Annotated in this window: 43 protein-coding genes, 1 other RNA gene and 1 pseudogene (1 of these 45 running past the window's edge); 25 read left to right on the top strand and 20 right to left on the bottom strand. The window is 65.3% G+C overall.

The genetic code is table 11. From position 1 onward, the window contains the following. Positions 1–262: 262 nt before the first annotated feature. The 6 genes from rpiA to ACW7G6_RS13890 all read right to left on the bottom strand — a co-directional run bounded on the left by rpiA (position 263) and on the right by ACW7G6_RS13890 (position 2,871). Entirely contained in the window at positions 263–925 is a 663-nt protein-coding gene (rpiA, locus tag ACW7G6_RS13915; protein ID WP_456998521.1) for a ribose-5-phosphate isomerase RpiA, read from the bottom strand. A gap of 6 nt (positions 926–931) precedes the next feature. After that, positions 932–1,402: an EVE domain-containing protein gene (locus ACW7G6_RS13910; protein ID WP_456980376.1), complete on the bottom strand. Its 471-nt coding sequence runs from the start codon at positions 1,400–1,402 to the stop codon at positions 932–934. Next, positions 1,399–1,998, bottom strand: coding sequence for a 5-formyltetrahydrofolate cyclo-ligase (locus tag ACW7G6_RS13905; RefSeq protein WP_456998520.1), 600 nt, complete (start codon positions 1,996–1,998; stop codon positions 1,399–1,401). Before ACW7G6_RS13905 ends, ACW7G6_RS13910 begins: the two co-directional genes overlap by 4 nt. A gap of 110 nt (positions 1,999–2,108) precedes the next feature. Further along, positions 2,109–2,296, bottom strand: a non-coding RNA gene (gene ssrS, locus ACW7G6_RS13900) — 6S RNA. Between the two features lie 54 nt (positions 2,297–2,350). Further along, positions 2,351–2,653 carry a cell division protein ZapA gene (locus ACW7G6_RS13895; RefSeq protein ID WP_456980374.1) on the bottom strand — a complete coding sequence of 101 codons (303 nt, stop codon included), beginning with the start codon at positions 2,651–2,653 and terminating at the stop codon, positions 2,351–2,353. Continuing rightward, positions 2,650–2,871, bottom strand: coding sequence for a TIGR02449 family protein (locus tag ACW7G6_RS13890; RefSeq protein ID WP_456960729.1), 222 nt, complete (start codon positions 2,869–2,871; stop codon positions 2,650–2,652). Before ACW7G6_RS13890 ends, ACW7G6_RS13895 begins: the two co-directional genes overlap by 4 nt. A gap of 181 nt (positions 2,872–3,052) precedes the next feature. Here ACW7G6_RS13890 and ACW7G6_RS13885 point away from each other — a divergent pair, with 181 nt between their 5' ends. Beyond that, on the top strand, positions 3,053–3,610 hold the full coding sequence (locus ACW7G6_RS13885) for a UPF0149 family protein (protein WP_456998519.1): 558 nt from the start codon (positions 3,053–3,055) through the stop codon (positions 3,608–3,610). A 1-nt stretch (position 3,611) separates the two neighbouring features. Beyond that, on the top strand, positions 3,612–4,937 hold the full coding sequence (locus tag ACW7G6_RS13880) for an aminopeptidase P N-terminal domain-containing protein (RefSeq protein ID WP_456998518.1): 1,326 nt from the start codon (positions 3,612–3,614) through the stop codon (positions 4,935–4,937). Positions 4,938–5,026: 89 nt separating this feature from the next. On the opposite strand, the gene pepQ is transcribed toward ACW7G6_RS13880, so the two are convergent. The 6 genes from pepQ to rph all read right to left on the bottom strand — a co-directional run bounded on the left by pepQ (position 5,027) and on the right by rph (position 11,754). Further along, complete coding sequence (gene pepQ / locus ACW7G6_RS13875; RefSeq protein WP_456998517.1) at positions 5,027–6,373, bottom strand: Xaa-Pro dipeptidase; 1,347 nt, start codon at positions 6,371–6,373, stop codon at positions 5,027–5,029. Positions 6,374–6,463: 90 nt separating this feature from the next. Then, complete coding sequence (locus ACW7G6_RS13870) at positions 6,464–6,826, bottom strand: PilZ domain-containing protein (RefSeq protein WP_456980370.1); 363 nt, start codon at positions 6,824–6,826, stop codon at positions 6,464–6,466. Beyond that, positions 6,823–9,117, bottom strand: coding sequence for a DUF1631 family protein (locus ACW7G6_RS13865; protein WP_456998516.1), 2,295 nt, complete (start codon positions 9,115–9,117; stop codon positions 6,823–6,825). Before ACW7G6_RS13865 ends, ACW7G6_RS13870 begins: the two co-directional genes overlap by 4 nt. A gap of 105 nt (positions 9,118–9,222) precedes the next feature. Continuing rightward, entirely contained in the window at positions 9,223–10,380 is a 1,158-nt protein-coding gene (hemW, locus tag ACW7G6_RS13860; protein ID WP_456998515.1) for a radical SAM family heme chaperone HemW, read from the bottom strand. After that, positions 10,377–10,988 (bottom strand): RdgB/HAM1 family non-canonical purine NTP pyrophosphatase, encoded by a 612-nt coding sequence (rdgB, locus tag ACW7G6_RS13855; protein ID WP_456998514.1) that lies wholly within the window; start codon positions 10,986–10,988, stop codon positions 10,377–10,379. The genes hemW and rdgB overlap by 4 nt, the downstream gene beginning before the upstream one ends. A gap of 10 nt (positions 10,989–10,998) precedes the next feature. Continuing rightward, entirely contained in the window at positions 10,999–11,754 is a 756-nt protein-coding gene (gene rph, locus ACW7G6_RS13850; RefSeq protein WP_456960737.1) for a ribonuclease PH, read from the bottom strand. Positions 11,755–11,878: 124 nt separating this feature from the next. Here rph and ACW7G6_RS13845 point away from each other — a divergent pair, with 124 nt between their 5' ends. From ACW7G6_RS13845 to ACW7G6_RS13805, 9 genes are all read left to right on the top strand, one after another. Next, positions 11,879–12,739 (top strand): YicC/YloC family endoribonuclease, encoded by an 861-nt coding sequence (locus tag ACW7G6_RS13845; RefSeq protein ID WP_456980364.1) that lies wholly within the window; start codon positions 11,879–11,881, stop codon positions 12,737–12,739. A gap of 2 nt (positions 12,740–12,741) precedes the next feature. Continuing rightward, the gene (gene gmk, locus ACW7G6_RS13840) at positions 12,742–13,362 is read left to right on the top strand and encodes a guanylate kinase (protein ID WP_456998536.1); all 621 of its coding nucleotides are present in this window, start codon (positions 12,742–12,744) and stop codon (positions 13,360–13,362) included. 113 nt (positions 13,363–13,475) lie between these two features. Further along, on the top strand, positions 13,476–13,775 hold the full coding sequence (gene rpoZ, locus ACW7G6_RS13835) for a DNA-directed RNA polymerase subunit omega (protein ID WP_456980362.1): 300 nt from the start codon (positions 13,476–13,478) through the stop codon (positions 13,773–13,775). Positions 13,776–13,907: 132 nt separating this feature from the next. Beyond that, positions 13,908–16,097 (top strand): RelA/SpoT family protein, encoded by a 2,190-nt coding sequence (locus ACW7G6_RS13830; RefSeq protein ID WP_456998513.1) that lies wholly within the window; start codon positions 13,908–13,910, stop codon positions 16,095–16,097. A gap of 48 nt (positions 16,098–16,145) precedes the next feature. Beyond that, positions 16,146–16,529, top strand: a complete 384-nt coding sequence (locus ACW7G6_RS13825) for a RidA family protein (RefSeq protein ID WP_456960742.1) — start codon at positions 16,146–16,148, stop codon at positions 16,527–16,529. Next, positions 16,522–18,675, top strand: a complete 2,154-nt coding sequence (gene recG / locus ACW7G6_RS13820) for an ATP-dependent DNA helicase RecG (protein ID WP_456998512.1) — start codon at positions 16,522–16,524, stop codon at positions 18,673–18,675. The genes ACW7G6_RS13825 and recG overlap by 8 nt, the downstream gene beginning before the upstream one ends. A 39-nt stretch (positions 18,676–18,714) precedes the next feature. Beyond that, the gene (locus ACW7G6_RS13815) at positions 18,715–19,668 is read left to right on the top strand and encodes a nucleoside hydrolase (RefSeq protein ID WP_456998511.1); all 954 of its coding nucleotides are present in this window, start codon (positions 18,715–18,717) and stop codon (positions 19,666–19,668) included. 81 nt (positions 19,669–19,749) lie between these two features. Continuing rightward, positions 19,750–20,010, top strand: a complete 261-nt coding sequence (locus ACW7G6_RS13810; protein WP_456980358.1) for a type B 50S ribosomal protein L31 — start codon at positions 19,750–19,752, stop codon at positions 20,008–20,010. Positions 20,011–20,253: 243 nt separating this feature from the next. Further along, complete coding sequence (locus ACW7G6_RS13805; protein WP_456980357.1) at positions 20,254–21,555, top strand: citrate synthase; 1,302 nt, start codon at positions 20,254–20,256, stop codon at positions 21,553–21,555. A gap of 128 nt (positions 21,556–21,683) precedes the next feature. Here the strand turns inward: ACW7G6_RS13805 and ACW7G6_RS13800 are convergent, their stop codons facing one another. Further along, positions 21,684–24,215 carry a penicillin-binding protein 1A gene (locus tag ACW7G6_RS13800; RefSeq protein ID WP_456998510.1) on the bottom strand — a complete coding sequence of 844 codons (2,532 nt, stop codon included), beginning with the start codon at positions 24,213–24,215 and terminating at the stop codon, positions 21,684–21,686. A 226-nt stretch (positions 24,216–24,441) separates the two neighbouring features. Here ACW7G6_RS13800 and ACW7G6_RS13795 point away from each other — a divergent pair, with 226 nt between their 5' ends. From ACW7G6_RS13795 to ACW7G6_RS13730, 14 genes and pseudogenes are all read left to right on the top strand, one after another. Continuing rightward, the gene (locus tag ACW7G6_RS13795; protein WP_456980355.1) at positions 24,442–25,500 is read left to right on the top strand and encodes a pilus assembly protein PilM; all 1,059 of its coding nucleotides are present in this window, start codon (positions 24,442–24,444) and stop codon (positions 25,498–25,500) included. After that, a pseudogene (locus tag ACW7G6_RS13790) lies at positions 25,500–26,223 on the top strand (PilN domain-containing protein); the annotation flags it as partial. The gene ACW7G6_RS13795 and the pseudogene ACW7G6_RS13790, both read left to right, overlap by 1 nt. Positions 26,224–26,347: 124 nt before the next feature. Next, positions 26,348–27,013 (top strand): type 4a pilus biogenesis protein PilO, encoded by a 666-nt coding sequence (locus tag ACW7G6_RS13785; protein WP_456980354.1) that lies wholly within the window; start codon positions 26,348–26,350, stop codon positions 27,011–27,013. A gap of 1 nt (position 27,014) precedes the next feature. Beyond that, the gene (locus tag ACW7G6_RS13780; RefSeq protein ID WP_456980353.1) at positions 27,015–27,569 is read left to right on the top strand and encodes a pilus assembly protein PilP; all 555 of its coding nucleotides are present in this window, start codon (positions 27,015–27,017) and stop codon (positions 27,567–27,569) included. Positions 27,570–27,586: 17 nt separating this feature from the next. Next, positions 27,587–29,674 carry a type IV pilus secretin PilQ gene (locus ACW7G6_RS13775; protein WP_456998509.1) on the top strand — a complete coding sequence of 696 codons (2,088 nt, stop codon included), beginning with the start codon at positions 27,587–27,589 and terminating at the stop codon, positions 29,672–29,674. A 689-nt stretch (positions 29,675–30,363) separates the two neighbouring features. Further along, positions 30,364–31,395 (top strand): AAA family ATPase, encoded by a 1,032-nt coding sequence (locus ACW7G6_RS13770; protein WP_456998535.1) that lies wholly within the window; start codon positions 30,364–30,366, stop codon positions 31,393–31,395. Then, positions 31,341–32,288: a DUF58 domain-containing protein gene (locus tag ACW7G6_RS13765; RefSeq protein WP_456998534.1), complete on the top strand. Its 948-nt coding sequence runs from the start codon at positions 31,341–31,343 to the stop codon at positions 32,286–32,288. The genes ACW7G6_RS13770 and ACW7G6_RS13765 overlap by 55 nt, the downstream gene beginning before the upstream one ends. Continuing rightward, positions 32,288–32,776 carry a DUF4381 family protein gene (locus ACW7G6_RS13760; protein WP_456980391.1) on the top strand — a complete coding sequence of 163 codons (489 nt, stop codon included), beginning with the start codon at positions 32,288–32,290 and terminating at the stop codon, positions 32,774–32,776. The genes ACW7G6_RS13765 and ACW7G6_RS13760 overlap by 1 nt, the downstream gene beginning before the upstream one ends. Next, a complete protein-coding gene (locus ACW7G6_RS13755; protein WP_456980350.1) occupies positions 32,758–33,813 on the top strand; it encodes a vWA domain-containing protein in 1,056 nt (351 codons plus the stop codon). The genes ACW7G6_RS13760 and ACW7G6_RS13755 overlap by 19 nt, the downstream gene beginning before the upstream one ends. Further along, complete coding sequence (locus ACW7G6_RS13750) at positions 33,810–35,627, top strand: VWA domain-containing protein (RefSeq protein WP_456998508.1); 1,818 nt, start codon at positions 33,810–33,812, stop codon at positions 35,625–35,627. The genes ACW7G6_RS13755 and ACW7G6_RS13750 overlap by 4 nt, the downstream gene beginning before the upstream one ends. A 5-nt stretch (positions 35,628–35,632) precedes the next feature. Further along, positions 35,633–37,306, top strand: a complete 1,674-nt coding sequence (locus tag ACW7G6_RS13745; protein WP_456980348.1) for a BatD family protein — start codon at positions 35,633–35,635, stop codon at positions 37,304–37,306. 80 nt (positions 37,307–37,386) lie between these two features. Further along, positions 37,387–38,709, top strand: coding sequence for a dicarboxylate/amino acid:cation symporter (locus tag ACW7G6_RS13740; protein WP_456980347.1), 1,323 nt, complete (start codon positions 37,387–37,389; stop codon positions 38,707–38,709). A 120-nt stretch (positions 38,710–38,829) separates the two neighbouring features. Then, positions 38,830–41,613: a protein kinase domain-containing protein gene (locus tag ACW7G6_RS13735; protein ID WP_456998507.1), complete on the top strand. Its 2,784-nt coding sequence runs from the start codon at positions 38,830–38,832 to the stop codon at positions 41,611–41,613. Further along, positions 41,597–42,856: an FHA domain-containing protein gene (locus ACW7G6_RS13730; RefSeq protein ID WP_456980345.1), complete on the top strand. Its 1,260-nt coding sequence runs from the start codon at positions 41,597–41,599 to the stop codon at positions 42,854–42,856. Before ACW7G6_RS13735 ends, ACW7G6_RS13730 begins: the two co-directional genes overlap by 17 nt. 23 nt (positions 42,857–42,879) lie before the next feature. Here ACW7G6_RS13730 and ACW7G6_RS13725 read toward each other — a convergent pair whose 3' ends face one another. The 7 genes from ACW7G6_RS13725 to ACW7G6_RS13695 all read right to left on the bottom strand — a co-directional run. Next, entirely contained in the window at positions 42,880–43,578 is a 699-nt protein-coding gene (locus ACW7G6_RS13725; protein ID WP_456980344.1) for a type II secretion system protein, read from the bottom strand. Positions 43,579–43,641: 63 nt separating this feature from the next. Continuing rightward, on the bottom strand, positions 43,642–44,754 hold the full coding sequence (locus tag ACW7G6_RS13720; protein WP_456980343.1) for a hypothetical protein: 1,113 nt from the start codon (positions 44,752–44,754) through the stop codon (positions 43,642–43,644). Positions 44,755–44,831: 77 nt separating this feature from the next. Then, complete coding sequence (locus ACW7G6_RS13715) at positions 44,832–45,887, bottom strand: type II secretion system protein (RefSeq protein WP_456980342.1); 1,056 nt, start codon at positions 45,885–45,887, stop codon at positions 44,832–44,834. Positions 45,888–45,895: 8 nt separating this feature from the next. Then, positions 45,896–48,205 carry a hypothetical protein gene (locus ACW7G6_RS13710; RefSeq protein ID WP_456998506.1) on the bottom strand — a complete coding sequence of 770 codons (2,310 nt, stop codon included), beginning with the start codon at positions 48,203–48,205 and terminating at the stop codon, positions 45,896–45,898. A gap of 14 nt (positions 48,206–48,219) precedes the next feature. Next, positions 48,220–49,476, bottom strand: coding sequence for a type II secretion system F family protein (locus ACW7G6_RS13705; protein WP_456998505.1), 1,257 nt, complete (start codon positions 49,474–49,476; stop codon positions 48,220–48,222). Further along, complete coding sequence (locus ACW7G6_RS13700) at positions 49,473–51,188, bottom strand: GspE/PulE family protein (RefSeq protein WP_456998504.1); 1,716 nt, start codon at positions 51,186–51,188, stop codon at positions 49,473–49,475. The genes ACW7G6_RS13705 and ACW7G6_RS13700 overlap by 4 nt, the downstream gene beginning before the upstream one ends. Continuing rightward, positions 51,175–51,617, bottom strand: the final stretch of a protein-coding gene (locus tag ACW7G6_RS13695; protein ID WP_456998503.1) for an AAA family ATPase. It continues 1,102 nt past the right edge of the window; 443 of the gene's 1,545 nt are visible here — the last part of the coding sequence; its start codon lies off the right edge, out of view — the gene reads right to left on this strand; its stop codon occupies positions 51,175–51,177. Before ACW7G6_RS13695 ends, ACW7G6_RS13700 begins: the two co-directional genes overlap by 14 nt.

The following is a 51,617-nucleotide window of genomic DNA, read 5'->3' as shown; positions in this document are numbered from 1 at the left end:
CGCACACGCGCCGATGGTAGTGTGGCCTAAGCCATGCAAGAGTAGGTCATTGCTGAGCATTTACACCGAAGGCCGGTCCCCACAAGGGGCCGGCCTTCTTCTTTGGGCGAGAATCCATTCCTGCGCCATCCCCACGGATTTCCTGCACCATCCCCGCGAATTTTCCGCGTCATCCCCGCGAAGGCGGGGATCCATGGACGTCGAACCGTAAAAACAAAACCCCCATGGGTTCTCCGGCGACCGCAGGAAGTGCAACTGGTGCTTACAGGAACCGTGCGGGTTCCCCGCCAATAATCACCACGTCAGCTGCCCGCCGGGCGAACAAGCCGACGCTGACCACGCCGGGGATCTGGTTGATCGCAGACTCCAACCCAACCGGGTCGGTGATCGCCAGGCCATGGATATCCACGATCGTGTTGCCATTGTCGGTGACCACGCCACGCCCCTCCGCATCCTGCCGCCACACGGGTTGGGCGCGGGTCATGGCGAGTATCTCGCGCGCGACCAGGCTACGGGCCATCGGGATGACCTCGACTGGCAATGGAAACCGACCCAGCACGTCGACGCACTTGGACGGGTCAACCACGCAGACAAATTTGGTGCTGGCCTCGGCGATGATTTTCTCGCGGGTCAGCGCGGCCCCGCCGCCCTTGATCAGGCGTTTGTGCGGATCGCATTCATCTGCGCCGTCGACATACAGCGACAGCTGGCCGGACGCATTCAGGTCCAATATTTCGATGCCGTGGTCACGCAGGCGCCAGGTGCTTTGCTCGGAGCTGGAGACCGCTCCCTTGATGCGATCCTTGATTCGACCGAGGGCGTCGATGAAGTAGGCGACGGTAGAACCCGTGCCGACACCGACAATCATTCCGTCCTCGACGAACTCGATGGCCTTTTCCGCAGCAAGGCGCTTGGCTTCCGACATCCGGGGTTACTCCAGGGAAAGCAGGTAGTTGTACTGGTGAGCAGAGACCGGGAACACCGACAGGCGATTGCCGCGCCGAATCAACGCGAACTCTTCGCCCAGCTCGTCAGCGTGTTGCTTGATCTCGTCCAGGGCTATGGTGCGCGACAGCTTGCGCTCGAATGTCACGTCCACCAACTGCCAACGCGGTTCTTGCCGTGTGGCCTTGGGGTCATAATAATCTGACTCGGAGTCGAATTGGGTCTCGTCGGGATAGGACCCGGTTGCGACGGTGGCAGTACCGACGATACCGGGAACCTTGGTATTGGAATGGTAGAACAGTACCCCGTCGCCAATCGCCATGCCGTCACGCATGAAGTTGCGCGCCTGGTAGTTGCGCACGCCGTTCCATGGTTCGGTTCCAACCCGCTCCAGATCGTCGATCGAAAACGCTTCGGGCTCGGATTTCATCAGCCAGTATCGGCGGCGTTTGCTCATGGATTTTTGGGTCTGTGGAGGCTGAAGTGGGATGGGGTACACACGGCGTCCATGGGAATGTCCCATTCGGCCGCCTCAAGTCTATCCACGCGCTGGAGGTCGAAGGCAACCCCGACCATCCACGGCGGCGGCCGGCTTGCTTGCCGGAACGCGAAACTCCGATCGTACCAGCCGCCTCCCATGCCCAAGCGTTGGCCGGTCGTATCGAACCCCACCATCGGCACCACCACCAGGTCGAGTTGATCGGATTCGAGCAATTGCCCCGGGCCGACCTTGGGCTCCGGAATCCCGTACCGGTTGTCGATCAACGGGTCGCCAGCACGCCATGGCGCAAAGCACAGCCTGCCCGCGGAAAGCACCGGCAGACAGTAGATACATCCGTTGGGAAGTCCAGCCTGCCATGTGTCCAACGCAATTTCGCCGTCCATGGCCCAGTAGCCGGCCACGTGGCCGCCGGCTGGTGCAAATGGAAGGCTGAGCAGGTTCCCGGCCAGACACTCGGCGGCGCGGGTGCGCTCGGACTCCGGGAGGGCACGGCGGCGGGCGCGTAGTTCGGTGCGCAGTTGCCGACGGCCTGCCGTCTGTTCCGCCGTCATCGTGCTTGTCCTGTCCGACAGTGGCGGTGCGCCAGCCCGGTGTGGCGGGGGCTGGCGCGATCCTTTATAGCACTGGCCGACAGCAGCAACCGGCTGCCAGCTGGAAAGAAAAATCCTCCGCCGATGGCGATGCGCGCGAAACGACCTTGAACCCGAGGTTCAAGTGGGGACGCCTGGAGGCCGTCGGGCTTTCCGCTACGAGGGCGGACTTGCACGCCGGGCTTCCGTTGCACCCCCGCGGTCGCAATTAAGGGACAAGGTGTATGTTTGCGCACGCGGTCGTCCACAGCAGAGGACGTGACTCGAGTATAGCGCGGTGGCCGCAAACCGGTAGCGATCTGTCGCCAGGTGTTCAGCTCGCCGATGAGTCAAACAGCCCGTCGAGCTTGCGGTTCAAGTCACCCAGGGTGCGCGTCAGTTCCTGCGCACCTTCAGCGTCCTGGTCGCGGATCTGTTGCAGTTCGTGGGCGAAATTGAGTGCAGCCAACACGGCGACGCGGTCCAGGGCAGCCATGCGGTTGCTGCCGCGGATCTCGCGCATCTTGGTGTCGAGCAACTTCGCCGCCGCGATCAGGCTGTGCTGCTCGCCGGGTTCGCAACCGACGGTATATTCGCGGTCCAGCAGGCGAATGCTGACGGGTTGGTTGGTGCTCAAGTGTGTTGCTCCAGCGATTTCAAGCGGGCGATCATGCCCTCGACCCGGGTCCGTGCCTGCTCGTTCTTGGCCAGCAGCGCAGCGCGTTCGCTCGACAGGGTTTCCTGCTGTTGGCGCAGGCTCCGGTTCTCATCCTGGAGTTTGCGCATGCGCTCCGCCAGCTGGTCCACGCGAGCGGCCAACGACTGCATTTGGGAAATCAACGGGGAGCGATCCATCTTGGCACGATAGGCAGCGGCGGGCAGGCGGTCAAGAAGGCCGGTGAGGCAGACCGGCGGATTGGTTCAGTCAGCCGCCGGGCCAGCGTGCCCAACGCGTCCGAATAATCCGGGACCTCACCCTCGATGGCACCTTGGCGACGTTGCTAGACTGGAGGCCCTCCAATGGCGGTGATCGTCCATGACGCAAAGCTCCACCCCAGAACTCCCCACCCACGCTGCCGTGGAAGCTGAAATCAATCAGCTGGCCTTGTCCACCCCCGCTTCCGAGCTTCACGGCGGCCTCTGCGGCTGGCTTTCCGGCGGTGGTGCGAACGTGCGGCAATGGCCCGGCAAGGTGCTGGTCGACGACGCTGTTGCCAGCCCCGAGGAGGGCAGCCCGCTGGATGAGTTGCGCCTGGCCAGTGCAGAACAGCTGGCCGATCGCAGCTTCGATTTCGCGCTGCTGTTACCCGATTCCGGCAGCTCCCTGGCCGCCCGCAGCGGTGCACTCTTTGATTGGTGCCGCGGCTTCCTGGGCGGCTTTGGCCTGGCGGCAGGGGCGAACCCGCCGTTGTCGGAGGAAAGCACCGAGGCGCTGGGCGACCTGGCCAAGCTTGCGGCCGCACACTCGCAGGATGAGGGTGATGAGGACGACGAAGCGGCGCTGGCCGAGATCGAGGAGTTCGTCCGCGTAGCGGCGTTGTTGGTGCATGGCGACTGCGTGCTGGCCCACCAACACCGGCAACGACTGAACTGACATGGCCAATCCGTTGGCGATGCCGATCAAGGCCCATGCGCGGCGGCGCAAGCAGTTGATGGAAGTCGCCGGAGACGACAGCATCTTGATCCTGCCGGCAGCGCTGGAGCGGATCCGAAACCGCGATACCCACTATCCCTACCGGCAGGATTCCGACCTTCTGTATCTGACCGGCTTTCCCGAGCCCGAGGCGGTGCTGGTGCTGGTCCCCGGCCGCCAGCATGGCGAGGCCCTGTTGTTCTGTCGTGAGCGCGACCGGGACCGGGAGGCTTGGGACGGGCCGCGATTCGGGCCCGAGGGTGCAGTGGAAGCGTTTGGGCTGGACGATGCCTACCCCATCACCGACCTGGACGACATCCTGCCGGGCCTGCTCGAAGGACGTTCCCGGGTGTACTACCACTTTGGCCGCGATGCCGAGTTCGACCTCAAGCTGATCGGATGGGTCAACCGGGTGCGGGCAATGATGAAGATGGGCAACCGGGCGCCGCACGAGTTCCTCGAGCTGGGGCACCTGCTCGACGAGTTGCGACTGTTCAAGGATCGCGACGAGTTGCGACTGATGCAGCGTGCAGTCGACATCACCGTGACGGCGCACCAGACCGCGATGCATGCGGTTCGGCCCGGAATGCAGGAGTACCAGTTGCAGGCGGAGATTGAACGGGTTTTCCGTGCCAATGATTCGGTGCCTGCCTACAGCAGCATCGTCGGTACCGGGTCCAATGCTTGCGTGTTGCACTACGTCGCCAACAACGGCCCGATTGCCGATGGTGACCTGGTGCTGGTGGATGCGGGCGCGGAGTATCGCGGTTATGCCGCCGATATCACCCGGACCTTTCCGGCCAATGGCCGTTTCAGCACGGAGCAACGGGCGCTGCACGATCTGGTCGGTGACGCCCATGCAGCGGCGCTGGCGCTGGCGCAACCGGGCATCGCGTACGCGGCCGGTCATGACGCGGCGGTCGCGACCCTGACCGAGGGACTGCTCAAGCTGGGCTTGCTGAAAGGCAAGCTTGAGAAAAGTATCAGTGACGGCAGCTACAAGCGTTTTTATCCGCACAAGACCGGACACTGGATCGGCGTCGATGTCCACGACGTCGGCGATTACCGGATCGATGGCGAGTCGCGCCTGCTGGAACCGGGGATGGTGTTCACGATCGAGCCGGGACTGTATGTGCGGCCGGATGACGCCAGCGTTGCCGCCAAATGGCGCGGGATCGGCATCCGTACCGAGGACGACGTGCTGGTGACCAGGGACGGCCACAAGGTGCTGACCGGGAAGCTTGCAAGAAGTGCGGAGGAGATTGAGGCGTTCATGGCGCAGGGTTGAGCGAGCGCCGGTAATGAGCAACGTCGATAGTAAAAAAGCCCGGCCGGAGCCGGGCTTGCTGGTAGTCGGCGGCGGCCGTTGCTACCGGTTCACGCGGCGTTCGCGGCAAAATCCTCGCGGGTGAGGTTGATCGGGTCGCCATCGGTGCAGACCACATCGTCCTCGATCCGGATGCCGCCGTATGGACGGAAGGCGGCGACCTTGTCCCAGTTGACCGACTTGGCCTGTGGGCCCTTCTTGACCTCGTCAAGCAGCATGTCGACGAAGTAGATCCCCGGCTCGATGGTCATCACCATTCCCGGTTCCACCACACGGGTGGTGCGCAGGAACGGCTGGCCTTCGGGCTGGGCAATGGTGCCGCCGCGGTCGGATTCGGCGAAGCCGGCGACGTCGTGCACCTGAAGGCCGATGCCATGGCCGATCCCGTGCGGGAAGAAGGCGTTGCTGACGCCGGTTTCCAGCGCGGCCTCGGGCGACATGTCGATGATGCCGAAGTCCTTGAGTACGGCGGATAACTTCAAGTGCGCGCCAAGGTGGAGCTGTTTGTAGTCGAAGCCGGCGCGTACCTCGTCGCACATCTTCAGCTGGGCGGCATCGACGGCGTCGATCAGTGACTGGAACTCGCTGTCGCGATCAAAGGCATAGGTGCGGGTGATATCGCTGGCGTAGCCGTTGTAGCTGCCGCCGGCATCAATCAGGAAGCTGCGCATCTGCGCCGGCGGCGTGGTTTCCGCATCGGAATAATGCAGCACGGCGCCGTGCTCGTTGAGCGCCACGATATTGTGGTACGGCAGCTCGTTGGGATCCTGGCGCGCCGCGGAGCAGTAGGCCATGTGGATGTCGAACTCGCTCCTGCCTGCGCGGAATGCGGCTTCTGCGGCCAGGTGCGCACGCACGCCAATGCGCGTTGCGCCGCGCATCATCATGATTTCGTACGGCAGCTTGAACGCGCGATGGTAGTCCAGGTAATTCACCACCGCGGCCGGGTTGTTGGGCACGAAGTTGCGCTGGTCGTCGCTGCCAAGAGCGCTTTGCGGCTCCCCCAGGATCGCGCAACGCGCCGGGTCGGCCGGCAGGTGTTGCAGGGCCTCTGCGCTCTTGCGGATGATGATGATCTCGAACTCGTCGACCCAATAGCCCTCGGGCGCACGGGGCACGACGTGCCAATAGTCGAACGGCTGCAGGTAGATGAGCTTGGGCTTCTGGCCAGGAGTGAACACCAGCCAGCTGCCGGGGTTCCGGGTCAGTGGAGCCCAGGCCTTGAACTGGGGGTTGACGGCGTACGGGTAGTCGCGATCATCGAATACCTGGTAGTGAATGGTCCCGCTGGGAATGACCAGGTGATCAAAACCGCCAAGCTCCAGAGCCTGCGTGCTGCGACGCTGCAGTTCCACCACGTAGTGGGAATAGGCGCTCGCCAGATCTTCGGTTGCCATGTCAATCCTCTTTGGGTCAGTGGTGCAATTCTGACCGATTAGTGGCCACGGCGCAGGGGACATTGGGCATGGCTGCGAGGAGTCTGCGGGTCATCTGGGCCGCGCAAGCCAGCCGTGCAGGCGTTGCCGATAGGGCTCCGGCAGGTTGATGAAGCGCAGCCCGACCCAGGTCCGCTCCGGGTTGGAGGTGGGTGCTTGCCACAACACGTGCGCCCCGACTTCGATCAACGATGCCGGGCTGTCGGTGCTGTCCAACTGGAACTGCAACTGATACAACCCGTCGTCGACCAGTGCGACGTTTGAGATCAGCAACATGCCCGTCTCCGACACGTTCCCAAGCAAGCCCAATGTACGGTCGGTCATGCAGTCGACAACCGCGATCACGCCGTCGGCGGGCCGGCGGACACCACGGCGCTGATCGCAGCCGTCCTCGGTGGTGGCGATGGAACTCACGGTGAAGTCTCCTGCGGTGGGTCCTGGCCGACCAGGCTGCGCAGCGCGCCCAGCGTCGCCTGCCAGGCACGGTCGACCACGCTTTCACGCTCGCTGCCGAGCACCGCTGCCTGGCCCACGGCGAGCAGCCGCGCGACCTGGTCCAAACTGTCGTGTTGCCCGGCATCCTCCACCCGTTGGCCACGCCGGTTCACAAACAGCGAACGCCCGGTCACCGGGCTGTACCACGCCAGGCGACGCCGGATCTTGTCACCTTGCTGGTTGGTCGCAAACTCGATCCAGGTACCAAATGGCAAGCTGCGCAGATGGTTGTAGCACGCCTGCTCGCGTGGATTGCGCTCCTTTTGAGGAGCGGGGGACGAGGCGCTGTCGGCACCAAGCCGGGTCCTTGTGCGGAGCTTGATCGCCAGTTCGGTACGCGATGCCGGATCGTGTTCTTCTTCGGCCGCGCCGACCAGGCGACTGGCAAGCGCACTGGCTTCCTGGCCCTGATAGCCGACCAGTCCCAAAGCCTCCTCGACCCGGGGCTGGAGCTCGTCCCCGGCGGGCTGGCCGCCGGTGCTGGCGGCGACGATGGCGTCGGTGGCCTCAACCAGTTCCTGCCATTGGCAGGAATCCTGGCCATGGCGCAGCAGCGTCAGGCTCAGCACATCGACCCAGGCCTGGTCGAGCACATTGCGTTGGAACCGTGGTACCGCCGCGTCGCCGATGGCCGCTTTTACGGTGTCGGCGGCGTGTTGTTTTGCCAGATCCAGCTTGTCCCGTCCGCGAGCCGCTTCCACGTGACGGCGCTCGGCACTTTCGGCCTTGCGGGCCACGGCCTGCTGATGCTCGTCGAGGACCTGGTTGGCTGATTCAAATACGGTCTCGTCGCCGCTGTAATGCTCGACGACATGCTCGACCGCCTGGCCCAACTGCTGGTCAAGCTGAGGATCGACTTCATCCTCTGCGATCCAGCCGGCCCCGGCCTGGGCGACCGCGTTGAGCAGCTGGCGTGCAGGATGGTCGCCGCGTATGAAGAAACCACGATCCTGCAGCGCGACCCGCAACAAGGGCACCTGCAAGCGTTCCAGCAGGCCGGCGCTGGGGGTGTCGCGCCGCAGTTCGCGACCGATTTGTGCATACAGCAGGCCAAGCAGTTCGAAGGTCTCGTCGTCCTGCGGCGACAGCGACGTCGCATGGCCGCGCTGCTGTCGACTCTGCACCAGCAGGGCCTGCCGGATCTGGTCGGTATTGCGCCGATTGCCCGCCGTCGCGGGTTGCACCTGGAGCTGATGCAACGCGGCGTCAACCTCGTCGGTGGCCAGCGCGATCCTGGCCGGCGTGGAAGCGTCGGCGCCGGTGCCAGCCGGGGCCTGGCGCATCTCGCGCCGCCTTGCCAGCAGCAGATCCAGCTCCTGCCGCGCGAGAGCTTGAATATCCTCGTCGCTGGCGACACCAAATTCGGTGTGGGCTCGTCTATCGCCCGCTGTGGCTGGCGCGGCAGCAATGGCGTCGGTCGTGTTGGTGCCCCTGCCGGTGTCGTCGGTGTCGTCGGTGTTGACCCGCGGGTCGGGAGCCGCGCGGCGACTCTTGCGCAGAGGAACAAAAGCCAATCCTGGCAGGACGTTGCCTTTTTCCAGCAGCGAATTCATCAACTCCGCCAAGGCCGGGTAGCCGGCCATCAACTGACGGTCGAACCGTTGATAGAGCGACAATCGCGTGTCCAGGTTGAGGGACAGCTCGGCGCAGGTCTCGGCGAATATCCGGCCCAGGCACTGCGGCCCCACCGGGAGTCGCGCCGCCTCGAATGCGGGCATTCCGGCCAACACCCCGAAACGCTGGCCCAACAGCAGCAGCGGCAACCCCGCACGCGATTCCTGACGGCGCGCCATGGTGGCCAGGATGGCCTCCTCGGCGATCTCGTCATGCTCGAGCAGGCGCAACTGACCGGATCGCTGAACCGGCTCGTGCGGGTCGAGCGCGGCGATCGCACCGGCGGCTCGCAGGTTCCACAGGGTGGTTTCCAGTCTGGCGAGGAAGCGCGGAACGAAGCTGTCGCGTTGTTCGCGCAAACCGCGCAAGTCATCGAAGTGCCCCGATTGCAACGCCGTGTTGCGGGCGCTGTCAGCCAGTCGAAACAGGTCTTGTTCCACCGTCTCCAACACGCGCTCCAACTCGTGGCCGAGCCTGGCCGCCAGCTGCGCCTGCAGTTGCACCAGCAGGCCATTCACACGGGTCGGCAACGGCAAGGTCGCCACGGCAGCGTGTGGTGCTGCTGGCGTGGCAGGCGGATCCTGATGTTGCGGCATGTTGGTCAGGCTCCCCCCGAGCCGCTGGCGCGTCTGGCAGCAAACGGTGCCTGACAGGTCGGATTATGACCGAAACGCACCGGTCTCGACGGCGCGGCCAAACCCTCACTGATCGAGGAACAACGACACCACGTCGTTGGTGAAGCGCCGTCCCAATGGGGTGGGCTGCACATGGTCGTTCTCGATCGCCAGCCAGCCGCGATCGACTGCCGTCTGCAGCTGGGACGCGATCGTCGCCCGGGATTGACCCGTACGCGCTTCGAAGCCGGCCATGCTGAACCCGTCCACCAACCGCAGCGCATTGAGCATGAACTCGAATGCGCGGCGGTCCGGTGCCACCAACTCCTGGCCACCAATTGCGGCGGGGGTACCGGCATCGGCCAGGTAGCGGGTGGGGTGTTTGTGCTTCCAGCGCCGCAGGATCGACTGGTCGTGGCCCTGGGTGATCTTGCCATGCGCGCCCGCGCCGATCCCGAGGTAGTCGCCGTATTTCCAGTAATTGAGGTTGTGCGCGCATTCGCGGCCGGCCCGCGCGTAGGCGCTGACTTCGTACTGGCGATAACCGGCGCTGGCCAGCATCGCCTGGCAGTGCTCCTGCATGTCCCAACTGCCATCGTCATCGGGGATGCCCGCCGGCGGACGGGCGGCGAACACGGTGTTCGGCTCCAGGGTCAACTGGTAGTGGCTGACGTGCGCGGGTTGCAATGCGAACGCGCGCGTGAGGTCGTGCTCGGTCATCGCCAGGGTTTGTTGCGGCAGCGCGTACATCAAATCAAGGTTGAGGTTGTCGAACCCCGCATCCTGGGCCAGTTTGACCGCGGCCTCGGCCTCGGCGCTGTCGTGGATCCGTCCCAACCGCTGCAGGCAGCCATCATCGAAGCTCTGGATGCCAAAGCTGAGGCGGTTGACGCCGGCGTCGCGGTAGCCTTCGAAGCGGCCGTGCTCGGCGGTGCCGGGATTGGTCTCCAGCGTGATCTCGCAACCGGGCGCGAACCGCAACCGTGAACTGGCGCCCTGCAGGAAGCGGTCGATGAATTCGGCGGGCATCAGGCTGGGAGTGCCACCCCCGAAGAACACCGACTGCACCGTGCGGCCCCAGACCAGCGGCAGGTCGAGATCCAGATCGGCCAGCAGCGCCGCCACGTAGGCGGCAAACGGCAATTCGCCGCGGCCTTCGTGCGAATTGAAATCGCAGTACGGGCATTTGCGTACACACCAGGGGATGTGGACGTATAGCGACAGTGGCGGCGGGGCGAGGGTCATGCGGTCATTGCAGGCAACAAAGTGAGCTTCTCGCGCAGGATCGCCAACGCGCGGCCGCGGTGGCTGACGCGGCTCTTCGCTACCGGTTCCAGTTCGGCTGCCGTCTCCCCGGTTTCCGGGTCGAGGAACAGCGGGTCGTAGCCGAAGCCGCCGGCGCCGCGGGTCGCGGTCAGGATCCGGCCATGCCATTCGCCCTGCGCGATCAGCGGGCGCGGGTCGTCGGCATGGCGCAGCAGTGCCAGGGTGCAGTGGAAATGCGCGCCGCGTTGCAGCTCGGGCACTCCGTCGAGCGCTTGCAGCAGCTTGTCGATGTTGCGTGCCGCATCGCTGGGCTCGCCGGCGTAGCGCGCCGAATACAGGCCGGGCGCGCCATTGAGCGCATCGACGCAGAGTCCGGAGTCGTCGGCCAGCGCCGGCAGGCCGGTGGCCCGGGCGGCGTGGCGCGCCTTCAGCAGCGCGTTCTCGACGAACGTCAGCCCGGTTTCCTCGATGTCTCCGACCCCGAGTTCGCCCTGCGCGACGAATTCGATGCCGGCCTCGCCGAGCAGGCGGTTGAACTCAGCCAGCTTGCCGGTGTTGCCGCTGGCGACGACGATGCGGACGCTCACAGGCGCGGGCTCAAAGGCCGAGCGCTTCGCGCTGCTTCGCCACCAGCTCGGTAATGCCTACTTCCGCCAGCGCGGTCATTGCCGCCAACTCTTCGCGCCGGAATGCGTGACCTTCAGCGGTACCCTGCAACTCGATGAAGCCGCCGCCGTCATTCATGACCACGTTCATGTCGGTGTCGCAGTTGCTGTCCTCGGCGTAGTCCAGGTCCAGCACCGGTACGCCGCGGTAGATGCCCACCGATACGGCCGCTACGGCGCCGAAGATCGGTGAACGCCCCGCCTTGGACTTGATGTCGCCGCGCTTGATCATCCAGTTCACTGCATCGGTCAATGCCACGTAGGCGCCGGTGATTGCCGCGGTGCGGGTGCCGCCATCGGCCTGGAGGACGTCGCAGTCCAGGGTGATGGTGCGCTCGCCGAGCGCCTTGCGGTCGATGCAGGCGCGCAACGAGCGGCCGATCAGGCGCTGGATTTCCAGGGTGCGCCCGCCCTGTTTGCCGCGCGCGGCCTCGCGGTCGTTGCGGGTGTTGGTGGCGCGCGGCAGCATGCCGTACTCGGCAGTGACCCAGCCCTCGCCCTTGCCGCGCAGGAAGCCGGGCACCCGGTTCTCCACGCTGGCGGTACACAGCACGCGGGTGTCGCCGAAGCTGATCAACACCGAGCCTTCGGCGTGGCGGGTAAAGGCCCGCTCGATACGGACCTCACGCAGCTGTTCCGGCGTGCGACCGCTGGGTCGTGAAAATTCGTTGCTGCCGGTGGTTGACATGGTGCGGACTGCCGTTGAAGTTAGGGGGTTTTGGGTGGGCGAGTTTACCATTCGCATCAATCGCCCCCATCGGGCACCCCGGCACCCAGCCGTCTCCCCCGCCGTTCATCACAGGATATTGCGCATGATTCGCAGCATGACCGCCTTCGCAAGCAGCGAGAGCGTCACCGAATGGGGGACGCTGAGTTGCGAGTTGCGTTCGGTCAATCACCGCTTTCTGGAGATCGGTGTCCGCTTGCACGACGACTTGCGCGCGCTGGAGCCGGTGCTGCGCGAGCGAATCGCCGCGCGCATCGCTCGCGGCAAGGTCGATGTCACCGTGCGGTTGCGCTCGCCTGAAGGTGCCGGCGGGCTGCACGCCGATCCGGTCCGGCTGCGCGAGTTGGGCGATCTGGCGACCGAGCTGTCCAATCGTTTCCCGGGCCTGCATACCGAGTTCACCCAGCTGTTGCAGTTCCCCGGTGTGTTGCAGGCACCGGCCACCGATGCGGCCGCGTTGCAGGCCCGGGCGCTGGGGTTGCTGGACACCGTGCTGGACGAGTTCATCGCCGCCCGTGAGCGCGAAGGCGGCAAACTGGCGGCGGGTATTGCCGAGCGTGTTGACGGCATTGCCGCCATCGCCGCGCAGGTGCGGGAGCTGATGCCGGTCATCCGGGCCGCCCAACGTGCCAAACTGGAAGGGCGGCTGGCGGATCTCGCCCAGCCGGTGGAGCCGGGCCGGATGGAGCAGGAGCTGGTGATGTGGCTGCAGAAGCTCGATGTCGATGAAGAGCTCGACCGGCTCGACTCGCACGTGGTCGAGGCGCGTCGCGTGCTGACCTTGCGCGAGGCGGTCGGGCGTCGGCTGGATTTCCTGCTGCAGGAGTTCAACCGCGAGGCCAATACGCTGGGTTCCAAGTCGGTGGATGGGCGCAGTTCGGCTGCCGCGATCGAGTTGAAGGTATTGATCGACCAGGTCCGCGAACAGATCCAGAATATCGAATGAGCATGCGCGGAACTCTCTACATCGTCGCCGCGCCCTCGGGTGCGGGAAAATCCAGCATCGTCAACGCGGTGCTGGCCCGCGATTCGAACATCCGGCTGTCGATATCGTTCACGTCACGGCCGGCACGCCCCCGCGAGCAAAATGGCGAGCATTACCACTTTGTCGACGAGTCCGAATTCGAACGCATGGTTGCTGCCGGCGACCTGTTCGAGCATGCCCGCGTCCACGGTGACTGGAAGGGCACCGCGCGCCAATCGGTCGAGCCGCAACTGGCGGCAGGAAAGGACGTACTGCTGGAAATCGACTGGCAGGGTGCACGCCAGGTCCGTCGCCAGTTGCCCGGAGCGGTCAGTGTTTTCATCCTGCCCCCTTCGCGCGCCGCACTGGAGCTGCGCATGCGTGCGCGAGGCCAGGACAGTGAGGATGTCATTGCCCGTCGGCTGGCCGCCGCCCGCGAGGAAATGTCGCACTATGGCGAATTCGATTACGTCATCGTCAATGACGATTTCAACGTGGCTGTAGACGAGATGTGTGCGATTTTCACCGCCAGCCGCTTGCGGCGTGACGCCCAGGTGGCGCGCCACGGCAAGCTGATCACCAAGTTGCTGGCCGACGACCGGTGATGGCTGCGTAACTGCTTGATTCCAAAAGACGTGACTTGCCCTGCATTGCCCACAGTCGCTATAATCGCATCCCCTTTGCATCTGTATTGACGGCCCCGGCCGTCAGGAGCCCCATGGCCCGCATTACCGTAGAAGATTGCCTGGAAGTGGTCGATAACCGCTTTGAACTCGTCATGATGGCGGCCAAGCGTGCCCGTCAACTCGCCACCGGCGTCGAATCCAAGATCGACAACAGCGAATCCAACGACAAGCCGACGGTGCTTGCCCTGCGCGAGATCGCCGCACGCGAGATCAACCAGGAGTACATCGACGCGGTGGACAAGTCCGAGCGTGCCCGCAAGGAGCGCGAAGCGCTGGAGTGGGCCGCCGCCGAAGTGGTCACCGACGACGATCTGGCAAAGGGCGACGACTGACCCCGCATCGGCCGGTCGTCCGGCCTGTGTTGCTTTCGACGCGACCCCGCCTTGTGCGGGGTCGTCTGGTTTTGGAAATCGACTTGAGCCCACGCGTTGCATGGCGTGGCGCCGGACGCGTAGATTGCCTCAATGACTTCTTTCGAGCCCGCCTGTAGTCGCCCCGGACCCGCTGTCGACAACGACGATGCGGCACTGCCCGACTACATGCGCGAGCTTGAGCAGGCGGTCCGCTACCTGACCGAGCCGCAACGCAAGTTGCTGCGCCGGGCATGGGCGGTGGGAGCGCAGGCCCACGCCGGCCAGGTGCGGCGGTCCGGCGAGCCATACATCACCCACCCGGTCGCGGTTGCGCGGGTGCTGGCCGACCAGGGGCTGGATGTCGAGACCCTGCTGGCGGCGATCCTGCATGACACCATCGAAGATACCGCGCTGACCCGCGATTGCATCGCCGCGGAGTTCGGCGACACCGTGGCGGAACTGGTCGACGGCGTCACCAAGCTCGACAGGGTGCAGTTCCGTGACCGTCTGGAAGCGAACGCCGAGAGCTTCCGCAAGATGCTGTTGGCCATGTCGCGCGACCTGCGGGTGATCTTGATCAAGTTGGCGGATCGCCTGCATAACATGCGCACGCTGGGCGCAAAAGATCCCGAGTCGCGCCAGCGGATCGCCCGTGAAACGCTGGAGATCTATGCCCCGATTGCCCAGCGGCTGGGTATGAACCTGATCAAGGCGGAGTTGCAGGACCTGGGCTTCCGCGCGTTGTATCCGTGGCGCCATGCGGTGCTGGAAAAATACCTGCGTGACCAGCCGGTGGTCCGGCGCGAAGCCCTGGTGCAGATCGAGGCCAACCTCGCCCAGCGATTGGCCAAGGAGAAGCTGCCCAACCGACTGATCAGCCGGGTCAAGTCGCCGTGGAGCATCTATACCAAGATGGAAGACGAGGGAAAGAGCTTCGCCCAACTGATGGATGTGTTCGGCTACCGCATCGTGCTGACCTCGGTAGCGGATTGTTACCACGCGCTGGGCGTGGTGCACTCGACCTACAAGCCTTTGGATGCGCGTTTCCGCGACTTCATCGCGATCCCCAAGGCCAACGGTTACCAATCGCTGCATACGGTGCTGTTCGGTCCCTACGGCTCGCCGATCGAGGTGCAATTGCGGACCGAGGAGATGGACCTGATCGCGGAGAAAGGCATCGCCGCACATTGGTCGTACAAGGAAGGAAGCGACGGCCCCAACAGCGCGCAAAGCCGCGCCCAGCACTGGATCAGTGGACTGGTGGAGTCGCAGCGCACGGCCGGCTCGTCGCTGGAATTCCTCGAGAACGTCAAGGTCGACTTGTTCCCTGACGAGGTCTACCTGTTCACGCCGAAGGGTGAAATCCTGTCGTTGCCGCGCAATGCGACCGCACTCGATTTCGCCTACTCGGTGCACACCGACGTCGGCAACCAGGCGGTCGCCGCGCGCGTGGACGGCAAGCTGGTGCCGCTGCGCACCCGGCTGTCGAGCGGCGAGCGGATCGAGATCATTACCGCCAAGTCGTCGATGCCAAAGCCGCAATGGCTGGAGTTCGTGGTCTCGGGCAAGGCCCGCACCTCCATTCGCCAGCAACTCAAGAGCATCGAGCACGAGGATGCCGTGCAGCTCGGGCACCGGATGCTGGACCGTGCGCTGGAGGCGCTGGACAGCTCGCTGGAGCGGATCCCGGCGGCGCAGCTTGACAACTACCTGCAGGAAAGCCGTTACCCGCGCCTGGAAGCCTTGTTGGCCGACATTGCGCTGGGCAACAAGATGCCCAGGCAAGTGGCGTTCATCCTGGCCTACCCACCTGGCAGCGAAGGCCGGGCGGCCCCGAAAACGCCCGGCATCTCGCAGGCCCAGGACAAGATCCTGATCACCGGCGCGGAAGGCGGAATAATCAGCTTCGCCAACTGCTGCCTGCCGATCGCAGGTGACGAGATCATGGGTTACCACACCGCGGGCAAGGGGATCGTGGTGCATCGGCTGGACTGCCCCAATGTCGCCGACTACCGCAAGTCGCCGGACCGTTGGGTGCCGATCGGGTGGGATCGCAAGGTCAGCGGTGATTTCAGCGCTGCGCTGAGGATCGAGGTCGACAATCGGCCCGGCGCGCTGGCCCAGGTTGCCGCGGCGATCGCCGAGGCGAAGTCCAACATCGAGCGGGTCGAGTACCTCGAGCGTGATACCAATGTGGCCGTGTTGCGTTTCTCGATCGAGGTCACCGATCGGCGCCATCTCGCCAACGTGATCCGCAAGGTCCGCAAGTCCGGCGTGGTGATCGCGGTGCAGCGGATCTGAGCCCAGCCTCCTACAATGTGGGTTGACCCCGCCCCCTTTGGAGCCCGCATGTCCCGCACCCCCGTTCACAGCGACCACGCCCCGGCAGCCATTGGCCCGTACTCACAAGCCGTGCGCATGGGCCAGACGGTTTTCCTGTCCGGCCAGATTCCACTGGACCCGGCCACCGGCGAGATCGTTGCCGGCGACGTGACCGCCCAGGCGCGGCGCTCGTTCGACAATCTCAAAGCCGTCTGTGAAGCCGCGGGTGGCTCGCTGGAGCAGGTCGCCCGGCTTGGCTTGTATCTGACCGACCTGGGCGACTTCGCTGCGGTAAACGCGGTGATGGCCGACTATTTCCAGGCGCCGTATCCGGCCCGATCGACGATCGAGGTATCCGGCCTGCCGAAGGGTGCGGCATTCGAGGTCGACGCGATCCTGGTTCTTGGCTAGACGCGCCACTCGTCCCGCACCCGCACTGGCCGCGGTCGGCGAAAACCCGCTGACCGTATTGCCGGGTTGTGGACCGAAAATGGCCGAAAAGTTGGCCGCGCGAGGCTTGTCCTGCCTGCAGGACCTGTGGCTGCAACTGCCTCGCCAGTACGAGGATCGGACCCGGCTGACGGCGATCCGCGCGTTGCAGCCGGGTGTCGCCGCACAGATCGAAGGGCGCGTCGAAGCGGTCGAGCGCAGCTTCCGGTATCGGCCGATGCTGCGGGTGGCTGTGGGTGACGGGTCACGCGCGACGGTGACCTTGCGCTTTTTTCACTTTCGCGCCGCGCAGCTCGCCCAGTTCCAGCCCGGCGCGCGGATCCGCTGTTACGGCACGCCTCGCCCCGGCCAACTGGGGCTGGAAATCGTCCATCCCAGCTATCGGCTGCTGGATGAGGGGGCAGGTGACGAGCTGGGTGACCGGTTGGACCCGGTGTACCCGGCGATCGAGGGCGTCGGTCCGGCCTCGCTGCGGCGACTGATCGGGTTCGCCCTGGATCGCCTGCCCGGTGACGAGGCCATCGAGCTGCTGCCCGGCAATGTGCTGTCCTCGTTGCGGTTGCCGTCTTTGCGCGAGGCATTGTTGACGGTCCATCGACCACCCGGTGACGCGGACGTCACGGCGCTGCTCGCCGGTACCCATCCGGCGCAGCGGCGGCTGGCGCTGGAGGAGTTGCTGGCCCATCACCTCAGCCTGCGGCGGCAACGCATGGCCCACCAGGCGCACGCCGCACCGGTACTGGCCGACCACGCGCTGGCACGACGCCTGCGCGACAGCCTCCCGTTCCGCCTTACCGGCGCACAGCAACGGGTGCTGGGCGAGGTGTTGGCTGATCTGGCCAGGCCCACGCCGATGCTGCGGCTGGTGCAGGGCGATGTCGGCAGCGGCAAGACCGTGATCGCCGCATTGGCGGCGATGGTCGCCATTGCCGGCGACAGGCAGGCCGCCTTGATGGCACCAACGGAACTGTTGGCCGAGCAGCACCTGGTCAACCTGCGCAGCTGGTTTGATCCGCTGGATGTCAGCGTCGCCTGGTTGGCTGGCAAGGTCACGGGCAAGGCACGGACGAAAGTGCTGGAGCAGGTGGCTTCCGGCGAGGCGCGGATCGTGGTGGGCACCCACGCGCTGATGCAGGAGGGGGTCGCGTTCCACGACCTGGCGCTGGCGATCGTCGACGAGCAGCATCGCTTTGGGGTCCATCAGCGCCTGGCACTGCGCGACAAGGGCGCAGGTGGCGTTGTGGGCGCGCACAGCGTCGTCCCGCACCAGTTGGTGATGACCGCTACCCCGATTCCGCGCACCCTGGCGATGTCGGCCTATGCCGACCTTGATGTGTCATCGATCGACGAGTTGCCGCCCGGACGGACGCCAGTGCAGACCGTCGCGCTCAGTGGCGAGCGCCGCCCCGAGCTGGTTGAGCGGATCCGCCAGGCCTGTGCCCAGGGCAGGCAGGCGTATTGGGTCTGCACGCTGATTGACGAGCCGGAGGAAGGTGGCCGCGCCGGCAGTGCGCTGAAAATCGAGGCACAGGCGGCGCAGACGACTTTCGAGGCCCTGTCGGGACAGCTCCCGCAGTTGCGTGTCGGTCTTGTCCACGGCCGGATGAAGTCGCCGGAAAAGCGCGCGACGATGGCAGCGTTCAAGGCGGGTGACATCGACCTGCTGGTGGCGACCACGGTGATCGAGGTCGGCGTGGACGTGGCCAATGCCTCGCTGATGATCATCGAGAACGCCGAGCGGCTCGGGCTCGCCCAGTTGCATCAGTTGCGTGGACGGGTGGGGCGGGGCAGCACGGCCTCCAGTTGCGTGTTGCTGTATCGCTCGCCGTTGTCGATGTTGGCGCGGCAGCGGCTGGAAACCATGCGCGAGACCAACGATGGCTTCCTGATCGCGGAGAAGGACCTGGCGCTGCGCGGTCCCGGTGAATTGCTGGGCACCCGCCAGACCGGCCTGGCCGAGTTCCGGCTGGCCGATCTGGTTCGTGACGCCGACCTGTTGCCGCAGGTGCAGGCACTGGCCGAGCAACTGCTGGTCGACGCGCCGCAGGTTGCCGACCGCATTGTGGCGCGCTGGATCGGAGCCGCCGTACGCTATGCGGGTGCCTGATCCCGCGACATCCCAATGACCAAGGACGATAATCACCTGATGACTGATCATTCGACGACTGAACCCCGAATCCCGCTGCTGATCGATACCGACCCCGGTGTCGACGATGCGCTCGCGCTGCTGATGGCCTTCAACGACCCCCGTCACGAGGTGGTCGGGCTGAGCATTGCCGCCGGCAATGTCGGCCTGTCCCACACCGTCGCCAATGCACTGAAACTGTGCGAGGTGGTCGGGGCGGATGTACCGGTATTCGCCGGCTGCGCATCGCCGCTGCTGCATCCCGCCGACGATGCCGCGCACGTGCATGGGCAGGATGGCTTTGGAGACGCCGGACTGACTCCACCGGTGCGTCGCATGGAAACCGAACACGCGGCGCTGGCGATCCTGCGGCTTTCACATCAATACGCAGGGCGCCTGCTGCTGGTCGCACTGGGGCCGCTGACCAATCTCGCCCTGGCGCTCAAGCTGGACCCCAGCTTGCCGGACCGGATCGATCGGCTGGTGGTGATGGGCGGGGCGGTGACCGGGCACGGCAACATGACCGCCGTGGCCGAGTTCAACATCGGGTTTGATCCGGAGGCCGCGCACGTGGTCATGTCGGCTTTCGACCGGTTTGACCTGGTGGACTGGGAGGCGACCATCGCCCACGGCCTGCACCACGATGACGTGGTGGAATGGCTGGCAGCTGACAGCGACGCGGCACGTTTCTTCGAGGCGATATCGCGCCAGACCCGGGAATGGTCGATCGACCGGCGCGGTGACAAATGGCTGGCGGCCGATGCCCTGGCGATGGCGCATGCCTTGCAGCCGCAGGGCGCCCTGTCGCAGTTGGCACGCCCGGTGGCGGTCGAACTGGATGGCCGCCACACCCGTGGCGCGACGGTGGTGGATTGGCTGCAGATGAGCGGCGCGCCCGACAATGCCTCGATCCTGATGCAGTACGACCAGCGCCGATTCGAGCAACAGGTCCAGTCGGCATTGGCCGCCCGCTAGAAGGTTGTCCGTCGTACTTGCACAGCCTTGGGCAGGGCCGTTATACTTTCCCGCTTCCTTCCGCATAATTGGTGAGTGCCAATGAAAGCCGGCATCCATCCCGAATACCGCCCGGTCGTGTTCCAGGACGTGACCAGCGATTTCCAGTTCCTGACCCGCTCGACCCTTGCCGATTCCAAGATGGGCAGCAAGGAATCGATCAAGTGGGAAGACGGCAACGAGTATCCGTTGATCAAGGTCGACATCTCGTCGGCCTCGCACCCGTTCTATACGGGCAAGCACAAGATCATGGATACCGGTGGTCGCGTGGACAAGTTCCGCAAGCGTTACGCCCAGAAGTAATTTTCGGCGGCGCACGGCGCTGTATCCGGGTTATCAACAACGGCTGCCAAAAGGCGGCCGTTGTCGTGTCTGGGAGCCTGATTGCCACGCCATTGCAACACTGCGTCTCCGTCCGCGGACATCCGCGCGCCGGCCATGCGGTACAGCATTGTGTGATAATTGGACGTTCGCGGCGTGGCCGCGATCCTTTGTCCCCCTTCCCGTTCGCGCATCGCGCGAATGCGTAGACAAGAGGAGTGTTTCGTGTCCGAGTCACCGTCAGGCCTGAGCCAGGCCATCCTGTCCGTCGGCGATAGCCGCGTCGAGCTTCCGGTGCAGCAGCCCACATTGGGTGCACCCTGCATCGACATCGGCAAGTTGCCCAAGGGTACCGGCTGCTACACCTACGACCCTGGCTTTACCGCCACTGCCAGCTGCAAATCCGCCATTACCTACATCGATGGCGAGAACGGAGTACTGCTGTACCGCGGCTACCCGATCGAGCAACTGGCCGAGAACTCCAACTTCCTGGAAGTCGCCTACCTGCTGATCAACGGCGAGCTGCCCAGCAAGCCGGAGTTTGCCGCGTTCGAGAGCGACGTCACCCATCACACGATGATGCACGAGGCGTTCAAGGGCTTCCTGGGCGGGTTCCGCCATGACGCGCACCCGATGGCGATGCTGGTGGGCATGCTCGGCTCCATGGCCAGCTTCTACCACAACGACCTGGACCTGGATGACCCGCAACAGCGCCGTCTGGCTGCGATCCGCCTGATGGCCAAGGTGCCGACGATCGCCGCCGCCTGTTACCGGCATTCCATCGGCTGGCCGCTGCGCTATCCACGCAACAACCTCGATTACACCACCCGCTTTCTGCACATGCTGTACGAGGTGCCCAGCGAGCCGCTGGAGCTCAACCCGATCGCGGCCAAGGCGATGGACCTGTTGTTCATCCTGCATGCCGACCATGAGCAGAACGCCTCGACTTCCACCGTGCGTCTGGTGGGATCGACCGGTGCCAACCCATATGCGTGCCTTGCCGCCGGCGTTGCCGCGTTGTGGGGGCCCGCCCACGGTGGTGCCAACGAGGCCGTGCTCGGCATGCTCAACGAGATCGGCCGTCCGGAGAACGTGCAGTCGGCAATCGACAAAGCGAAGGACAAGGAGTCGGGCTTCCGCCTGATGGGCTTCGGCCACCGCGTCTACAAGAACTACGATCCGCGCGCGGCGCTGGTGCGCAAGATGACCCACGAGGTCCTGGGTCAGCTGGGGGTCAACGACCCGTTGCTTGAGGTTGCCCTGAAGCTGGAAGAGGCGGCGCTGAAGGACGACTACTTCGTGGAGCGCAAGCTCTACCCGAACGTCGACTTCTACTCCGGCATCATCTACAAGGCGCTCGGCATCCCGGTGGAGATGTTCACCGTGATGTTCGCCATCGCGCGCACCGCCGGTTGGGTGGCCCATTGGCTGGAGCAGCAGGACGATCCGGAAAACAAGATCGGCCGTCCGCGCCAGATCTATACCGGGGCGGTCAACCGCGATTACCTCGGCATGGAACAACGCTGAGATCAGGCGCCAGCTCTGCGTTGACGCAACAAGTTGATGCAGCAATTTGATGCAACCAGAAACGCCCCGCATTTGCGGGGCGTTTCTGGTTTTACGACATGAGGCCGCGATCAGGTCGTCGGTGCTGCTCAGAAGATATCGAAGGTTTCTTCGGTCATGTCGGCCTGGTCCGCATTTTCATAGGCGGCGCGGCTCTGCATCCGCTCCAGGTCCTCGGTTTTGATCCACTCACTGATCCCGCCGCTGCCGGCGGGCAGCAGGTTGCCGTTGGCCGCCACCGAGACCTCGACCATGCCGTCGGGCGGCGTGTTGGTGGCCACCGCGCGGTCCTCCAGTGCGACCCGCATGTAGTCGATCCAGATCGGCAGTGCTGCCCGGCCGCCGTACTCGCCGCGACCCAGTGACTGGAAGTTGTCGCGACCCACCCACACCGTGGTGGCCAGCTTGCCGCCGAAACCCGAAAACCAGGCGTCGCGGTGGTCATTGGTCGAGCCGGTCTTGCCGCCCACATCCTCGCGCCCAAGCACCTTGGCGCGGACGCCAGTGCCGCGTTGGACCACGTCGCGCATCATGGAAACCATCTGGTAGGCAATACGCTCGTCAATCGCGCGCGGCGCTACCACCAGGTCGGCGGGCGGATCTATCGGGGTCGTGTCGGCGTTGGCCTGGGCATCCGGCTCGGGCGCCGCCGGGGCGGTCGCGAGCGGTGCCGGACCGAAGTTGAAACCTCCCACCGTGGTCCGGTTGCTTGCCGATGCCGCGTTTTCGGATGGCCGGTTGCAGTAGCGGCAGGCCGTGGCCGGATTTTCCTCGAAAATCACGATGCCGTCGCGGTCCTTGACCGTCTGGATGAACCATGGATCGACCCGCGAGCCGCCGTTGGCAAAAACCGCATAACCCCGCGCGATCGACAGTGGCGTCAACGATGCGGTGCCCAGCGACATCGACAGGTTGGGCGGCAGGCTTGATTCCTCGAAGCCGAAATGACTGATGTACTTGCGTGCGTAATCAATGCCGATGGCGTCCAGCAGGCGCACCGATACCAGGTTGCGGGAACGCACCAGAGCCTCGCGCAGGCGCATCGGTCCCAGGAACCTGCCGTCGTCATTCTGTGGCCGCCACACGTGGTCGCGGCGATCCTTGAATACCACCGGTGCGTCGAGCACGATCGAGGCCGGGGTGAAGCCGCGCTCCAGGGCGGCGGAGTACAGGAAGGGCTTGAAGCTCGAACCGGGCTGGCGTCGGGCCTGGGTGGCGCGGTTGAACTTGCTGCCGGCAAAACTGAATCCGCCGGCGAGCGCACGCAGGGCGCCGGTGTCGGCTTCCAGCGACACCAGTGCCGATTGGGCGCGCGGGATCTGGGTCAACCCGTACCGGGGCGCGGCAGGCGCAGCCGGTTGCGCGCCGGTGTCATCGGCATCCTTGTCCGTGTCGGCGACCGGTGTGTCGGTGCGGTGTACCCGTACCAGGTCGCCACGCTTCAGCAGGCTGGCCGGGCTGCGACCACCCCAGCCATCCTTGGCCCCCAGCTCGACCTGCCGGCCGCTGGGCAGCACCACGGTGGCGCTGCTGCCCTGGGTAGCGAGCACGATGGCCGGCAACATGTCCGATTGGGTCGCGATCGGGCGCAGGCGTGCGCGAACGCTGTCTGCGTCCTCATCGGCCGCCAGGTCGAAATGCTGCTCCGCCCCGTGCCAGCCGTGGCGCTGGTCATAGGCGACCAGCCCTTCGCGCACCGCTTGATTGGCCGCGTGTTGCAGTCCCGGATCGATGGTGGTGGTGACGTGGTAACCCTTGGTCAGCGCTTCGGCACCGTAACGGGCGATCATTTCCCGGCGCACCATCTCCGAGACGTACGGCGCATACATCTGGATGGGTGGTTCATGCGCCGTGGCGTGCATGGGAACGGACTGGGACCGGGCCATCTGCGCTTTATCGATGAACCCCAGGTCGGCCATGCGCAGCAGGATGTAATCGCGACGTATGCGCGCACGCTCGGGATTGCCCAGCGGGTTGCCGCTGGACGGGAACTTGGGGGTGCCGGCCAGCGACGCGGTCTCGTCCAGGTCCAGTTCGTCCAGTTTCTTGCCGTAGTAGAACTCCGCAGCCGCAGCGATGCCGTAGGCGCGATTGCCGAAAAAGATCTTGTTGAGATACAGCTCGAAAATCTCGTCCTTGCTGAGCTCGCGTTCCATCCGCCAAGCCAGCATCATCTCGGCAATCTTGCGGGTATAGCTGTACTCGGAACTCAGGAAGAACTGGCGGGCGACCTGCTGGGTGATGGTCGAGCCACCCGGCACGCGGGTGTCGTCCGTGGTGGCCAACAACCAGACCGCGCGCGCGACACCTTTGTAGTCGACGCCGTGGTGCTCGTAGAAGCGGTTGTCCTCGATGGCAATGAAGGCCTGTTTCACGGTCTCGGGCACATCGTCGATGTCGATCGGGTAACGACGGGTCTCGCCGAATACCGCCACCAGCTGCCCGTCGCGTGCGTAGATGGACATGGGCTCCTGCAATTCGACGTTGTGCAGGCTCTGCACGTCGGGCAACGTCGGCGCGATCAGGTAGTAAAGCGCGCCCAGGGCGATAACGCCGACCACTGCCAAAGCGGCAACGGTGAGAAGAGCCCAGCGCAGGACACGACGGAAGCGAGGTGACATCAAGGAGTTCCGGAACGCAGTCATCAAGGTGGTGAAGTATATGATGGCGTCGGGATCGGCATCCGGCTTACCATTGCGCCGGCGCCGCATAGCGTCAGAAAGGGGCACTGGTGGGCAATTAGCGGGTAAGGTGGTTGCGGCTTTGTGAAAAGTCCGTTATCTAAGACGGGGCACACGGAGCTCGCGCAAGCGGGCCAGTGGTTGCAAGGGGCAAGGGGAGATAACAGTGGGCGTGATCAGCAAGAGCCAGCCGGCGCTCGTCGGTGTGGATATCAGTTCGACCGCAGTCAAGCTCCTGCAGCTTTCGCGGGCGGGTAACCGCTACCGCGTTGAGCACTACGCAGTGGAGCCGCTGCCACCCAATGCGGTGGTGGAAAAAAACATCGTCGAGCCTGAAGCCGTGGGCGAGGCGATCAAGCGTGCCGTCGCTCGCTCGGGAACCCGGGCCAAACACGCGGCTGCAGCAGTCTCCGGTTCCGCCGTTATCACCAAGGTGATTCCGATGGCGGCCGAGCTTGAAGGCGATGACCTGGAGGCGCAGGTAGAACTGGAAGCGGTCAACTACGTGCCGTATCCGATCGAAGAGGTCAACCTCGATTTCGAAGTGCTCGGGCTGGTTCCCGGCAGCACCGAATCGGTGCAGATATTGCTGGCCGCCTCCCGCTCCGAGAACGTCGAGATCCGCGTCTCGGCGCTGGAGATGGGCGGGCTGATCCCGAAAGTGATGGACGTTGAAGCCTTCGCGATCGAGAACGCTTTCGGCCTGCTGGTCGACCAGTTGAACGTGCCAAAAGACGGGCTGGTGGCACTGATCGACTCGGGCGCGACGATGACCACGCTCAATGTGTTGCGCAATGGTCGCAGCCTGTATGGGCGCGAGCAGGTGTTCGGCGGCAAGCAGCTTACCGACGAGATCATGCGCCGCTACAGCCTGAGCTACGAGGAAGCCGGTCTGGCCAAGCGCCAGGGTGGATTACCTGAGACCTACGAAGCCGAAGTGCTGGAGCCGTTCAAGGAAGCCATGGCGCAGCAGGTCAGCCGGTTGCTGCAGTTCTTCTACGCCGGCAGCGAGTTCAACCGGGTCGACCAGATCGTGATCGCCGGCGGTTGCGCTGCGATCCCGGGCATCGCCCAGATGGTCGAAGAACAACTTGGCGTGCCAACCATGATCGCCAATCCGCTGGCCCACATGACATTGGGGTCGCGAGTGCAGGCACATGCGTTGGCCCAGGACGCGCCGGCACTGATGATTGCCTGCGGACTGGCCTTGAGGAGCTTTGACTGATGGCCCGGATCAACCTTCTTCCGTGGCGCGCCGAGCGCCGCAAGCAACGCCAGAAAGACGCGATGATGATGCTGGCGCTGTCGGCGCTGGCGGCGGTGGTGCTGTCGTTCCTGATCGTGGGTTACCACAACGCCCAGATCGATGGCCAGACCGAGCGCAACAGCTTCCTTAAAGCGCGCATCGCCGAGGTCGACAAGAAGATCGCCGAGATCGACGAGCTTGACCGGCAGAAGTCGAAGCTGCTGGCGCGCAAGGACGTGATCGAGAAGCTGCAGGCCAATCGCTCGCAGATGGTGCATCTGTTCGATTCGCTGGTGCGCACGATCCCCGACGGGGTCATCCTGACGGGGATCAAACAGGACAACGAGACCTTGAGCCTGGAAGGCCGCTCGCAGTCCAGCGCCCGCGTCAGTACCTACATGCGCAATCTGGAAGGTTCCAGCTGGATGACGCAGCCGGAGTTGTCGATCATCGAGGCGAAGGGCTTCGAGAAAGGCCTGCCGTACGAGTTCAAGTTGCAGGTCAAGATGGCGAACCCGAACGCACCCGTCGATGAGGATGGTGACGGCGTGCCCGACGAGCCGTTACCCGAGGATCCGTTGCCCGAGGATTCTGCCGAGGTCGCCGCGACACCGGAGCTCCCGGCTGCCGAGCCAGGCGCCGAGGCTGCACCGGCAAGCGGGGCCGCAGATGACGCTGTCGGCACCAGCGCCGAATCAGCGGTTGCTGATGATGCCGATACGACGCCCGTCGAGACCGCGCCCGTCGACACCACGCCCGCTGCCGACGCGGCGGCCGATCCGGCTGAAGGCAGCGATGTCGTTGCCCCCGCACCAGGAGCCGCCTCGTGAGCCAGAAGATCAATATCCGGGAACTCGACTTCCAGAACATCGGCGGATGGCCGCAGCGGGCGCGGGTTGGCTTGTGCGTGATCATCGGCCTGCTCATCGTCGGCTTGTCATGGTGGGTATTCGTGCGCGACCAGCGCGAGCAACTCGCGGGCCTGGAACGCACCGAAACCGAACTGCGCGACGAGTTTGCCGAGAAGCAGGGACGCGCCTCCAACCTTGAGCCGCTCAAGCTGCAACTGGCGCAGATGGAGCAGCAACTGCAACAGATGTTGCGCCAGCTGCCAAGCAAGACCGAGATGCCCGACCTGATCGTCGACATCTCGCAGACCGCGCTTGCCACCGGGATCCGCAATGAGTTGTTTCAACCGGGCGCCGAGCAGCTGAAGGAGTTCTACGCCGAAAAGCCCATTGCGCTGCGCATGGTCGGCAGCTACCACCAGTTCGGCGGATTCGTCAGCGGGGTCGCCTCGCTGCCACGGGTGGTCATCATGACCATGCACGACATTTCGCTGAAGCCCCGCGGGGACGACAAGGGCGCCGGGATCACGGCCAACTCGCCACTGGAGCTTGCCGGCACGGTAAAGACCTATCGCTATCTTGACGAGGACGAAGTGGCCGAGCAGGCGCAACAGGATCAAGCGGCAAAGAAGGGAGGGTCCTGACATGCGTAACCTGACCGTTCACCGCGGGGCGCTGGTAACACGGCTGCTGGTGGTAGCGCTGCTGGCAATGGCAATGGCCGCTTGCACGCGCGGGGTGACCAGCAGCTACGACCAGGCACCGAACCTGGAGGAATTTGTGGCCGAGGTACAGGCACGTCCTGCGCCACCCCTGGACCCGTTGCCGGTGATGCAGCAATTCGAAACCTTCGAGTACGCCGCCCACGGCCTGCGTGATCCGTTCAGCAACGCATTCACCGATCGCGACGGCAACAACGGTCCGCGTCCTGATTCCGGCCGGCGCAAGCAGGTACTGGAGCAGTTTCCGCTGGACAGCCTCGACATGGTCGGCACGCTGGGCCAGGGCGGCAACATCGTGGCGTTGGTGATGGCGCCCGACAAAGTCACTTACCGGGTGAATCCGGGCATGTACGTAGGACAGAGCGACGGTCGGGTGACCGGCGTGTTCGAAGACCGCATCGAGTTGGTGGAACTGGTGCCGGACGGTGCGGGGGGTTGGCTGGAACGCGCGGCCTCTGTCGCTTTGGAAGATCAATGAGAATTGGGGATAGCACGATGACCGTATTCAAAGCCACACGATCGCGGCGTACGCAGCGCCCCCTGTTGTTTCGCAGAGCCGGTTTCGGCCTGCTGCTGGGGGGGATTGCGGCCTTCACCGCCGTGCACGCGGGGACGCCGCACGCCGGCATGGCCGCGTCGGCCGTGGTCGCGCCAGCGGCTCCGACAACCAGCCTGGACCCGGCCAAGCAACTGCCAGGTGCGATCGCGGTGTCCAACATCGACTTCAAGCGCGGTGATGGTGGCTCCGGGCAATTGATCCTCAGCTTCACCGGCACCGGCGCGACACCGGACTTGCGCAGCCAGGGGTCCCAGGTCGTCATCAATGTCGCCAACGCGTCGTTGCCGGCATCCCTGCAACGCCCGCTCAACGTATCCGACTTCGCGACCCCGGTGGATCATATCGAGGCGCGTAGCAGCAACAGTGGCACCACCCTGGTGCTGGAGACGTCGGGTGCCTACGAGTCGATGGCCTACCAGACCGGCAACGACTACATCGTCGAGATCGTGCCGCGCGCGGCCGTGGCGAAGTCCGCGTCGAAGGGCGATGACCAATCCAGCGCCGCGATGGGTGCGACCAGCGCGACCACCAGCGACAGCAGGAAGTACGCCGGGCGCCCGGTGACCTTCAACTTCCAGGACGTGCCGGTACGCACCGTGCTGCAGCTGATCGCCGAGGAGTCCAACCTCAACCTGGTGGCCTCCGACACGGTCCAGGGCAACGTGACCCTGCGCTTGATCAACGTGCCATGGGACCAGGCGCTGGACATCGTGCTGCGGGCCAAGGGCCTGGACAAGCGTCGCAGCGGTAGCGTTGTCTGGGTGGCCCCGCAGGCCGAACTGGCCAAGTACGAGCAGGACAAGGCCGACGCCCGCATCGCGATGTCCAACCGGACCGAACTGGTCACCGAGTACATCCAGATCAATTACCACAACGCCGAGCAGATCTTCAAGATGCTGACCGAGGCCAAGGGCATCGGTGGCTCGGGTGCCGGTGGTGGCGGTGGTGGTGGCCAGGGTGGCCAGATCGATACCGGCTTCCTGTCCTCGCGCGGGCGGGTGATTGCTGACTCGCGCACCAACACCTTGATGGTCAGCGACACCCCGGACAAGGTCGAAGCGATGAAGATCCTCATCCGCGAAATCGACCGTCCGGTCGACCAGGTCGTGATTGAGGCGCGGGTGGTTGTCGCTACTGAAAGCTTCATGCGCGAGCTGGGTGCCAAGTTCGGCATTAGCGGCAGCAAGGACAACGCCTACTTCAGTGGCGACATAGAAACAAATGGTAAGAATCGCACCAAGGATGTCGAAACCCAGATCGCCAATCGCAATGCGATTTACCAGAACAACCAGGCCAATGCAAATGCCATCCGCGATTGGCAGATGGAGAACACGGAGCGTGCGCTGGAGGGCCTGGCTGGGCTGCCTGCGCCTGTCCCGACCCTGCCACAACTGATCACCAGCACGATCACCCAGGGCTTGATGAGCAACCTTGGTGTGAATCCGGCCGGAGCGGTGGCGCTGTCGATTCTCAATGCCGGTTACCTGCTGGATATCGAGTTGTCGGCGATGCAGACCCAGGGGCGTGGCGAGGTCATCTCCAACCCCCGCATCGTCACCAGCAACCAGCGCGAAGCGATTATCCGCCAGGGTCAGGAAGTCGGCTACGTGACCATCCAGCCGGCCACCGCCGGCGGCGTCGCCACCCCGAGCGTGCAGTTCAAGGATGTCCTGCTGGAGATGAAGGTCACCCCGACCATCACCAACGACGGCCGCGTGTTCCTGGATCTGAACGTCAAGAAGGACGAGTTGGAGCGCTGGTTGAAGACCGGTATCGGTGAGGTTCCAATGATCAGTACCCGCGAGGTCAATACTGCGGTGCTGGTCGAGGATGGCCAGACCGTGGTGGTAGGCGGCGTGTACGAGTTCCGTGACCGCGAAGATGCCAGCAAGGTGCCGTTCCTGGCCGACATCCCGTTCCTGGGCAATCTGTTCAAGACGAAGGGCCGCAGCAAGGAGAAGGCCGAGCTGCTGATCTTCGTGACACCGAGGGTCCTCGAGGTAGAGCAGCGCTCTAATCTGTAAACATCCGCTTTCATTACAAGGAATTTTACAATGAGAAATGTAGCCTTTGTCACAGCTTGTACCGTTGCTCTCATGATCAGTGCTGGGTCATCAATGGCAGGGGGACAAAGCCACTGGTCCAGTCAACAGTTGGATCAGGCTGCTCTTGCCGGTGAAGTTGATATTTGTTGGAACCAAGCCATTCCTTCCGGCTATGTCGTGGTTGCTGAAAAGGTGACTTCAGCTTGCGCCGGAACAAATTATCCAAATCAACCGAATACACGCTCGGTTAAGGAGCCAAACTCTAGTGGAGAGATCGTGTGTTCGTTCCCTGTGCCTGCTGGGTTCGTGATCACTTACGATGCGCTTACGTCAGGGGTTTGCCAGCCCAGTGGCAGCGTTTCTAGCTGGAATGCACTGCATATACGGCTTGCCGGACCGAGCGAAACGGTATGCACCAACTCCCCAATTCCCACTGGATATCAGGTTGGTCCAAGCTTTTCATCTTATGTTTGCCGTAGTGGGTTTGCGAGAGACATCTGGCTCTAGTTTCTAAAGCACCATGAGAACGGGGCCTTCGGGCCCTGTTTTCGTTGGGCAGGGCGGAGTTGAAAAGCTGAATGCGAGTCTTCCCGAACGGAACCTCGACACCTGACATCGGTCAAACTCGAGCGATGCCCGACCCGAGACCCCCGATGGACGAATTTTCGATGGACGATAGCGCGACCGCTGAACAACCGGATCGCGTATCCGGTCCCGCCGCCGCCGAGCTGGCCCGGCTACGACGGACGTTTGACCAGCTGCGCACGGACTTGTCGGTGGAGATCATCGGCCAGGCGGCCTTGATCGACCGGTTGCTGATTGCGCTGTTGGCGGACGGGCACTTGCTGGTCGAAGGCGCGCCCGGGCTGGCGAAGACCAGCGCGATCCGGGCATTGGCGGCGAGGCTGGATGCCGAGTTCGCGCGGGTCCAGTTCACCCCGGACTTGCTGCCTGCCGACCTCACCGGGACCGAGATCTGGCGTCCTCAGGACGGCCGCTTCGAATTCCTGCCCGGGCCCATTTTTCACCCGATCCTGCTGGCCGACGAGATCAACCGCGCCCCGGCCAAGGTGCAGTCCGCATTGCTGGAGGCGATGGGCGAGCGCCAGGTGACCGTCGGCCGGGCGACCTATCCGTTGCCGCCGCTGTTCCTGGTGATGGCGACCCAGAACCCGATCGAACAGGAGGGCACCTTCCCGTTGCCGGAGGCGCAGCTGGACCGGTTCCTGATGCACGTGCGGATCGGCTACCCCGAAGCCGAGGCCGAGGCCGGGATCCTCAAGCTGGCCCGTGATCGCGCGCGTGATGCGCTCAAGCCAGTGACCGCGCCCGCGACGCGGCTGCCGCAGCAGGATGTGTTTGCCGCCCGCGATGCGGTGCTCGACGTCCATCTGGCACCGGCAGTGGAGCGTTACCTGATCGAACTGGTGCTGGCCTCGCGCAATGCCGCCGCCTACGACGCCGCGCTCACCCGGCGGATTGCCTGGGGGGCGAGCCCGCGTGGATCGATCGCATTGGAGCGCTGTGCACGGGCGCACGCCTGGCTGGTGGGACGCGACTATGTCACTCCGGATGATGTCCGCGCAGTCGCACCCGACGTGCTGCGCCATCGCATCCTGCCCAGCTACGAGGCGACGGCGGAAGGCTGGGATGGCGACCGGCTGGTGGCCGAGCTGCTGGCCAAAGTCCCGCTGCCGTGAGCGACGGCATTACCCCGACGCTGGCCGAACTGGTGGCACTGCGTGCCGCGGCGAGTGGCCGGCGTAGTGCCAGACGCGGTCGCCACGGGGTCAGCGGTCAAGCGCTGTCGCCGATGCGCGGGCGCGGGATGGAGTACGCCGAGTCACGTGAGTACATCGCCGGCGACGACGCCCGCCATATCGACTGGCGCCTGACCGCGCGCACCGGGCGCGCGCATACCAAGCTTTACCAGGCCGAACGCGAACGGCTGACCTTGATCGTCGCCGATACCGCGTCTTCGCTGTATTTCGGGACCCGGACCCGGTTCAAGTCGGTCCAGGCGGCGCGGGCCGGGGCGGTCGCGGCCTGGGCTGCGGTACGCGATGGCGACCGCATCGCGGCGTTGCGTGGCAGCCAGGCAGAACCACCGGTGACGCCGGCCGGTGGCCCTCGCGGCGCCCTGCGGGTATTGGATGCACTGGTGCGCTGGTACGCAGGGCCGCCCGCCGATGATGCCGGCCTCGGTGTCGCCCTCGACCACGCCCAACGCTTGCTGCGCCCCGGCTCAAGGCTGCTGGTGCTGGCCGATCCGCACAGCCTGGCCGATATTGCGGAGCGGCGCTGGTCGGTGTTGTCCCAGCATCATGAGGTCGTGGTGCTGCTGTTGACCGATCCGCTGGAGTTGTCGCCACCGACGGCGACGTTGCCGTTTCGCAGCGGTGATCAACGCATCGAGCTGGACCTGGGCAGCCCCGCCCGGCGGGACCAATGGCGCGCCGAGTTTGCCGTCCCATTGGAGGCGGCGCTGGCATCATTGCCGGCGCGCGGGGTCCGTGTGCAGGCGTTGTCCTGTGACGCACCCAGTGAGTCGTGGCTGCCGTTGCTGGGCCAGCCACGGCCGATGGTGGCGTGATGCAGGACGCGGCGTTGGTATTGCGCGACATCCACCAGCCGCCGGCGCCGCCGTGGTGGCCACCCGCACCGGGCTGGTGGTTGCTCGCTGCGCTGGTGGTTGTGGCGGTGGGCGGTTGGGCCTGGTGGGCCCGGCGGCGACGCAGGCGGCTCGCGGCCATTGCCGCGGTGTTCGACCAGACCGTGGCGGCCGCAGCAACGCCAGCCGCGGAAGTGGCAGCGATATCGGAACTGCTGCGCCGCGCGGCACGACGGGTGAGCCCCGAGGCGGATCGACTGCAAGGCGACGCGTGGCTGGAGCTGCTCGACCGTGATGCCGGAACCAAGGGCAAACGCGGAAAACGGGCGGCTGGCAACCACGGCTTTCGCCAAGGCCCGGGTCGCCTGTTGCTGGACGGGGGCTATCGCAAGCAGGTCGACCCGCAGCAGGTCGCCGCGCTGCGCCCACTCGCGCGTGCACGCTTCCTGCGATGGATGGCGAAATCGTGATCGCGGCGTGGGAAGCGTGGCTGGCGCAGGCATTCGCGGGGTTTGCCTGGCCGTGGTTGCTGCTCGCCGCGCCTCTGCCGCTGCTCGCACGTTGGCTGCTGCCGGCAAGGCCCAGTCCTTCACCGGCGCTGAAGGTGCCATTCGGTGACCGGCTTGGCGGTCTGGCCGGTGTCGGCGGCGTGCGGGGCAGTGGCGTGCCGTGGTTGTTGTGGCTTGCGTGGCTGCTGTTGTGCGTGGCGGCCGCGCGGCCGCAGCAGTTGGGCGAGGCAATCCTGCCACCGGAGCAGGGCCGGGAGCTGATGTTGGCGCTGGACCTGTCGGGAAGCATGAGTGAGCCGGACATGCAGTTGGGCGGTCGCCAGGTGGATCGGTTGACCGCGGCCAAGGCGGTGCTGTCGGATTTCCTGGACCGTCGCCAGGGTGACCGGGTCGGCCTGGTGGTGTTCGGGCGTCGTGCCTACGCATTGACCCCGTTGACGGGGGACCTGGCCAGCGTGCGTCTGCAACTGGCCGACAGCGTGGTCGGCCTGGCGGGCCAGGAAACCGCGATTGGCGATGCGATCGGGTTGGCGGTGAAGCGCTTGCAGGGCCGGTCCACGGCCCCCGCCGCCACCGCTGATGGCGATGCCGATACGGTGCTGATTGTGTTGACCGATGGCGTCAACACCGCCGGCTTGCTGAAGCCGTTGAAGGCGGCCGAGCTGGCCCGTGACGCCGGCGTGCGGGTACACACCGTTGCGTTTGGCGGTGGCGGCGCGATGTCGCTGTTCGGCTTCCAGTTGCCGATGGCCGGGACCGTCGACGATATTGACGAGGTGACCTTGAAGAAGGTCGCGGAGATTACCGGTGGCCGCTTCTTCCGTGCCGGCGACACCGCTGCGCTGGCCGGCATCTACGCCGAGATTGACCGGCTCGAGCCGGTGGAGCGTCCAGGCCAGGCGGTACGACCGAAGCTGGAGCGCTACCCATGGCCGCTGGGCGCGGCGTTCGCGCTGGGCTTGCTGGCTTTGCTCTGGCCCGGCAGGAGGCGCGCGTGAATATCGACCTCGATGCGCTGCATTTCCTTCGGCCTGACTGGTTATGGCTGCTGTTGGGCCTGCCGCTGCTGGGCTGGTGGTGGCAACGTCGCCGGCAGCGCGCGAGTGTCTGGCGTGACGCGGTTGACCCGCATCTGCTCGCGCATCTGCTCGCAGGCCGAGGCGGTTCGCGCAAGCCGCGGGTGCTGCTTGCCGCGGCCGGATACTCGCTGGCCTACCTGCTGGCCGTCCTGGCACTGGCAGGGCCGAGTTGGCAGCAGACCGCGCAGCCACTGTGGCAACCGCAGACACCGCTGGTCATCGCGCTGGACCTGTCCAGCACCAGCCTGGCCGGCGACCTGCAGCCGTCGCGGCTTGCCCAGGCACGCGCCAAGCTGGCGGTATTGCTGGACCAGCGCGAAGGCGGACAGGTCGGGCTGGTCGTCTACGCCGGCGATGCTTTCACGGTGGCCCCGCTGACCCGCGATGCAGCCAACGTCGCGCTGTTCCTGGGTGCGCTTCAGCCCGAAGTGATGCCGGTGGACGGCCAACGGGGCGACCGCGCGATCGCCTGGTCGGCCCGGCTGCTGGAGCAGGCCGGTTTCCGCAGTGGCCGGATCCTGTTGTTGACCAACCACGCCGATGCCGATGCGTTGGCCGCGGCGCGCGCCGTCAGTGCCCAGGGCTATTCGGTATCGGCCATCGGTTTGGGCACGGCCCAGGGAGCCCCCTACAAGACCGCGACAGGCGCCATAGCCAGCACCCGTCTGGAGGTCGACTCGCTACGCCAGCTCGCGGCGGCGGGCGGGGGACGCTACGTCACCCTCACGCCGGACAACTCCGACCTGGAGAGGCTTGGAGTACTGGATCCGACGGATACGGGCATGGATGGCGCTGGCGGCCAGTCCGCTGCTGCCGAGCACGGTTTGAGTTGGCAGGATGGGGGCTTCTGGTTGCTGCCGCCGCTGATGCTGCTGGCATTGTTCGCGTTTCGACGTGGCGCCCCGGTTGCCGTGATCGTGCTGTGTTTGTGGCTTCCCGGTCGCACCGCGCAGGCTGCGGAGCTGTGGCAACGCCCCGACCAGGTGTCCCATCAGAAGATGGAACAGGCAGCGCAGGCGTATCGCCAGGGTGACTTTGATCGCGCCGCGGAACTCTACGCAACCATCGACGGCGCGCAGGCCGATTACAACCGTGGCAACGCGTTGGCCAAGGCCGGCCAATATCCCCAGGCGCTGGAAGCCTACGATAAGGCGATTGCCCGCCAGGCTGCCATGCCCGACGCGGTCGCCAACCGGCAAGCCGTCGAGGCGGCGATGAAACGCCAGCCGCCAAAGGGCCCGGGCAAAGGCAAGCAACCTGAGGATCAGGATCAAAAAGATTCAGGACAGGGTGACTCGGGGCAGGGCGATTCGGGCCAGGAGCCTAAAAATGGATCCCCATCAGGCTCGCCAGCCGACAGTGGCAAGAAGTCCAAGCCGCCCAGACAAGCCGAGGATGGAGAACCGCAAGATCCCTCCAACGATCCCGGTAGCCCGCCACCGTCGCCCTCCGCACCGCCCGAGGCCGCCGATGCTAAAGCCCAGCAGGCGGCAGACGAGGCCCAGCGCGAGCGCATGGAACAGGCGCTTGGTCAGGCCAGCCAGAAACCCGGCAAGCCTGAGGAATCGGAAGCGTCGACGGCTCCTGCGTCGGAGACGCCGGACCAGCGCGAACGCAGGATCGCCAACGAGGCCTGGCTGGGCCGGGTCCCTGACGACCCGGGTGGCTTGCTGCGGGAGAAGTTCCGGATCGAGTACCAGCGTCGCCAACTACAAGGGGGCAGTGAACAATGAAACCGATGTCGCGAATAATCCTGCAAGCCTTGTTGTTGCTGCTTTCGATGGCCAGCCTGGCGGCCAACGCACAAACCCGGACCTGGCTCGACCGCGACCGGATCGAGTTTGGCGAGACGGTCACCCTCAACATCGAGACGGACACTGGCGCCAGCCCCGACTACGCGCCGTTGCAGGCCGACTTCCAGATCAGCGGCCGCAGCAGCAGCCGGCAGATGACCCTGACCAATGGCCGCGCCGTGTCACGGACCTTGTATGCGGTCGCCCTGAAGCCCCAACGTGAGGGGGTGCTGACCGTACCGGCGCTGGATATCGGTGGCCAGCGCACCGACCCGTTGTCATTGGTGGTGGCCCCGGCCAGCGCCGTCAGTCCGGCGCGCGCCGGCGATGATGTGTTCCTGGAAAGCGAGCCCGACGACACGACGCCCTACGTGCAGCAAACGGTCGGCTGGGTGGTGCGCTTGTACGCGGCGGTGCCGTTGGTCTCGGGCCAACTGGACCAAGCGGCGCCGGAGGGCGCGACGCTGCAGCAAGTGGGTGATGATGCGCAATACAGCCGCCAGATCGACGGTCGGCGCTACAACGTGATCGAGCGTCGCTACCTGCTGATCCCCGAGCGCAGCGGCAGCCTGAGCGTGCCCGGTGCCAGTTTCGAGGGCCGGGGTGCGGCCGGGTTCTTCGAGGACTTCCTGGGTCGCGGCGGTGGCGCGTTGCACGCACAGGCGCGACCGCGGGTGCTTGAGGTCCAGCCGATTCCCAAGGCCGCGCCACAGCCGTGGTTGCCATTGCACGACATGAAGTTGCGCTACTTGTCGACGCCCCAGCAACTCCATGCCGGCGTGGCGGCGACCGTGACCGTGGAAGCCGTGGTCGACGGTGCCACCACGGCCCAGGTGCCTGAGTTGCAACTGCCCCCGGTAGAGGGTGTGCAGGTATTCGCCGAGCCGGCCCAGACCGACGAACGCTTCGTCGATGGACGGCCACAGGTGACCGTGACACGCCAGTTTTCGCTGGTGCCGTCGAGGGCGGGCGTGGTGACGCTGCCGGGTTTGCCTTTGCAGTGGTGGGACGTGGACGAAGGCGCGACCCGCACCGCCAAGTTGCCGCCGCTGGAGTGGACGGTGGCTCCAGCCGCGGGTGGCTTGCCGGTGCCGCCGATGGATGCGTCGCTGCCATCGGCGGTGAGCGAGCCCGCACCAGCCAACGTGATTGCCGGGGCGGATCGTGGCTGGGTGCTGGCGACCGCGCTGTTCGCGCTGCTGTGGCTGGTGACCCTGGTGTGGGGCCTGCACCGGTTGCCCGCGGGCACGTCGCCATCGGCGGCGTCGACGCCTGCCCGGACCGATGATTCAAAGCAGGATGGGGCAAAGCAGGATGGCGCAAAGTCGGACGTCGCCGGTTTCAAGCGCGCATTGGCCAGCAGTGATTTTGAAGACATTGCCGACCGCTTGTGTCGCCTGGCCCGGTTGCCGGCGGGGAGCATTGATGAGGTGTGCGTACGGCTTGACGATCCGGCCCAGGTGGATGCACTGGACGCGATGCAGCGCGCGCGCTGGGGCGGCGGCGACGGCGTTGTCGCACGGCAGATGATGCGTGCGGCATTTGCCCGCGGCCCACGTTGGCGCCCGTCATCGCCGGAGCCCGTCTCGCCATTGCCGCCGTTGTATCCGAAACCATGAGGAAAGTCCCGTCGGAGCCAGACGTGGAATAGAGGTTCAGGTTTGCTAAGCTCGGTCGCTGTCCAGCAGGAAAACACCCGATGACCGAAGCAAAAAGCGGCGCGGACGCCAAGGGCAAGAGCAAGATGCCCTTGCATTGGAAGATGGCAATCGGTTTCGTCGCCGGCCTGTTGCTGGGGATGATCGCGCACTACGTGTCCGGAGCCGACGCCGCCTGGGTGCAGTGGCTTACCAATTACGTGACCCAGCCGGCTGGCCAGTTGTTCCTGCGGCTGATCTTCATGCTGATCATCCCGCTGCTGTTCTCGGCGCTGGTGGTTGGCATTGCCGAAATGGGGGACGTGCGTTCGCTGGGCCGGGTCGGCTGGAAGACGCTGGCTTATACGGTCATCGTGTCCAGCATCGCGGTGGTGATCGGGCTGGTGCTGGTCAACTGGCTGCAGCCGGGCGTCGGCGTCGACCGCGCCGCCGCCGAGCAGATGCTCGCCGAAGGTGCCGACCGTGCGCAGGCGATCGTCGCCAGCAGTGCGGGCCAGGCGCAGGGCATGGACATGCTGTTGTCGATCGTGCCCAGCAACGTGATTACCGCGGCGGCTGAAAACTCGATCCTCTCGGTCATGTTCTTCGCGCTGATGGTCGGCATCGGCCTGGTGATGACCAACAGCAAGGCGGCCGATACCCTGCAACGCGGTATCGAGGGGCTGTTCGAGGTGTCGATGACCTTGATCGGGCTGGTCATCAAGCTGGCGCCGTATGCGGTGTTCTGCTTCATGTTCAACCTGGCCGCATTGTTTGGCTGGGACTTGCTGGTGCGGCTGGGCGCGTATGTCGGCGTGGTGGTGCTGGCGCTGTCGATCCACATGTTCGTGGTCTACTCGATCGCGCTGAAGTTCGTCGGCGGCTATTCCCCGGTGAAGTTCTTCAAGAACTCGCAGGAAGCGATCCTGATGGCGTTCTCGACGTCCTCGTCGAACGCCACTTTGCCGACCGCGCTCAAGGTTGCCGAAGTGGATCTGGGACTGCCGCGCAAGATCTCGCGTTTCGTGCTGACCGTCGGCGCTACCGCCAACCAGAACGGAACCGCGTTGTTCGAAGGTGTGACGGTGCTGTTCCTGGCGCAGTTCTTCGGGGTCGAATTGTCGCTGGCGTCGCAGGTCACGGTGATGTTCGTGTGCATCCTGGGCGGCATCGGGACCGCGGGCGTGCCGGCCGGCTCGTTGCCGGTGATCGCGCTGATCTGCACCATGGTCGGGGTGCCTCCGGAGGGCATCGGCATCATCCTGGGTGTCGACCGCTTCCTCGACATGTGCCGGACCACGCTCAACGTCACCGGCGACCTGGCGGCGGCCGTGGTGGTGTCCCGTGGTGAGAGCGACCCGGCAGTGCTGACAATGGCGGATTGAGCGGCAGGCCGGAGGCGATCATTGGAAGGGGGGTGCCGGCTTTATGTAACGCGCCGGTAGCGTCGTAGACTGAGCGTCGTGGGGGGGGCGGGCAACCGACGGTAACTGGGGAGAGGCAGGGTGACTTTTCTGGATTTGGCCAACGCCACCGGCGCCGGCCAGCAGTTGAATGCACGTGCATTGTTCAATGCGATTGCGGACTTGCCGCAGGTGAAGCAACACGAGCGCCTGCGCGAGCTGACTTGCGACGCACAGACGATCGCGATGGTCGAGGAATTGCTCCACGCGCGGACTCGAAGTCTGGAACGTCGGGATGCCGCCGGGCTGCTCTCCGGATCAGTATCGACTGACACCGAGCTGAACGTTGGCGACACCCTGGGCTCATGGCGGCTGGTGGAGTGTCTGGCCAGCGGCGGGATGGGTACCGTGTTCATCGCCGAGCGTGCCGATCGACTGTATACACAGCAGGTCGCGATCAAGCTGATGCATGGCCAGCCCGACGCCGCGACCATCGAGCGTATGGCGGCGGAGCGGCAACTGCTGGCGCAACTCCAGCATCCCGGTATTGCGCGCCTGTATGACGGTGGCACCACGCCGGCCGGACAGCCCTACCTGGTGATGGAATACATCGACGGCCTGCCGTTGCACCACTATTGCCGCGAGCGCCAGCCGAACCTGCGACGACGGATCGAGTTGTTCCAGAACGTCTGTCACGCCGTCGAGTGCGCGCATCGCCACATGATCGTGCATTGCGACCTGAAGCCGGGCAACGTCCTGGTACGCGCCGATGGCGAGCCGGTGCTGCTTGATTTCGGCATCGCTCGCGGACTGGTCGGAGGCGATGAACATGGCGGGTTCTGCACGCCGGCCTATGCCAGTCCGGAACTGTTGGCGGGCCATCCTGTAAGCGCCGCCAGTGACGTGTTCAGTCTCGGCGTGATGCTGATCGAGTTGCTGGCACAACAAGCGGTATCGCGCGATGCCGATAGTCGTGATCGCTTGCTGCCTGCGCCAAGCCGATTGGCAGGCGTAACGGTCGATTGGCGTGCGGAACTGCGCGGTGACCTTGATGCGATTGCGGCCAGGGCTTGTGCGCCAGATCCGAAGCTCCGCTATCAAACGGTGGTGGAGCTGCACGATGAACTGCAGCGCTATCTTGAGCGCCAGCCGGTGCTTGCGCGTGGGGCGCCGCCGGGCTATCGATTGCTCCGGCTGATGCGGAGGCGTTGGCGCGAGACAGCAGCGCTGGCGCTGTTCAGTGTGCTCGCTGCCGGCTTTGTCTGGCGGTTGGATGGCGAGCGCGAGCGAGCGCAACGCGCCGCCGAGACCGCCGAGCAGGTGAGCAAGCTGCTGGCGTCCTCGTTCACCGCCGTCGATCCCAAGCAAGGTGGCGGCAGTACCGAACTCAGTGCGCGCGACATCCTTGATGCCGGTGCGGCCAAGCTCAAGACAGAGCGCATCGACAACCCCGAGGTACTGGCGCGGCTGCAGGATGCGCTGGGCAACGCTTACCTCAATCTCGGTCACCCGCAGGTTGCCGAGCCATTGATGATCGCCGCCGCGAATGGCTATCTCGACCCGTCCGTGAGCCAGCCGGGCAAAGCCGCACAGGTGCTCAGCGAGCTGGCCGTGCTGCGTGGCAACAGTGGCCACGACAAGTCTGCCATTGCCGCGGCCCGTCGCTCACTGGCCCTGCGTGAGAAAATTGGCGCGACGCCAGCCGAGGTCGCCGACTCGCTCAACTCGCTTGGCATTGCGCTGGTCCACGTCGATGGCGACGAAGCGGAAGCCGTGCTGATGCGCGCGCTGGCGATGCGCCGCGAACATGTCGGCGAGCCATCCACGGATGTCGCCTCGACCCTGCACAACCTTGGCATGTTGCAAAAGCAGCGCGAGGACTTCGTCAGCGCCGAGCGCTATTACCGCCAGTCGATGGTGATGAAGGAGGCGCTCGAGCGGGGACGCGATGCGAGCTACGAGCGCAGCTTGGGTGGGTTGGCGCAATCGGTGCGGGGACAGGGCCGGCTGGCGGAAGCGGCGGCAATGCAGCGCGAAGTGCTCGATCTTGCGAAGATACTTTATGGGGATGGCGTCAACGTCGGCTGGGCCCACAACGAACTTGCCTCCACCTTGCACGACATGGGCGAATGGCCGCAAGCAGATTCGCATTACGAGGCGGCGGAGCAGTGGACAGCAGCGTCCGCTGGTACTGACAGCATCGATTACGCGATCAAGCTCAACAACCACGCCACACTCGATGAAGATCGCGGCGCGATCGATGCGGCCGAGCGCGGCTTCCGTCGCTCGCTCGCGATCCGCAGCGCACAGCTCGATGCCGACAATCCCAGTGTGTTGCGAGCCCGCTTCAACCTTGGTCGTCTGCTGTTGCGCGCGGGTAGGGTCGACGAGGCAGGCGAGTTGATCGATGGTGCCTGGGCGCAATGGCAGCAGCGGTACAAGCCGCAACATCCGTCAAGCCGGGGTCACCGGCTGCTGGTCGCCGAGTGGTTGCTCGCCAGTGGCCGTGCCGCCGATGCGGCCCGTGAATTGCGCGCGATCACCGCACTTGGCCTGGACAGTCCGCGCCGCATGGCCTGGCTGGAATCACTGCTGGCCGATCTGAGCGTGGCCGAAGGAGATCTTGATAGAGCGCGGGACCATCGTGGCGAAGCCCTGCGGGTAATGGTCGAGGAACTAGGTGGGGATCACGTGGAAGCCGCCCGGCGACGGTTGGCTTTCGCTGCCAGCCTGGAGGGGGTCGGCGATGCCGTGCGTGCGCGGCATGAGCTGCAACAGGCGGCCGCGGTGCTGGGACCACGCCTGGCGCCCGACGCACCTTTGCGCGCGGACATCAGCGCGCTGCAGGCAATACTCGGTTACCCGCGGTATGCCAGTGCCGAGTGAGGTGCCGATGTTGCATGTGCAACTGCTTGGCGAGCGCGGTCTGTGGTCGGGCAGGCGCGACGTCAGTAGCGCAATCCACTATCGAAAGGGTTGGGCGCTGCTGGGTTATCTGGCCGTGGAGCGGGGTCGTCGGCATGCCCGGGCCGATCTGGCGCAACTGTTGTGGCCGACGTTGGCAGATGGCTCGGCGCGGACCAACCTGCGCCAGGTACTGGCCGACCTCAACCAGGCGCTTGTTGGCCATGGCGGCGTCGCCATGATCGAGAGCGACCGCGACAACATTGGCCTGTTTCCGCAGCCAGGCACGACAATTGACCTGGTGGCGCTGGATCAGATCGAAGTCGTGGTCAGTGGCACCGCAGGCATGGATATCGAAGCCGTCGAACGTGATGCCGCCCGTTTTGGCGGCGAGTTCCTGCATGGGTTGGCATTGCGCGACTGCGGGGATTTTGAAAGCTGGCTGCTGCGTACTCGCACCACGCTGGCAAAACGTACAGACGCGGTGTTGACCCGGCTGTGCGAGGTGCAGCGCGCGGACAACCGGTTGCCGCAGGCCATCGTCATCGCGCGCGGACTGGTGTCGGCGAACGAATGGAATGAGCGCCATCTGCGACTACTGATGGAGCTGCTTGCTGCAGCCGGTCTGCATGCGCAGGCGTTGGATGCCTACGAAACGCTGCGTGTCAGTCTGGCGGCTGACCTGGACAGCGAGCCCGAAGCGCAGACGCAGGCGTTGCGAGTTCGCATCGAAGCCGATCGCCGGCGGGGACTGATGGTGCCGGGTCCGGCGATACCGGCGGCCGTGGCGGAGGTACTGCAGCCCCGGTTCGGCGATGTGGATGACTCCGGCGCCGATGCCGATGCTGACCGCAGGCTTGCCAGCAAGTTCAACACCGGGCCAGTGACCCGGCGCACGTTACCTGTCACCGCTGCGCTGGCGATTCCGGGGGTCAGCTGGATTGAAGTCGTCCAGGGGGCTGATCAGGGCGTGCGGCTGATGGTCACCGAGAAGCCGCTGGTGATCGGCCGTTCAAGCGACGCTGACCTGCGCGTGGTTCACCAGACCGTGTCGCGTCATCACTGTGCGATCTGGCGTGAAGGTTCCCGTGTCCGTATCCGGGACCTGGGTTCCACCAACCGCACCCGGGTCAACGATGCGCGAGTGGAGGAGGCTGAACTGAGCGACGGCGACAATGTCATGCTGGGTGAGACCGTGTTGCGTTTCGTCTGCGACCCGGGCTGACCTGCCACCGGGTAGCGCTCGCGTCAGCGGTTCATCCGCAGGTAGCCCACCAGTTCTGCAACCTGCCCGTCCGGGTTGGTCGATCCGCTCATCGTGTCAGTAGATTCCAGGCTCCATGGCGCGCCAACGGCATTGGTGATGTTTTGCTGGTCGATCTCACGGAAGCGGCCATGGCGAGCGTCGACGCGGCCGTCAATCTTGCCATCCAGCAATGTCGCCAGCTCGGGCGTCAGCCCTTGCAGCCGCATCACGTTGCGGGACCGGTTGGCGTAGACGCCGACCGCGGTGGACGGCTCCGACCACTGCACTGCGGCGAAGCACACCTGGACGTCGTGCGGCACGCCCCGGCTGTCCTGGTAGACGTAACGATCATTCATGCCTTCCCCGCGCCCGGCGGGAAGCGTGATGCCCCGCGCCAGCATCGTGTTGAGCAGATTGTCCTGGCACAAGAAGTTATTGAGGCCGTTGTTGACCAGGCCGCCAGGATTGTCGAAATTGTCGCCCGGCACCGTCCCGACTCCGGCCACGTACTGGTCGTATGCCAACAGCCAGCCCTGCACGAAGTCGGTACTGAGTCTCTCGGCGGCGGCGCTGCGGTAGACGTCGCGGCCGACAGTCACGGCACCGACCAGCAGGGCGATGATCACCAGCACCACCGACATCTCGATCATGGTGAAGCCAGCGGTGCGGTTGAAGGACGATGAAGAACGGTTGCGCTGCATTGCGGTTTCCCTGGTGGGGCATCGGTGACGTGGAAGGTCATGCGGGTCGGCGCCGGACACGGGTCAGTACATGCCGGCCTTATCCGCCGCCTTGGCATGTTCAAGGACCTCATTGTTGAGTACTGCCGCCCGTGAGATCAGCGGATCGACATCGTCATGCGCGTCCTTGGCGGATTCGTGCGCGGCGATGGCGAAGCCCTCCATCGTCGCCGCAGTGATGGTGACCGCGACGGCGGCGGCAACGGCGGCGGCGGCGAGGCCCACCTTGTAGGCGACTATGCCGGTACTGGCCAGACCTTCGGAGATCGAGTCCGCCATGCCGGCGCCGGCGCCCATCACCCCGGAGATGCCGCCCGCGATCGCGGCGCCGCCGCTGAGCGTGTTGGCCAGGGCCATTTTCTCGGCCACCGCCAGTTGGCTCTTGTAGTCGATCAAGGCCGTGTGCATTACGGCGATCGAAGCGGCTGCATTGAAATGGGCGTGACCGACAGCAGCGAGGTTGTCGCCGCAGCGCATGCGCGAGAACAACTGGTCCATTCCGACGGCGAGTACCCGGTCGTCGTACTCGGGGCTGCTAGGTCGACGTGGCGAATCGAAGGCGGCAGTGCTGCCGGCCTGATGCCCACTGAACCCGTCGCCGCCGCGCGGCAGCGCCAGCGCGTAGGCTATGTTGCCGGCGATATCTGCCGGTGCGCCGGGTTGGGTGACATGCAGGAAAGCTGCATCGGCCGGGGCGTTCTGGGCGCTGCGCAAGGCCCAGCACATGTCGAGGCCGTTGATGGTGGGATTCGGTAGAGCCTTGCCCACCATCGCGGACTTTCCGCCGAAGACCTGCAGCGGAAAGTATCGATCCGAACGCTTCGACAGGTCAGCATCGTGCTCGGCCAGCGCCGCCGATCGGCGCAGCACCCCGTAGCGAATCCTGCGAGCGTTTGCATCGGGCAGGCCCAATGTCTGGTACGGCAGTTGTCCGACCTGGCCGCTGCCGCAGTTCTCCTCGCCGGAGCCGTCGCTGGCGGGGCAGGGCAGGCGGCTGTTGACCATCGCGAACGCCAGCAGCGCGTCGTCGGCGCGGCCCAGCAGGTCGGCGCTGGCCACCTCGTGGCGCTCCCGCGAGGCGGTGCCGAGGAACTGCACCAGCAGCACCGTCACCAGGCCGAGTACCACCAACACCATGGCCAGTTCCAGAAGCGAGAATCCAGCGTGCCGGGAACGCCGTTGGGGCGCGCGTCCGTATCGAGTATGGATCGGCATCATGGTTGCAGCCCCTGCTCGTCGAGATGCTGTGCGCGGAGCAAGGACTGGTTGGCCAGCGTGGTCATCCGATCGAGGTTGGCGGTGGCGGCTGTTTCCTGATCTTTGGCGGTCTCGACATCTTCGATCGCGCTGTCGAGGTCAATCGCCGCCGTGGCCACGGCAGCGATCGCCAGCCCCAGTTGAACCGTCGCCGCCACATGCGAGACGATGCCGGTGGCAATGCCGAAGGGGTCTGGTGGCCAGCCTGCGGCCTCCTGCAGGATCGCGATCATCTCGGTGAACACGCCGTAGACAACGTCGAAAGCTGCGAATGCGACCCCGGTGTCCGCGTTGGCCTTGTTCATCTTCGCCACCTGGATGGCGAACGTCCGAAAGTCCTTGTATTCCCTGGCGATCTGGGCGAGGTCGTAGGCGGTGTAGGCGGCGTGGGCCGCACCGCGCGCCCGGGCGACGCGGTCCGGACAGGCCAGGCGGCTGGCGAACTCGCCGGGCCCGATCGCGAGCACGCGGCGCCCAGCGGCGCCCGGGCTTCCGGGCAACACGAATTCGGCGGTCGCGGACAACTGGTCATGGCCGGCCTGTCCGGGATGCATCAGCGCGAACGCGGTCGGGACGCCATTCATGCCGTCCAACGTGGCCAAGTGGGCGCTCTTCAGGCGCATGCAAAAATCCAGCCCGTTGACCTGTTGAGGTGCCGGCGGCGGCCCCCCCAGGCCGAACGCAAGCGGCAACGACAGCTTGAAGTCGCTGCCGGGCGCGGTCAGGGACGATTGCACCTGGTAACGCAGCTTCAGTTGTGATGGCAGCCCGAGCATTTCCGTCGGCAGGACGCCCAGGCCGTCCTCGTTCACCGGCGCGGGGAGCTGCGAGTGCGCCAGCGCGTACCCCAACAGCGCCTGCTCGGCCCGCGCAAGGTCGCGCCCGGCGCTGTCCCCTGCCGCGACCTTCGGCGCCAGCGGCAGCGTCTGCCACAACGCGAGGCCCAGCACGCCCATCACCATCAGCACCACGGCCAGTTCGACCAGCGACCAGCCGCCTGTCTTTCGATTCATGGGCCGGTTCATGGGTTGCAGACCTCCGGTTGGACCGCGCCGGTGGCGCCCCTGCAGTTGGCCGTGCGCAGGATTTCGGTGACGCCCTCGACGATCTTGATCCCGCTGCTGCTTCCGCCCTCCGAATCCATGTTTTTCAGTGCCTCGCACTGTGCCTTGGCGGTCGCGTAAGCGCCCTGCTTGTCGGTCAGTTCCACCTCCTTCAGGCGCAGTGATTCGACCAGGTGCTTGCGCTGGTAGTAGGTCCTTGCATAGGTCTCGCGCTCATCGTCATCGTCCTGGAACGGGATGATCAGGATCTGACAACTGCTGGTGATCGCGCACCACCACGAATGGTTGTTGAGCGGCGGTTGCGTTCTTGCGTCGGCCTCGTGCGTAAGCTGGACATAAGTCGCGCGTACGACCTCGCTTTCCTCGGCAAGCTGGTCGTAGCGCTTCTGGTTCTCGCCGAGACATTGCATCTCGCCCTGTGCGTTCACGCCTGCATAGGCGGGGTCGCACTGTTGCAGTCCCTTCAGCGAGTTGCGATTGTTTTCGCAGCTCACCTTGAGCTGGAGTTCCGTTGGTGGGTAGTTGTCGCACTGAACCACCTTGACGGTGATCTCGACGATGGCCTGGTGCATGTAATCCAGTTCCGTCTTCGCGTCCTCGGCGGCTTGCGCCGCGATTTCCCAGGTGTAATGCGCGTCCTCGGCCTTGCGGATCGCCTCAAGCTTGGCGGCGAGCTCCCGTTTCCATCGTTTGATGATCCCGGGCTGGCTGTCCTCCCACGTCTTCAGAGCCGCGTTGTACGCGGTGTCGCCGTCCTCACCCTCCTCATAGCTGCCGCGACCGGGCTTGCCGTAGTTGTAGTCGAACAATTTCGCCCTGAAGTCGGCGTTCTCGAAGGACGTCAGGCTCTGGTCGGTGTCGTCGATTTCGGTCTGGATCTCGACCAGTTGCTCCTCGATCTCCTCGACCTGCTGCAACAGGCCTTCCTGGTAGATGCCGGGCGGGTCGATCGTGAAGCGCTTCTTCGTATCCGGATCGACATCCCACAACCGCCAACCGCCGTCCGCCGACAGGCAGGTCTGCTCGGTTACCTCGGCGATGCTGTTGGCGGGACTGCTGAGCGGTACGTCCGCCATCTGCTGCGCTTCGATCGTGACCCCGAGAGCGGCGCTGCTGAGCCCCAGTGCGATTGCCGCCAGCGCGGTGGCGCCGGCAGCCAGGCCGACGGCGATGCCGCCGGAGATCACCGCGCCGGTGTAAGGCGGGATCAGCGCGCAGCCGACCAGCACCACGCAGGTTCCGATCGCGGTCGCCAGCTGGGCAGACGCGGTGGCCAGGGTCGAGGCCGAATTGGAAACGCCGGCCGCGGCTAGCGCCACGTTGATGATCGCGAAGGCTTCCGAGACGCCGGCCATGATGACCGCCAGTTCGGTGTCCTCCTGGTTGCCCTCGTGCTGCTCGTCGACCTCGTCGCTGACGTCCACCGCCAGCGCCAGCATGTCCAGCGACGCCAGCACCAGCCCGTCCGGGGCGGTCGCGTTGGCGTAACCGCAGCCCAGCGTCTGCGCGAGCGCGTTGAAGTCGCGGACACGGACGCGGTCGTCGTAATCGCTGTCGGCGCCGCGTGCGGGCGACTCCATCGCGGCGGTGGACTGCTGGTTGCGACCGTCGAAACGTCCGCTGCTACCTGGTGTGCTGCCGGCGGCGCTGAGGCCGTAGGCGACATTGATGCCGGTGCCGTCGATGTCGGTGGTTCGCGCGCGGTCGCCCTTGGTGGCGGTTGCCGTCTCGCGGGCGGCGTTGGCCAGCACTGCGCACAGATCCAGACCGTTCACGGCGTCGAATTCGTGCTCGGATCCGTCCCACTTGCGCGGGTTGAACTGGTTGCTGGCGGTGGCCAGGTCGCTGCCGGGATCGCTGCCCCGGTAGACCATGTAGCGCAATGGCTGGCCGGGGCCAGCGCCGGTGGGATGCACGGCCTCCAGCGCCCGCACCGGCAGCCAGCCTTTCTGGTTGGGCCCCACGCAATCGGTGGCGTCGCTGGTGGGACTCGACACCGCACATGGCAACCGGGCATGTGTGGCGGCATAGGCAACCAGCGCCTGGTCGGCCCATTGCAGTGCCTGCTCCTGCGCCGCCACCTGTTGCGCCGGCTTGCGCGACTGCATTACCAGGAATCCGGCTGCCATGACGCTGCCGATCAGCAGCACCACCAGGGCGACTTCAAGCAGGCCGACGCCTCGCTGCCGGTAACGTGCGGCCGTGTGACCGTGTCGGCGCGACGCGCTTGGGCCAGGGGGCTGGCGTGGACTGGGGAGCGATTGCATTGGGACCTCGGCGTTCAGAACTGGGGAGCGGACATGGCTTGCCGGACCAGGTCATAGACCGGCAGCAGCAGGGCGACGATCAACAGCACGAACATGCCGCCAGCAAGCAGCACGACCACCGGCTTGATGATCTCCGACAGGTTGGCGATCAGCCGTTGCAGTCGCAGGCTGTACTCGCCCGATAGCCGTGCGAGTTGTTTGTCGACGGTGCCGGTGTCTTCGCCGACCGAGATCATCCGTACCATCATCGGCGGGAAGCCGCCCACCTGGCGCATTGCCGAGGACACGCGATCGCCGCGTTCGAGTACCTGGCGGATGGCGATCACGCGGTCGCGGTAGTACTCGTCGCGGATCGCGCGCTCCATGATCTGCAGGCTGCTGACCATGTCCACGCCGGCCTTGATCAGCAGCGAGAGGTATTCGGTCAGGAACGCCAGGCCGGCCGAGTTCATGATGGTCTTGGCGATCGGCAGCCGGTGCAGGGTGTAGTGCGTGCCGCGGCGGAATGCGCGACTGTAGCGCCAGCTCACCCACAACACGAAAGCGGTGACCACCAGGCCGATCAATACGCTGATGACGTTGGCGGTGAACCACTCGGAGAACGCGATCACGGCCACGGTAAGCGGCGGCAGCTTGGCGTTCATCTGCTTGAACAGGCCGGTGAGGTTGGGGATCACGTAGTAGATCCAGAATCCGCCGGCGGCGAAGATCGCCAGAAATACGAACGCGGGGTAGATCAGCGCCTGGGTGGTGTCGGCGGTCATCCGCGACACGCGCTCGACATGGTCCGCCGCCTCGCTGAGCATGTGGTCCATGCTGCCGGTCTCGTCACCGATCATGACCAGGTTGCGCACGGTCTCGGGAAAGGTATCGGGGTAGCGTGCGAAGGCATCGCTCATCGATGCGCCGGCATCAAGCTCATCAAGCAGGTTGCGCGCCACCCGCGCGGCATTGGACGCCCGCCCGGTACCGACTTCCTGCGAGACTGCGCGCAGCGCCTCCAGTACCGGGATGCCGCTGCTGGTCATCACCGCCATGTCGCGCAACATGCCGGCCAGTTCCGGTGCGCGGATGCTGGGCCGGAACAGCTGCGACAGGCTGCGCTGGGTCTCGGCCAGCCACCCCGGCAGGCGATGCAGCAGGATTACGGTGGCATCGAAGTTCTTCTCCAGCCACATCCGCGCCGAGCTGTCCTGCTCCACGGCAAGCTGGGCGATCCCGGCCTTCACCCGGCCGTTGGACAGCAGCAGGCGGTAGTAATAGACATTCACGGCGCTGGTCCGTCGCCGACCACGCGCAGCACTTCGGCCGGGCTGGTCTGGCCAAGCATCACCCGCCGCTTGGCGATCTCCACCATGTCCCTGAAACCATTGGCGTAGGCCAGGGTGCGCACCGCCTCGCGGCCGGCATCGTCGGCGATCGCGTTGGCGACCGCTTCGTCCAGATGCAGGATCTCGTAGACAGGCAGGCGGCCGTAATAGCCGGTGTTGCGGCAGCGGTCGCAACCCATGCCGCGTCGCCCGCAGGCGCCAGTCTGGTCGTCGTCGATACCGAGCCAGCGTCGCTCGGCCGCGTCGAATTCCACCGGCTCACTGCAGAACGGGCAGTTCTGCCGCACCAGTCGCTGGTTGACCACCGCCAGCAGGTTGTCGGCGATGACCTGCGCTTCCAGGCCGAGCGGGCGCAGGCGCGGGACCACGCCGAACACGCCGGAAACGTGCAAGGTGGACAGCACCAGATGACCGGTTGCCGCGGCCTCGATCGCTGCCTGGGCGGTTTCGCCATCGCGCATCTCGCCCAGCAGAATGACGTCGGGATCGTGACGCAGGAAGTGACGCAGCGCCGAGCTGAATTCGTAACCGGCACGCCGGTTGACCTCGGTCTGGCAGGCGCCGGGTACGCGGTACTCGATCGGGTCCTCCACCGTCAATACGTTGCGCTCGATCAGCGACTGCATCCGCAGCGCGGCGTGCAACGAGCTGCTTTTGCCGGAGCCGGTCGGGCCGGTGATCAGCAGCAGGCCGGCCGGCTTGGCGAACATCCGCTCCAGTGCCGCCACATCTTCGGGGAAAAATCCAAGCTCGGTCAGCCCTGACAGGTCGCTGTTTTCCGGCAACAACCGCATCACCATGCGCTCGCCCATCTCGCTGATCAGGGTCGACACGCGCACCGTCACGGGGGAATCAAGCACGTTGGCACGGAAGCTGCCGTCTTGTGGTCGACGTTGCTCGGAGATGTCCATCTCTGCCGCCAGCTTGATGAAACCCAGCAGCCGGTGCAGCGACGACTGCATCGCCAGCATCGGCCTCAACACGCCATCCACGCGAAACAGCACGTGGATGCTGCCCTCGGCCGGGGCGATGTGGATGTCGGTGGTGCGCTCGCGAATAGCCAGGTGCAAGAGGTAATCGAGCAGTTTATCCGGGCTGTACGCGTGATCGGCATCGGCGGTGATGCGCTTGATCTCGCGGTCCAGCAGGGACTCGATGGGGTTCTGGGCGAAGTAGTAGGTGTGCCGGATCAGCTGGCTGACCTTGGTGAACTCGCCTTGCATGAAGCGGCAGCGCAGACCACAACGCTGCAGCACCAGTTGTGCAACCGCATCGCTGTCGGCGTCGCCCAGAAGCACTTCCAGCGTGTTGTCGACCCGGCGCAGCGGCAGGAACGCACGCAGCAGGCACAGCTCGCGGTTGAACAGCGCCAGCACCTGGGGGTCGGGCTCGGGCAAGGTCTCGACCTGCGCGAAGGTGATGCCCTGCAGCTCGGCCATGACGCGCACGATATCGCTCTCGTTGGCGAGGCCGTGCTTGATCAGCAGGCGCCCGAAGCGCTGTTGCTCGACCGCATATTTCTGCAAGGCGTACTGCAGTTGCGCGGCGTTGAGCATGCCGCGCTCGAGCAGGATGGCACCGAGTCGACTGACTTCGTCGGTCTTGGGCGCGCCGTTGGCAGCGGTTCGCGCAGGTAGTTCAACCGTTGCCATGCAGGTTCTCCGGAGATTCAACCGACAGCGTCGGCGGGGTGGGATTGGTGGTTGCCAGCTGCGGCAAGGCGGCCGCTGCTGGCGCGCCCTTGAGCAGCAGCAGGGTCAGTGGGTCGGGGCGGCCGGTCGCGACAAGACCATGGCGATGCTGGAAGCGGGCCAGGGCGTCGCGGGTGTGGGGGCCGAACAGTCCGTCGGCGAGCACGGCGTCTACCGGTGCGCCGTCGGCGAGCGCGCCATTGCCGCTGTCAGGCCTGGCTTCGTCAGCAAGCAAGGCGGCCTGCAACCTGCGCACGGACGGGCTGCGCTGGCCGGGCAGCAGTTCCTCGGCCGCCAGCCAAGGTTGCCAGGCCGCGACCCAGTGACGCCCGCGTCGTTGCACGCAGACGTCATCGCGTGATTGCAATGCACCCAGATGGGTGTCCGGCA

Source organism: Lysobacter sp. A421, assembly GCF_054052145.1.
This window is presented reverse-complemented; position numbering and strand designations above follow the sequence as displayed.

Excerpts from the sequence above, each read along its gene's own strand:
- ACW7G6_RS13730 (WP_456980345.1), top strand. The coding sequence starts at position 41,597 with ATGCCAGTGCCGAGTGAGGTGCCGATGTTGCATGTGCAACTGCTTGGC.
- ACW7G6_RS13845 (WP_456980364.1), top strand. The coding sequence starts at position 11,879 with ATGATTCGCAGCATGACCGCCTTCGCAAGCAGCGAGAGCGTCACCGAA.
- rpiA (WP_456998521.1), bottom strand. The coding sequence starts at position 925 with ATGTCGGAAGCCAAGCGCCTTGCTGCGGAAAAGGCCATCGAGTTCGTC.
- ACW7G6_RS13700 (WP_456998504.1), bottom strand. The coding sequence starts at position 51,188 with ATGGCAACGGTTGAACTACCTGCGCGAACCGCTGCCAACGGCGCGCCC.
- ACW7G6_RS13740 (WP_456980347.1), top strand. The coding sequence starts at position 37,387 with ATGACCGAAGCAAAAAGCGGCGCGGACGCCAAGGGCAAGAGCAAGATG.
- ACW7G6_RS13905 (WP_456998520.1), bottom strand. The coding sequence starts at position 1,998 with ATGACGGCGGAACAGACGGCAGGCCGTCGGCAACTGCGCACCGAACTA.
- hemW (WP_456998515.1), bottom strand. The coding sequence starts at position 10,380 with ATGACCCTCGCCCCGCCGCCACTGTCGCTATACGTCCACATCCCCTGG.
- ACW7G6_RS13830 (WP_456998513.1), top strand. The coding sequence starts at position 13,908 with ATGACTTCTTTCGAGCCCGCCTGTAGTCGCCCCGGACCCGCTGTCGAC.
- ACW7G6_RS13720 (WP_456980343.1), bottom strand. The coding sequence starts at position 44,754 with ATGGTGTTGGTGGTACTCGGCCTGGTGACGGTGCTGCTGGTGCAGTTC.
- ACW7G6_RS13725 (WP_456980344.1), bottom strand. The coding sequence starts at position 43,578 with ATGCAGCGCAACCGTTCTTCATCGTCCTTCAACCGCACCGCTGGCTTC.
- ACW7G6_RS13910 (WP_456980376.1), bottom strand. The coding sequence starts at position 1,402 with ATGAGCAAACGCCGCCGATACTGGCTGATGAAATCCGAGCCCGAAGCG.
- ACW7G6_RS13880 (WP_456998518.1), top strand. The coding sequence starts at position 3,612 with ATGGCCAATCCGTTGGCGATGCCGATCAAGGCCCATGCGCGGCGGCGC.
- ACW7G6_RS13780 (WP_456980353.1), top strand. The coding sequence starts at position 27,015 with ATGCGTAACCTGACCGTTCACCGCGGGGCGCTGGTAACACGGCTGCTG.
- ACW7G6_RS13775 (WP_456998509.1), top strand. The coding sequence starts at position 27,587 with ATGACCGTATTCAAAGCCACACGATCGCGGCGTACGCAGCGCCCCCTG.
- ACW7G6_RS13745 (WP_456980348.1), top strand. The coding sequence starts at position 35,633 with ATGTCGCGAATAATCCTGCAAGCCTTGTTGTTGCTGCTTTCGATGGCC.
- ACW7G6_RS13885 (WP_456998519.1), top strand. The coding sequence starts at position 3,053 with ATGACGCAAAGCTCCACCCCAGAACTCCCCACCCACGCTGCCGTGGAA.
- ACW7G6_RS13760 (WP_456980391.1), top strand. The coding sequence starts at position 32,288 with ATGCAGGACGCGGCGTTGGTATTGCGCGACATCCACCAGCCGCCGGCG.
- ACW7G6_RS13770 (WP_456998535.1), top strand. The coding sequence starts at position 30,364 with ATGGACGATAGCGCGACCGCTGAACAACCGGATCGCGTATCCGGTCCC.
- ACW7G6_RS13890 (WP_456960729.1), bottom strand. The coding sequence starts at position 2,871 with ATGGATCGCTCCCCGTTGATTTCCCAAATGCAGTCGTTGGCCGCTCGC.
- ACW7G6_RS13815 (WP_456998511.1), top strand. The coding sequence starts at position 18,715 with ATGACTGATCATTCGACGACTGAACCCCGAATCCCGCTGCTGATCGAT.
- ACW7G6_RS13865 (WP_456998516.1), bottom strand. The coding sequence starts at position 9,117 with ATGCCGCAACATCAGGATCCGCCTGCCACGCCAGCAGCACCACACGCT.
- ACW7G6_RS13755 (WP_456980350.1), top strand. The coding sequence starts at position 32,758 with ATGGATGGCGAAATCGTGATCGCGGCGTGGGAAGCGTGGCTGGCGCAG.
- ACW7G6_RS13810 (WP_456980358.1), top strand. The coding sequence starts at position 19,750 with ATGAAAGCCGGCATCCATCCCGAATACCGCCCGGTCGTGTTCCAGGAC.
- ACW7G6_RS13715 (WP_456980342.1), bottom strand. The coding sequence starts at position 45,887 with ATGAATCGAAAGACAGGCGGCTGGTCGCTGGTCGAACTGGCCGTGGTG.
- ACW7G6_RS13710 (WP_456998506.1), bottom strand. The coding sequence starts at position 48,205 with ATGCAATCGCTCCCCAGTCCACGCCAGCCCCCTGGCCCAAGCGCGTCG.
- gmk (WP_456998536.1), top strand. The coding sequence starts at position 12,742 with ATGCGCGGAACTCTCTACATCGTCGCCGCGCCCTCGGGTGCGGGAAAA.
- pepQ (WP_456998517.1), bottom strand. The coding sequence starts at position 6,373 with ATGGCAACCGAAGATCTGGCGAGCGCCTATTCCCACTACGTGGTGGAA.
- rph (WP_456960737.1), bottom strand. The coding sequence starts at position 11,754 with ATGTCAACCACCGGCAGCAACGAATTTTCACGACCCAGCGGTCGCACG.
- ACW7G6_RS13825 (WP_456960742.1), top strand. The coding sequence starts at position 16,146 with ATGTCCCGCACCCCCGTTCACAGCGACCACGCCCCGGCAGCCATTGGC.
- ACW7G6_RS13800 (WP_456998510.1), bottom strand. The coding sequence starts at position 24,215 with ATGTCACCTCGCTTCCGTCGTGTCCTGCGCTGGGCTCTTCTCACCGTT.
- rpoZ (WP_456980362.1), top strand. The coding sequence starts at position 13,476 with ATGGCCCGCATTACCGTAGAAGATTGCCTGGAAGTGGTCGATAACCGC.